The following is a 49,769-nucleotide window of genomic DNA, read 5'->3' on the forward strand; positions in this document are numbered from 1 at the left end:
TCCTCCAGATTGGTTGTGCGGCCGCATTGGTCAGGAGCCAGGCGCGGGTGACCAAACCCACCGTGAAAGGTGGCCTGGCGCCTGCCAATGCGGTCGTATGTGAAGGGAAGGTGTGGAGCGCACGGCAGGATTCGAACCTGCATCCTTCCGCCAGATGGCGGGGGCTCTATCCAGTTGAGATTACGCACGCAGTGGATGCGGGATGCATCGGTTGAACGATCTGCGCTTGTCATTGCAAGGACGCCCATTCAGTACCGCCTCAAGGGCTCAGCGCGGTGACAGGCCGCGCCCGGTATGGAGTCGCCTTTCCAGATCGTTCACCGATTCACCCTGCGATGGGGGGCAGGGCATCGGGCAGTTAACGTCAGGCTGACGAGGCAGAAGCCCATGCATTCCGTTTCAGGCGCTGCATGAGCAGCTACGCGGTTTGCAGCGGGGCCTGCGCCGCCAACTACAGCATTAGTCCGTTTTCGCGGCAGAACTGGATCTCTGCATCGTATCCAGCGCGATTTAGAACCTGCTGGCCGTTCGGGTCGTAGACGGCGCGGTGGTGGCCGGAACCCGACTTGCGAGGCGTCCTGATCACCGTGTATCCGTGGCGATCGAAGCAGCCGTTTGGGCTGTTAGGTTGAGGATTGCGCAGTTTCATGCCACCGCCTTGCAATCAGCAGCTGTCATCCGCTGGCCGTCTGCCAACTCGACAACGCACACGCCATTGCGATAGCTGCGCTCGGCATTGATGCGGTTCGCCTCGCGGATGCAGGCGGCCAGGTCGTTGTCGGCGAACACCTGCAGCTCGCCGCGCAGGGTGATGCGAAGGACTTTGTTCATGCTGTGTTCCTCCAGTGGATTCCCGATACCGCCTCATCGAAGCGGCATCAGTGAATTGACTCGGGTGTCAGCTGACGATTTCTGCGATCAAAACCCCGATGGAAACTCCAGCAATCAGCGCCATCAAAAACACAAAAGCCAGCGCTCCATTCGTCAATCTCGGCATCTCATATCCTCCTTTTGATTTCCCTGATGACCCTCGTGAGAAGGGCATCAAGTGAAATCTTCCGCACCCGCTTACCAGGTCATTCACTCAGTTCGGTCAACACCTCGTCCGCCGTCGCAGTGGTCTGCGCGTGGGCAGGCTTTCGGGCCTGTCGGATCGCCGGTCGCCGGTAGAGGCAAGTGCGGTTTTGTTCATCGGTTTACTGACCTCCCACCGATGGAGCCGGGAGTGACCTAACCGGCTGGGCCGGGTAGTCGGGCATGGCGCTGGTTGTTAAAGAGCGGTGAGGCTTGAGGGCCTCTGCAGCCCCTCGTGAGTAACTGCTTGAGGTGAAATTTAGCCAAGAGCTAAAAGATCGTCAATAGCTCTGAGCTAAATTATTTTCGCTGGGCGACAAATTACCTCCCGGTGGCTATTTCTCGCCTAGAACCTTTACCTGTGATTTAGCACTGCGCTATGCTTCCTAAATTACTGTACGTATATACAGCTATTGAGGAGGGAGCTATGTCCAAGCAAAATAAAGCGGCGCCCAAGCAGCGCCATGAGATGACCGGACTAGAGCGGCTGAGCCTCCGGGTATCGTCGATGATCAATCACCCGATCGCACAGACGCAGCGCTGGGTGACGATCCATCGCCTGGACACGGACGGAGAGGCAGAGTGGGAGGAGGTGATCGGGCTGATCGCTGAAGTGCCCGAGCTGGATCTGACGTTCAACGACGACGGCACGGTGACCGTGAGGTGGGAGCGAAGCGCGCTTCAGGAGCGTGATGACTTCATCTTTGAGGAGGATACAGAGCAGGAAGCGGAGGAAGTGATCCCTTTTTGAAACCTGATTTTCAGCGCGCCCATGCAGCGGGCGCGCGACCTCAACGTCGGGTCATAAAAATGATCAAGTCATTGAGGCGAGACGTTGTTATACGCCCACGCTCGAGGACCGTCCGTGGAAAATGCTTCGTGTAAAAATTCTGCTCTGTAGACTCCCCGCTAAGATGTCTTTCAATTAAGGCTTTGCATTCGTCCGTGTTGCGCCCTATTTTCAGGCCAAGCACAGAGAGAAGTGTGGCCTCAATCGATGGGGAAGAGATGAATTCTGTAATTTTATTTTCGATGAAAAACTTTTTTGTGTTTGGTGCTGCACATAAGTCGCCATCATAAATTGCACCGATGTGATTGAAATTGGCGGTGCGCATAACGCTTTTTATTGTGTCTGCGACGCCCTCTGGGCCTTTGCCCTTCGCGTTTTTTATTGTGACAGAGATCGGGAGGTCTCTAGTGCAGTAGATTAACTTAAGATGCCGGGTAAAGGCTTCATCTGTATAACCTTCGACTGCCAGCAAAATTGTATTATTTGTTCTGCGAAGTGGCTTTTTCATATGTTAGATCTGAGGGATAGCGCCGTATGTGCCTGACATATATTTTGCGTAGAAATTGTCATCACTCCGTACGCCTGCCATATCAGAAAGTTTCCATGCTTCGCTGGTGCAGCTCTGCTTTTCCACTAGCATAATCTGGCACTTCTGCAAGATATTAAGAAGCTCAACAGAATGTGTAGTAAAAATTATTTGTGCTGCGTGCGGGTTGGTTTTGGGATTGAAGAAAAATTCCAATATGCCTTCAAGCATGTGTGGGTGCAAGTCTGACTCAAGCTCGTCATAGACCATTACGCCACCCTCCTGCAGAACGGGCAACATTTTGCTCAGTAGTATGAAAGCTGATTGAGTGCCGCTTGACTCGGCCATGAGTGGAAGCTCATAGACTTTATCATCGATGGTATGGATTCCAATTGGAATCGTGAGGTCGTGCTCTTTGCCATTATCATCAAGATGCTTGATGTGTCGTATTTCCACACCGCTTAAGCCCATATCCCATCGTGAGAGGTAGTTGACCATCAAATTTTTGTAGTGCTCATTCTTCTCGTAGAAGGCTGAGCCTTCCATAAGTTCATGAAGACCTTTCGAAGGATTTCTGCCCGATGCGTTGATATTGGTGTGGAACTTTTTGAAGTAACTGGATATTTTGCGGGCCAGTTTCACGTCGTGCTGGGTTGCATACGAGATAATCGAGCAGTTTCGCTTTGAGTTTTTGGCAAGTTTGGAGTCGAAGCCGAAGCCTTTCTGTTGAAACTTGTAGGTTTTCAAGTTTTCGTCGAGCGTTCTCATAAAGACGTAGCTCCACTGACGACTAGTCTTCTCCCACAACATTTCGCTATAAACGATATCGGAATCTAAGTTTAAACTATAACGGAATAGGCGCTTTTCAATCTCGAATTCAAGATCAAAAAAAGTCACATTCTCATCGTCTGCAAAATGATTTTCGACATAAGTCGGATCTTCAGGGTCATTGTTAACCGATCGAGTCAAGAAATATGACAAGAACGCAAATGGTTTAATGACATTAGTCTTGCCTGCGCCGTTTGCTCCAATCACCGCCAGAATTTTACTCAAACGGCTGGACGGCTGCGCTCCAGAGGGCGCGCTCTTGTCGTTCACAGACGCGCGGCCATCCATGACGAATGAGACTTCAACCTCGTCTTTGAATGAATAGAAATTACCGAAACGCAGTGAGTGGAGCATGAGGTGAGGCCTGATTCAGCGAAATTTTGTAGAATATGGGCTGAGTACGGCCTTGTGTCAATGGTGGGGGGCGCTTTAAGCGATCGGTCGCGGCAAGCGATGCAAAGGTAGAGAGGCTTCAGTCCCCACAGCGTTTCAGAGAGTGTCTGGCATTCAAACCAAATGAGCGTTCCATACCAGCAACACTCGAGCCTGGATGTACGTCTCTTCCCGGCGGATCATCCGGTCCTTGTGCTTCGGGTTGTCTGAGATCATCTCGAAGTGCTCCTCGTCCGCGATCTGCAGCCGCTTGATGTACTCATGACCACCCCAGGAGAAGTAGTAGATCCCGTCACCAGCGAATTCCCGAATGCTGACGTCGACGATCAACGGGTCACGATTCTTGATCGTGGGCGCCATTGACTGACCCCACCCGGTGACGAGCTTCAGGTGATAGTGCTCTCTGAACTCGACGCCCAGCTCACGCAAATGCTTCGGGCTTACCCGAATGTCTTGCAGCATCTCCGGAAATTCGTGGGTGACCTCTCCGCCACCCATGGCTCCGCGCACGTCGTAGTGGGCAATCCATACCTCATCGCCGACAAGTCCTGGCCGAACAAAATCAGCCTTCACTATCGCTCTATCGCATACCGCTTCCTCGGCATCAGGCTCCGCTGCGGCCGCCAGAAGACGTTGTCGCGTTTCCTCAGGGATGCTTTTCCCGCTCTTGGCGAGCATCTGTTTGACCAGGTCGGACGCTGAAAGCGCGGGCTCGGACGCAGGCTCGAAGCCGTTTAAGTTGGTGTTGGTGATGGCATCTTCTAACGGGATCGAGTCGAACCAGCCACGCGGCAGCCCCTCAATCTCCTCAATTCTCCGGGCCACATCATCGCCAAGGTTCTTCGCTGTCTTGTCCGAAAGTATCTGGCTCAGATGCGCGGGGGCCATTGCCCAGCGCTCCGCGCAGGATCCCTTTCTCTGGTTGCCGATCAGCTTGACCAGGTTGTGCTTGCGAATTTCGTAGATATCCATGACGCGAAGAATGCCAGCGTTTAGCTGCCTGCTAAATGTGCGCAAAGCTAAATTCTCCTTGCTCAAGCATTAGCCATAAGCTAAATTTCGCTATATGTGTAAGGAGAACCCTCATGAATGATCACCTCCGTGATTGGTTGGGCAGGGCCACGAATGAGCGCCGGCAGCAGGTCGCAGCCGATGCGAAAACCACTGTGGGCCATCTGTGGCAGCTCGCAGGTGGTCACCGGAAGGCCTCTACCGAGCTTGCCGAACGACTCCAGGACGCCAGTGCCGGTGAGATCACTATCGCCGGTCTGCGCCCTGATCTCATCCCATTTGCCCGCAAGGCGTTGAAAGGCGCCGCGTAACCACCTTCAACAGCAAGGAGAAGTACCCGTATGGGATTCAAAGACCCCCTGACACAGCGCCGCGACCTGGCGAGAAAGGTTCGCCTTTATCCGCTGCTTGATCGGCAGTTGCAGCGCGCCGCGCACAAATCTCGCCGCGAGTACGCGACCTACCTCTTCGAGATGCTCGAGTGGGCTGCTGTGAATGGCGGCATCGAAGCCCTCATGCCCGACGACCTGAAGGATATCGCGGGCTAGAGGCCCTCAGGAGGGCACGATGGAATTTTGTGAAGAGAACGTGCCGCCAGAGACCAGAGCCAAGATTCATCGCCTGATGGAAGCCAGGGGTTGGACGTTTGAGGAGGCCGTGAACGAGGTCTTGCTCGAAGCAATTACGTCTGGCGCAACGGTGTTCGTAGGTAGGCGAAAGGCACCGGTTCTGGAGCTGGTGGGACTCAAGAGACCCTCTACCGGATAGGTGAGGCCCTCACGTAGGGCCTGAATAGGGCCGCATAAACATGGAAAGGGAGAATCTCAATGGCTGGCTCATGGCATGAAATACCGCCACCGCCCGGAAAAGCATACGAGCAAAAAATACATGCTCTGGCCGACCTTTCCGACATGGAAAGAAAGATCAGCCAGACGCTTTCAAAGCTACCTGAAGAGCTTCTTGATCAGTTCGTCGGCGGCGTCAGAAACCTTCTTCTCAATGGCCGCGTTCGCCTCGTCCGTGCGGACGAATTGATTGGCAAGTTCATCTCCGGTGTAGACCGTTCCGCAGCCGGTGCACTTAAGACGATCGCTTTCAATTGGGTCCTGAAGGGACTGGATGAACTGTGTTGCTCCGCACTGCGGGCAGCTGACGGAAATAGTGCCTAGATCGCTGACTGGCATCGGAACCTCCTGGTTCGCTGTGTTGGGTTAGATCCGCACAGCTTAGCAAGATGTTTCGGCCCAAAGCCCGAATTGCGGGCACAAAAAAGCCGGGTTCGCGGCCCGGCTCTCTGCAATACACAACTTGTGAAGGGAATTATGCATATGCAGACCCAAAGTGTACAGGCCCTCATCCGGCCCGCGCCACAAAATGCGAACCATGATTCTGTGGCGCGCACGATGTCTTCGCGTGAAATCGCCGAGCTGACCGGCAAAGCACACAAAAACGTGCTGGCAGACATCCGGGCCATGCTCGACGAGCTGGAATTGAACTGGGCTGACTTTTCAGCCCAGTACAAGGACAGCACCGGGCGCAGCCTTCCGTGCTTCAACCTTGACCGAGAAATGACCGACACCCTGTTGACCGGCTACAGCGCCAAGATGCGGCTGGCAGTCGTCAAGCGCTGGCGTGAGCTGGAGGAGGGCTCCGGCAGGGTTATCGCAACCTTGCCCGACTTCTCCAATCCAGCCGCAGCGGCACGCGCCTGGGCCGAGCAATACGAGCAGCGCCAAGTCGCCCAGCAGGCCCTGGCCATCGCCGCTCCCAAGGTTGAGTTCGTCGACAAGTACGTCGAATCGACCGGCCTTAAGGGCTTCCGCCAAACCGCCAAGCTACTGAGGGCCAATGAGGCCCGCTTCCGAGAATTCCTTCTCGACAAGAAGATCATGTACCGCATGGGCGGCGAATGGCAGGCCTACCAGCAGCACATCGACGCTGGCCGTTTCGAAGTAAAAACCGACACTGCCGAGAATGGCCACGCCTTCAACCAGACCAAGTTCACCCCCAAGGGCGTCACCTGGGTGGCCGGCCTGTGGGCGCAGTACAACCTGGAGGTCCAATGATGGCCAGATCCCGAAACATCAAGCCGGGGTTCTTCTCGAACGAACACCTGGCAGAGCTGGACTTTGCCACACGCCTGCTGTTCATCGGCCTGTGGACCGAGGCAGACCGCGAGGGTCGTCTCGAAGATCGCCCGCGCCGCCTGAAGATGGCCCTGTTCCCGGCTGACAATGTCGACCTCGATCGCATGCTCGATGACCTGGATCATCTGGGGTTCATCAAGCGTTACACCGTGGGCGACGTGAAGGCTATTCAGGTCATCAACTGGTCGAAGCACCAGAACCCGCACGTCAAGGAAGCAAAGAGCACAATCCCTGAAATACCTGTCGTAGACCAGTGCCAGGGAAAGCATGAGGAAAGCACGGTGCAAGCACCAGACTCGCACAGTTCTTTCCCTGCTGATTCCCTCTCTCTTGATTCCGGATTCCTGATTCCTGATTCCCTCACTCCGTCGCCTGCTCCGGTGGCTTCGGCCGAGCTGTTCTCGCGGTTCTGGAAGCTGTATCCGCGCAAGGTCGGGAAGGACAAAGCGGAGAAGGCTTGGGCGAAGCTCAAGGTCAGCCAATCCCTGTTCGACAAGATCGTCGCCGCCCTGGCCAAGCACCGGCAGTTGCCTGGCTGGACCAAGGACAACGGCCAGTTCATCCCACATGCCTCGACGTGGCTCAACGGGAAGCGCTGGGAGGATGAGGTCGAAATCCCTGCTGACAACGTCCACCACTTGCCCGCCAGCCGCCACCACGGCTTCGCTAACCGCGACTACAAGCAAGGCCTGAAGCAGCGGGAGGACGGCAGCTATGCGCTCTGAGCCAACTGAAACGGCAACCATCCCCCAGGCGCCCGTCCGTACCCAGCCTGCGACCTGTGAGAAGCATGGGCCGTACGACCAGCGAGTCGTTGTGATTCTCGACAAGGAACTGCGTGGCGGCTGCCCTGAGTGCCATCGCATCGCCAACGAAGAGCGGGAACAGCGCGAGAAAGCCCAGGAGGCCCTCACGAAGCGTCTGGCAATCTCCCGCAAGTTGGGCGACTCGCTGATTCCGAAGCGCTTCGCTGATCGATCGCTGGCGAACTACCAAGTCCAAAACAAGGGGCAGGCCGAGGCGCTGCGCTTCTGCCGGCACTACGTGAAGACCTTCGACCAGATTGCCGAGAACGGGCGCTGCATGGTGCTGCTGGGCAAGCCTGGCACCGGCAAGACCCACCTCGGCGCCGGCATGGCGAACGACCTGATGCGCAACACGTCGCACTCGGCGGTGTACCGGACGGTCGGGTCGATCCTGCAAGCCATCCGTGCCACCTACGACCGGGCCAGCGAGGCAACCGAGGCCAGCATCCTGGCCAGCCTGATCGAGCCATCCCTACTGGTTCTGGACGAGGTGGGCGTGAGCAAGGAGCAGCCGAGCGACTTCGAACTGACCACTCTGTTCGCGATCATCAACGGCCGGTACGAGCAGGTGAAGCCCACAGTGGTCATTTCCAACCTGGGCCCCGAGCAGCTGCCGGTGGCCATGGGCGAGCGCTGCGTCGATCGCCTGCGCGAGGGCGGGATGATCGTAGTCCCGTTCGAGTGGGAATCGCATCGCGGCAAGGAGGGCGTGTGATGACCAGCAGATCGAAGAAAGAAAGTGGTCGGCCTCTCGCCCGCACTGACACATCTCCGCAAGGTTCATGCGTGCTTGAGGCCGGTGCCCGAGATTTTATAAATCCGAAAAGTGTTGATCAAGGGGTCTGCATGGCTGTGTTAACCGCTCGCATGGAAGGAGGTCGTCCATGACCATCGACAAGCAAAAGCTCCAGCCGCTGTTGTGGTCGGTAGTCGCCTCCTGGCGAGCTGGCAGTGATGCCCTCGAGCGCCACACGGACGCCTTGGACGAGTTCCTCGACCAGACGACAGTGGAGGAGGTGGCGTTGGAGCTGCTGGATGAGATCAGCCAGCTCACCGCCAGGGTGCGTGCCGCGGAGAAGCAGCTGCAGGAGGTGGCCAATGCCTGAGTTCGCCATCCGCAGCAGCCAAGACCTCAACCGCCTGTACGGCGCTCTGCACGCCATCGACCTGACGAAGCCGAAGGTGGTGGTCATCAAGGACGAAAAGCGCCCCGACGTCTGCAACCGGAAGATGTGGGCCATGCTCCGCGACGTCTCCCAGCAAGTGGAGTGGTACGGCCGCAAGCTCACCGATGAGGACTGGAAGCATATCTTCAGCGCGGCGGTGCAGAAGCAGGACGCGGTACCGGGCATCGACGGTGGTTTCGTCGTCCTGGGCGTCTCGACCCGCAAGCAGTCGCAGAAGTGGTTCAGCGACCTCTTCGAAGTGATGCATGCCTTCGGCGCCGAGCATGGCGTGCGCTGGACTGAGCCGGATCGGTGGGGAGGGCAGTACTCATGAGCCATCAATTCAAGCCGGGCGACCTGGCGCTAACGCTCGCATCAATTCCTGGCCACATCACGGCAGGCGCATGTGTCGAGGTTCGCCGAATTCTTGAGGCTGGCGAAGAATACCAGATGCCTGATGCTCGATTTCGTACCAACTGCAAAATGGTCATGGTCACCAAGGGCCGCAGCCATTACCTCTACAAGCCTTCGGAGCTGATGCCCCTGCGCGGCGACTTCTCTCCCGAGCAGCAGAAAGCCAAGGAGGCCGAGCCATGCGCGTAGCCGAGATCAAACCGAAGAAGTGTCGCGCGCCGGGCTGCGGCAAGCCTTTCCACCCGACGATGACCACGCAGAAGGTGTGCAGCATGGCCTGTGCTCGAGCCATGGCCAAAGACCCGAAGCTCCAGAAGGTGGCGGCGAAGGCCATTACCAAGCAGAAGCGCCAAGACCTGCAGGAGCGCCGGGAGAAGCTGAAGACGAAGGGCGACCACCTGCGGGAGGCCCAAGCCGCGTTCAATGCTTACATCCGCGAGCGCGATCGTTTGGCCGGGCATGCGTGCATCTCCAGCGGCCGCCCGCTCGACTGGAACGGCAACGCCGTAGATGCCGGGCACTACCGCAGCACCGGAGCCGCGCCGCACCTGCGCTTCGACGAGAACAACTGCCATGCCCAGTCGAAACACGACAACCGATACCTCTCGGGCAACGTGTCCGAGTATCGCCTTGGCTTGATCACGCGCATCGGCCTGGCAGCCGTTGAAGCGCTGGAGGCTGACCAGTCTCCGCGCCGCTACACGATCGAAGACCTGCAGGCCATCAAGGCCCTGTACCGCCAGAAACTACGAGACCTCAAGAGGGCAGCAGCATGACCGAGCAAATCAAGTTGGCGCCTTGCCCTTTCTGCGAAGGCCCGCCATGCATTGACGGGTTCGATTTCATTACGGGTAAGCCAGTAGCCGATGATCGCCCTCAATCCCAAGACAGCGACGAGTACTACTCGGCTCATGTCTGGTGTCATGACTGCGGCGCACGCGGGCCGGGCATCGACTCCTGCACGCTTGGCACTTTCGAGCATCGATTTGGGTTGACCGTGTTCGAGGTGATGCAGATCGCCGCCGAGCGCTGGAATCATCGCCACGCCAACGCGCGGCCGATATACGACTCAGGCGATGCCAGAGGGCTGAACCTTTTTCCGCGCTGCAAACAAGCCGAGGAGGCAGCAGCATGACCTGGACTATCGCAGATACTGCCGGCCTGTTGCTGCTGGCAATGGCCATCGCTTCGACTTGGTGCGTGGTGCGCGGCCAACTGATCGCAAACCGTCGCAAGAAGGAGGGTGCCCAATGAGCTATCAGAACATTATTTCAGCGGTGGTTCGCGCCTTGGCGGCCGAGACGATCAACAGCGCCGGCGGCTGCAATGTCGAGCCTCGGGTGCAGACCAGCAAGCTCAAGGGCGAGATATCGGGCAAGGATGCCGCGCTGCTTGCTGACTCGATCGTGCACAAGCTGCTGCACGCCCAGCTCAGCCCGCGACACTGGAATGCCCTAGTGGCGAAGTACAGCACGCACAAGGGGCGCAAGATCGATTCCATCGGCCGCCTGGTCGCCATCGTGCCAACCCCGGCGCCGAAGCGCTTTACTCAGCAGGCAGTTCTGGTCTGGGCGGTTCCGCAGCAAACGAAGGGCATTCAGCGCAAGGTGCCCCAGTTCAAGTCGCCAAGCCCTCGCGAAAACGAACGGGAAGGGCAGTGGGATTGGCGCAACAAGGCTGCTGCTGCCGCTGCTGAGCGCGCCAACAAGTACGCCCGTGCCGTGGCCGAAACGAAGCCCGGCGAGATGATAGTCCTGGCCGAGTCGAACTACGACATGACCAACTGGGATTCCCAAGGCCTTACCGAGCGCACCTACCAGCGCTGGAACCGGGCCATCAAGGGTTCTCTGGAGTCTCTGGTGAATGAGGCGCTGACCGAGGCCCAGCACATGCTTGAAGCGATTGGCGTGCTGTTCGACGAGGCGGCGTGAAAAGGCCCTCAAAAGGGCTTGCAATATCATGTCGCCATGTCGTAAATTTGCTCCATCCTGTCATTCCTGCGCGTGTTGAGGAGTGACGCACAAAGCCCGGCCACCGTGTCGGGCTTTTTGTTGCCCGTAGGAAAGCGCATGAAGCCATCAACCGCATGGAGCCTTCTGGCATTCGCCATGGCTCTGGCCAGCTATGCCCTACACCGCGACATCAGCGCCAACGTCTTCCTTGGCTGCGTATTCATCATTCAGGGCCTCAAGAGGCCCAACGGTTCGGCCCAAGAGCGCCGGGCTACATTCCTGGCGGCCGCACTGAGCGCTGGAATCCTCATTTTCGCGCTATGGGCGCTCGCCACCGGCCTCGATATCCGCGGCCCGGCGCCATTCCGTTACAAACACTAAGGGACTGAACATGGCCGATGCCGCTACCCCAGCAGCTTGCACGGTTGTAGGGTTGGGCGGCATTGCCCTCGCAAGCTGCCTCCCCACGATCGACCTCAACGCTGTTGTCTGCGCCTTCGGTGGCGCACTGCTTTTCATCCTCTGGGCGAAGGACATCAACCTGTGGCAACGCCTCGGGTACTTGCTCGTCGGCTGGATCGGCGGTTACTACGGCTCCGCCGAGATCCTGGCCCAGGCTTGGACGAAGACCAGCGGTATTGCCGCCTTCGCCTGCGGCCTTGCCACAGTCCTAGTGAGCATCAGTCTTCTGGAGTCGTTCAACACCGGCAAACTGCCGAAGTGGGTAACCGAGCTGCCAGCAGCGATTGGCAGCCTGTTCCCCAAGCGAGGGGGCCAATGACCCTAGACCAAACCATCACCCTGGCTCATGCCGGGTTCTGCGGCGGGATCTGCTTCGTCATCGCGTTCATGTACCGGCGGGGTGGCTCGAGCTACAAGTTCCTGCCAAGCCTGTGCGCCTTCTGCCTGGCGTCATTGTTCGGCCAGGAGTGGCTGAGCATCATCGGCGCGATCCTGCTGTACGGTCAGTGGCCGGTCACCTCGGTGCCCAGCACGCTGATATTCGGGATCCTGTTCATCCTGGCGCTGCGCTCGAAGGGCAACGTGGCCAGGTTGTTCGATCAGTCGCGGAGGCGGTAATCGCGCCACGAAATCGACATGCGCCGTTTCGTGGCGCGCCATCAACTCAGCCTGTGCGCAGGCCGGAGAATCCCCATGAAGACCGAATACCAAGTTCGCCCGGTTACCCGCTACATCGTGAGCCGCTACGCCACTGACGCGGATAGCGCCTCGTCCTCGATGATCGGGGAGTTCCCCAGCGGCCAGCAGGCCGACTTGGTTGCCGACGCCATGGTTTCAAAGGATCAGGCTGATGGGATCGAGTCCAGCCGCACCCGTCACGGGCTGAGCCTTGGCGAGGTCATGTCCGGCCAGCGTATTGGAGATTGACCCATGCCTGCGCCATCCAGCTTTCATCGCCACGCAGACGGCCGAGGCCCTCGCCTGGTGCTCGTCAACGGAAACCAGGTCGAGAACGTGCTCTGGTGTGATACCGCCGCCGGGGTATGCGTTTATGCGCCTCGTCCAGTGAAGGCGAAGCGCCCGGGGCGCGACGAGATCTATACCCGCAGGCTGCGCGGGGTTGTGACTGTGGAGGCGGTATGAGCAATGTCACCCGCATTCGCCATGAGCTTCCGGTAAGCATGGATATCGTCCATGCGGTTGCAGAGTTCGATGCGGCCCTGGTGAAGGCGATTGATGCCGCCAAGGAGGCCGGGCTTCCGCAGGGGCTGTTGGTTGGCCTACTACACGGTCACGCGCACGCCGAGACGCACAAGATGGTGTGCGAGTGAGTGGCGCGACGGCCAGGCCGATGCCGCCACCTGCATTGCTTGAGCTGACTGAGCTGTCGATGCTCGGCACGCGGCTGCAACCGGCACCAGAGATTGGCGAATGGGTGCAGGCAGCGATCCTCAGCGAGGGTGGCGAGCTGCACAACCCTGACCATGCACACCTGACCGACGCGCCGCTGCGCTTCCTGTGGGCATCAGCCTGCTTCGAGAAGCAAGGTCGAACCGTGGTCGGACAGGCCGAAGCGGTGATGTTCCGAGCTGGCGGATGGCAGAAAGCTCGGCAAGAGCAGCAGATGATCGACTGGTTCGGCGAGGTGCCGGGCTTCGTCATCACCCTGGCTGCGGATTACTGCTCCCAGTGCTCCGACGCCGAGTTCTGCGCCCTCATCGAGCACGAGCTTTACCACATAGCCCAGAAGCTCGATCAGTACGGCGCGCCCAAGTTCACACAGGACGGGCTGCCCAGCCTGACCCTGCGTGGCCATGACGTCGAAGAGTTCGTCGGTGTGGTCCGCCGGTATGGCCCAAGCCACGACGTACAGCAGCTGATTGACGCTGCAAGCCGGCCGCCCGAGGTGGCCAAGATCAATATTTCGAGGGCCTGCGGCACCTGCCTACTCAAGTCGGCCTGATTTTGACGGGTCCTGACGGATGACAACCCTATGGCAGCACTACGAAGCGAGGTCAAAGCCTTCATTGTTCAGGCTCTGGCCTGCTTCGATACACCGTCGCAGGTTGCTGAGGCCGTCAAGAAGGAATTCGGGGTTGAAGTGAGTCGCCAGCAGTGCGAGTCGCATGACCCCACCAAGTATGCAGGAAGAGGCCTGGCCCAAAAGTGGGCTGACCTGTTCCATGAGTGCCGCAAGCGCTTTCGTGAAGAGACCGCAGACATCCCAATCGCCAACCGGGCGTTTCGGCTGCGCGGGCTTGGGCGAATGGCCGAGAAGGCCGAGAGCATGCGAAACCTGGCGCTGACCGCTCAACTGTACGAGCAGGCCGCCAAGGAAGTCGGCGATGTATACGTGAACCGCCAGACCAAGAACGAGAATCCCCACGACAACGTGCCGCCCACTCGGGTGCAGGTCGACGTGGTGGATGCGAGGAAGCCTGATGCCGTCGTTGAACGTTCCGCAGGCTAGCTTCCTCCGCATGGAGAACAAGTTCCGCGGCTTCGTGGCAGGGTTTGGCTCGGGCAAGACTTGGGTGGGCTGCGCGGCGCTGTGCAAGCACGTGTGGGAGTGGCCCCGGATCGACTCCGGCTACTTCGCGCCGACGTACCCGCAGATCCGCGACATCTTCTTCCCGACCATCGAGGAGGTCGCCTTCGACTGGGGCCTTAAGGTCAAGACGAAGGAGAGCGACAAGGAGGTCGAGTTCTACAGCGGCGGCCAATACCGCAGCACGACCATCTGCCGCTCGATGGAGAAGCCGCAGACCATCGTGGGCTTCAAGATCGGGCACGCTCTGGTCGATGAGCTCGATGTCCTGCCCGCGCTGAAGGCTGAGCACGCCTGGCGCAAGATCATTGCCCGGATGCGCTACAACGTGCCCGGGCTGAAGAACGGCGTGGATGTGACGACTACCCCCGAGGGATTCAAGTTCGTCTATCAGCAGTTCGTGAAGCAGCTGCGGGAGAAACCGGCCCTGCAGGGCATGTACGGCCTGGTGCAAGCCAGCACGTTCGACAACGAGCTGAACCTGCCGCCCGACTACATCCCGTCGCTGATGGAGTCGTACCCGGCCCAGCTGATCCTGGCCTACCTAAACGGCCAGTTCGTCAACCTGAACTCCGGGTCGATCTACCACGCCTACGACCGGAAGCTGAATTCCTGCTTCGACACCGTAGAGCCTGGAGAGCCCCTGTTTATCGGCATGGACTTCAACGTCGGCAAGATGGCGGCGATCGTCCATGTCAAACGGCCTGACGGAAAGCCAAGGGCCGTGGATGAGCTGATCGATGGCTTCGATACCCCGGACATGATCCGGCGCATCAAGGAGCGCTACTGGCGGCACAACGGCAGGGACTACGAGAAGACCTGCGAGATCAGGATCTATCCCGACGCCTCTGGCGGGTCGCGCAAGTCGGTGAATGCCAGCGAGACGGACATCGCCATCCTGCGCCAGGCAGGGTTCAGCGTCATCGCGCCCGACGCCAACCCGCCGGTAAAGGACCGGATCAACGCCATGAATGCGATGTTCTGCAACGCGAATGGCGAGCGCCGATACCTGATCAACCCGCTGCGCTGCCCAACCTACGCGGACGGACTGGAGCAGCAGGTATGGGCGGCCAACGGTGAGCCCGACAAGAAATCTGGCGTGGACCACGCGAACGACGCGGGTGGCTACTTCATCCACCACGACTACCCGATCAGCAGGCCGGTTACCCACGTACCAATCACGTTCACTTTCTGAGGCCACCCATGCCGAACTTTAATCCCCGGGCAGAGTACTCGGAGGCCTTGCCCGGCTGGCAGCTGGTCAAGCGCTGCGTGGCGGGCGCCCGCGAGGTGCGCAAGCACGATATCTACCTGCCGATGCCGGATCCGGAGAACAAGTCTCCCGAGAACCAGGCGCGGTACAAGCAGTACAAGAAGCGGGCGATGTTCCTGAACATCACCGGGCGCACGCGCACCGGCCTGCTGGGTGCGGTGTTCCGCAAAACTGCAGAGTTGGAGCTGCCCGCCGGGGTCGAGTACCTGAAGGAAAACGCCAGCGGCGACGGTACGAGTCTGGAGCAGCTGTCGAAGGATGCCGTGGGCGAATGCCTGGATGCCGGGCGGGGTGGGTTCCTTGTGGACTTCCCTGCGGTCGAGGGTGTTTCCTCGATGGCCGACATGCAGGGCCGCAGCGCGCTGATCCATCACTACGGCGCCGAGTCGATCATCGACTGGGACGAGCAGGTGGTCGATGGCGTTAAGCGCCTGGTCTATGTCTGCCTGTTGGAATGCGTGTCCGTATTCAGCCCGGACAGCCTGGAGCGCACAACCAGCACCCAATATCGCGTGCTGCTGCTGGTTGATGGCCGCTATGTGCAGCGCGTCTACGCCGAAGACGGCAACAGATACAGCGAGGTCGCGCCGCTCGACAAGAATGGTCGCCCCTTCGACCACATCCTCTTCAGCTTCTACGGGGCCCAGAACAACGACGCCAGCATCGACAAGTCGCCGCTGGAAGACCTGGCCGACGTTAACATCCTGCACTACGGCAATAGCGCCACGGTGGAGGAGAGCGGGTTCATCAGCAGCCAGCCCACGTTGTTCATCACCACGGACATCAGCGCCGATGACTTCGCCAAGCTGAACCCGAACGGCATGCACATCGGCTCGACCCGAGGCTACAACCTCGGCAAGAGCGGTAACGCGACCCTCGTTCAGGCAACCGAGAGCCAGTTGGCTCGAACGCTGCTGAAGGACAAGGAAGAGCAGATGCTGATGATCGGTGCCCGCATCGTCCAAAAGGCCGGCGGCGCCGAGACAGCAGAGGCGGTGCGCATCCGCTACAGCTCGGACAACAGTGTGCTGGGCACCATCGCTGGCAACGTGTCTGAGGCCCTGAAGCGGGCCATTCTCGACGCTGAGCGCTTCATGATGGGCGAGCCGGACGAAGCCGGGACAGTGTTCTGGCTCAACCAATCGTTCTTCGACGAGACGATGACCGCCCAGGACATTCTGGCCCAGGTCCAGCTGTGGCAGCAGGGCATCATCGCGAAGTCCGACCTGCGCACCAACCTTCGCCAGGGTGGCGTGATCGAGGCTGACCGTAGCGACGACCTGATCGACGAGGAAATCGCCGAGCAGCCGCCGGTGACCGGCAACGACACCGGAGGCGGCGATGAGCAGTGACGGCTACCTGTCCGACGCAGCGACTCGCCACCAGGTGCACGTGCAGCGCTACGCCGGGGGCAGCCTGAAGCGGATGGCCAAGTTCATCACCAAGGCCATTGGCACAGCCAAATCGCGCGTATCAGAAGGATTGAGCCGATACGGCACCCAGCGGTACGAGAAGCAGATCCAAGAGCTGCAGGGCGAGCTAGCGGGCGTATACGGCGAGATGAAGCAGCAGGCCGTGCTAGACCTGACGGAATTCGCCGGGTATGAGGCCGAGTTCAACATGACCCTGCTGGGCAAGGTCGTGAAGACGGTCGTGCAGCTGAACAAGCCGAGCATTGAGCAGGTCGCCGCCGCAGCGCTGGCAGATCCGCTCGACCTGGAGGTGGGCAAGGGTCGGCAGCGCATTAGCATCGCCGGTGCGCTCGACCAATACGGCACCAAGAAAAGCGCCGAGATCATCAGCGAGATTCGCGTGGGCTCGGCGCTGGGTGAGACGACGAGTCAGATCACGCGCCGGCTCACATCGCTCGGCGTGCAGCAGCGCGACCAGGCCGGGGCACTGGTGCGGACCATGACCAACCATATCGCCAGTTCGGCGAGGTCGCAGGTCATGGCCGACAACGACGATATCCTGAAGGGTAAGCGCCGGGTCGCCACGCTGGACGGCAGGACCACGCCGCTCTGCCGTGCTCTGGACGGCACTGTGGTGCCCATGACCGCCCCGTCGCCGCCATTCCACTGGAACTGCCGGACCACCGAGATACCGGTGCTGAAGGATGAGTTTGCCAGAGACATCCCCGGCTCGACTCGCCCGGCGGTAGGCCCGGACGGCGCCGAGCAGGTCAGCAGCAAGACCACTTATGGCGAATGGCTCGCCAGGCAGCCAGTTGCGTTTCAGAAGGATGTGCTCGGGCTGACGCGATATGAACTGTTCAGCAAGGGCAAGCTGCCCGTTGACAGGTTCGTCGATGATGACGGCAAGACCATGACCCTTCAGCAATTGCGCGAACGTGAGCCGATGGCTTTCGAGAGGGCAGGGCTGGTAATGTAGCGGTGAGAGAAAAATTTCGGTAAGGATTACCAAATGCTGAGCAACCTTCAGGCGCAAGAGCTGGTAACTATTTTCAATAATTTTTGGTTGGCGATACTGAACCCTGGAGATAAGTACACGGTCGCAGTCGCTCGGCAAAATGTTGATACCGTAATGAAAAATGCGCGCTTAGCACAGCGCCTTACCAGCCCAGACCTTGTCCTTATCTTCGATCTGTTTGTAGCTCACGATTTTCTCAGAAAGTCTGCGCAAACCGGCCCAGGAATGCTTTCGACTACCATTAATACCACTTACGAACATAGGCCTTACACGCAGGCAGATCTAACGGTGCTGCATGCGCGGCTGATCTGAAGCACCCATTTTCTATAACCCGCCTCGGCGGGTTTTTTTATGCCCGCAGGCAGGGCCTGCTCAACGTCTCTGGGAGACAGCAATGACCTTGAAATTCCAACTGGACAGCCTCGAAGGCGTCGATGAATCGGTAGCAGCCCTGTACGTCGAGAAGGATGGCAAGTTCGTCCTGGGCATCGAGGGCCTTCCGCAGCAGGAAGACGTCACCGGCCTGAAGGCCAAGGTGGAGGAGCTCCTGGGCGAGAAGAAGGCCGCCGAGAAAGCCCGCCGCGAGGCCGAAGAAAAGGCGCGCGCCGAGGCCGAAGAGGCTGCCCGCAAGTCAGGCAACGTCGAGGAACTCGAAAAGTCCTGGTCCGAGAAGTACAACCGCCGCGAGGCTGAGTTGAGCTCGGCGCTGGAAAGCGAGCGGAACACCCTGCATGGCCAGATCCGGGATCTGACTGTGGGCCGCACCGCCACCGAGATTGCGACTGCTCTGGCCGTGCCAGGCAGCGCCAAGGCGTTGCTTCCCCACATCGAACGCCGGCTGAGCGTCGAGCAGCGCGACGGTAAACCAACCGTTGTCGTGCTGGACGCCGCCGGCAAGCTCTCGGCGGCAACGCTGGATGAGCTGAAGGCAGAATTCACCAACGATCCGGCCTTCGGCCCGCTGATCGCTGGTAGCAAGGCATCTGGCGGCGGGGCCGGGGGTGCTGGAAAGGGCGGCGGGGCCGCTAAAGGCAATTTCGGCGGTAACAAAGCGGAACGCACGGCGGCAATCGCCAGCCGGTTCCCAGACCTCCCTCAATCGTAAGGAAAAACACCTATGTCCCTGTCGCAAATGCAGGTTTTCAACGAGTACATCATGCCGGCGACCATCGAGACGCTGGATCAGATGCTCGTTGCGTTCAACGCCGCCAGCCGCGGCGCCATCGTGCTGTCCCCGGACGGCTTCACCGGCGACTTCCTCCAAGAGTCGTTCTTCCAGACTCTGGCCGCCGCCCAGCGTCGCGTTGATCGCTATGCCGCCAACGGCGCCGCGCCGATCACCGACCTGACCGAGCTGAAAAACTCCTCGGTGAAGGTTGCCGGCGGCTTCGGTCCAGTCCGCTACGAGCCGTCGCAGATGACCTGGCTGGAGCGCCCGACCGCCCAGGGCATCGAGGTGGCTTCCCGCGCGTTCGCTGAGATCCTGCTGAAGGACCAGCTGAACACCGCCATCGCAGCCCTGGTCGCCGCGATCACCGCCCAGGCTTCGGCCGTCAATGACGTGTCGGCCACCGCCGGTATCTCGCAGGCCGCCCTGAACAACGCTCATGCCAAGTTCGGCGACGCCAGCCAGAACCTGATTACCCAGGTTATGCAGGGCACCACCTACCACAAGCTGATCGGTCAGGCCCTGGCCAACTCCGAGCAGCTGTTCCAGGCCGGCAACGTCCTTGTTGTTGACATCCTGGGCAAGGTCTCGGTGGTCACCGATGCCCCGGCGCTGATGCAGACCGGCACCCCGAACAAGGAAATCATCCTCTCCCTGGCTCAGGGCGCGGCTCTGGTGCACGACGGTCGTGATCTGATCAGCAACGTCAGCACCACCAACGGCAAGGAGCGCATCGAAACTACCCTGCAGGTGGACTACACCTTCGGCGTTGGCCTCAAGGGTTACACCTGGGACACCGTCAACGGCGGCAAGTCCCCGACCGATGCCGAGATCGCCACCGGCACCAACTGGGACAAGACCGCCACCAGCATCAAGCACACCGCCGGTGTGGCTCTGATCGGTGACGCCTCCAAGTAACCACTGATGGCGGGCTGGGCCTTTGGCTTGGCCCGCTGAGGACGTGAGCATGAGCAAGAACAACATCTGGTACTTGGCGGGACCGTTCCACCAGTATCAGGAGAACGTGAAGGCACTGGCTAAGGAAGCCGGCTTGGTAATCGTTGATGCCAACGCTGCTACCAGCCGCAAGGGCGAGGCCAAGGACGTCCCGGAGGTGACCATTCGGCCCGAGCTGAAAGCCGTGGCCGTGGTTGTCGAGGCTGGCGGACTGAGCCAGGACGCGGTCGATCAACTGACAGCTGAGCTGGCCGCCATTGGCGTAATCGTAGAGTCGTTCGCGGTGCAGAGCCTGGAGCGCCCAGAGGGTGAGCTTGGCGAAACCGCGTCGCGCCTGTTAGAGGTGCTGGAGGCGGTGAATGCCGGCGTTTCCAGCCTCAAGCGTGAGCGCGACGGCGAAGTGGAGAAGGTCGTAGGCCTGGAGCAAGAGAAGGCAGACCTGCTGAAGCAGAATGCCGAACTGCTCAAGCAAATCGAATCCCTCAAGGCAGCAAACGCTGACCCCGAGGTCGAGGCGCTGAAGGCCAAGCTCGACGCTGCGAACGTCTCCTACCGCTCCAACGCCTCGAAAGAGTCGCTGCAGAAGCAGGTAGCAGAACTCGGCCAGCAGTAATCCAGGGGCCTTGGCCCCACTCATTTAAGCGGAGGCCTGATGGCTACCTACATCACTGTGGCCGACGTAGACGCCATCCTCGGGCCTGACTGGGCGGCTCAAGAGCTGAAGGACGAGGCGGTTTTCGAGGCGAATGCCTATCTGACTTCGCTCAACCTGGTCGGCATCGACATGGACAACATCCCTGACGATGTGAAGCAGGCAGGAGCTCGGCTGGCAAAGTGCGCTTCCCAAGGCAAGCTTTACCAGCAGCAGACCGAGGGCTCGCTCGAGGCGAAGACTGTCAAGGCCGGGTCGGTATCGACCAGCAAGACCTTCGGCTCGATAGACAAGAACAGCACAGTCGCCCAGCCTGCCTGCGTACAGCTGGCACTGGCCCTGCTGACGCCTTGGCGCAGCAATCCGTTCGCCTTTGCTGTGAAAAGGGGATAGCCATGGGGCTCCGCGACGATATCCAGGCAGACCTTGCCGAGGCCTTCGACGACGACCTGGCCGATGCCGTTTTTCCCTTCACTGGCTCCTACATGGGGCCAGGCGATTGGGATCCTGTGAGCGAGACCAGCACGGCCCAGCCGGTTAGCTATACCGGGCGCGGCGTGCTCGACAGCTACGACAGCCGGCGCATCGACGGTCTGAACATCCTGGTGGGTGATGTGCTGCTGATCTGCCTGGCCAACGAGGTCACCGACAAGCCTGCAGTGGGCCACCAGATCACCGTTACCGACCTGATCACCGGCCTGCCGGCGACGTACCGCATCGTCAGCCCAGGCATAGATCCTGCCAAGGCGCACTACGAAATCCAGCTGAGGAAGTGACCATGGCCAAGAACAGAGGCTGGAGCACGCCGCCCAGCATGTTCACCGGGGTGGTTGAAGAGCAACTGAGCCAGCGAGTTAGGGTTATCGCCATGGCCATGCTCAACGAGATCGTTCTGCGGTCGCCGGTTGATACCGGGCGATTCCGTGGCAACAACATCGTGAGCGTGGGCGCGCCGGTTTACACGACCACTGAGAGCCTGGACAAGAGCGGCGGCGAGACGATCCAGCGTGGCCTGTCCGCCATGAGCGGGCTTGAGCCGTACACGCAGGTGTTTATCCAGAACAACCTTCCATATGCCACCGCGCTGGAGGACGGCCATTCGAAGCAAGCGCCAGGCGGCGCCTATGCGGTGTCCTTCCATGGTGTCTCGCAGGCCTACTCATGACCTTCGAACAGATCCGCGCCGTCATCATCGGCCGCATGCAGCAGTGGGCGGGAATTCCCGCTGACGCGATCGACTACCCGAACAACCCGCAGGGCCCATTCAGTCCTGCCGGGAAAGCCATATGGGCCAGGCTGGCGGACATCCCTGGACTGTCCAGCACGCCGGAGATCGGCAACGGGCCGAGCGTGCGCCGCACAGGCGTGGTCATCATTCAGCTGTTCGTGCCGACCAACAAGGGCACCCTGGCCATAGCTAAGGCTGCCGACACGCTGGTGCAGCATTTCGAGTACTACAGCGCGCCCGAGGGCCCGCTGGACTTCTTCGCTGCATCGCCCAGCACGGTCGGCGACGATGGCAACGGCTGGTACCAGGTCAACGTGTCGCTTCCATACAGGGCCTACTGAGCCCCCCACTTGCACCGCCACATGGCGGTTTTTTTACGCCTATTGATAGGAGAAACACGCCATGTCGAGTGGTGCCAAGGTTGCAACCGCCTGGATTCGTGAAATCACGCCAGGCACCACCCCACCGGGCCCCTGGAACGTGCTGACGCGGACCAGCTTCGGTGTCGGGCCCACATACAACACCGCCGAGAACAACGAGATCGGCGAAGACCGCATGTCGCAGGGTACGGCTCAGACTACCGTGGATGTGGCCGGCGATATCGGCACCAAGATGCGCTACGGCGCGCTGGACGAGTTCCTGGCCTCTTGCTTCGGCAAGGACTGGGACAACAACGTCCTGACCATGGGTAACGACCGTATCAGCTTCAGCCTGGGCTACTACGCCGCGGACGTCGGCATCGCCGGCAAGGCCACCGGCGCCCAGGTCGCCACCATGAACATCCAGGTGCCGAACGACGGCGAGATCGAGGTGACCACCACCTTCGCCGCGACCGGCTGGCAGGACAAGGCCGACGACACCAACTTCATTCTCACGTCGGTGGCCGAGGCCTTCCAGCGGCGCTACGGCTTCAAGGACGTCTCCGGCCTCAAGCTGAACGGGATGCAGGTCGGCGACAACAACGTCTGCGTCGACACCTTCAACCTGCAGTTCGACAACGCCGTCCAGACCCAGCGCTGCATCGGTAATGGCAACCCCTTCGCCGGCAACATCATCCCGACCACCTTCACGCCGTCGGGCAGCATCACCCTGAGCTGGGCCAAGACTGCCTATGAGCTGTGGAAGAAGCAGCAGACTGGTGACGCGATCAGCTTCGAGTTCACCCTGGGTAATGCCGACGGCGCCTACGACTTCCTGATCCCTGAGATGGAGATCAGCGGATCCTGGCCGGATGGCGGCGCTACCGACATCATCCAGGTAGAGCTGACCTATACCGCCCGCCGCGTGTCGCCGACCATCACCCGCCGACCGGCACCACCGGCGCCAACCGGTGTGACTGTGGCTCCGTCGACCGCTAGCGTGGCAGTGGCTGCCACCATCAACCTGGCCGCTACCGTCGCCCCAGCAGGCGCGACTCAGGGCGTCACCTGGTCCAGCTCGGATGTGAGCAAGGCCACCGTCAGTGCTTCCGGCGTCGTGACCGGTGTAGCCGTCGGCAGCGCGACCATCACCGCCACCAGCACCGTGGATGGCACCAAGAAAGGCACCGCGGCGATCACCGTCACGGCGTAATCATTGCCCGGCACGCCATGCGGTGCGTGTCGGGCCTTTTACCGCAGAGGAAGAACATGGGATTCACCATCGCTCGCAAGCCTGAGCTGGACCTCCATGGCCAGCGCTGGGTGGAGTTCGCCCCAGGCGCCAAGATCCTGGTCGGTTCAGCCGCCGACCCCGTGTACCGATCGCACCGCGCGCTGATCAACCGGCACCTGGCGGCAGTCGACTCCCAGGCCGGCGTCGGCACCAAGCAGTTCAGCGTCGCGCAGATCCCTCAGGTCGAGATCGAGGTGGACGACGAGCTCTACATGGACCTGGTGGCGCACCACCTGATCAAGGATTGGCAGGGCGTCGATGTAGCCGAGCGCCCGGGCGAGCCGGCGCAGTACACCCCGGAGCTGGGCAAGGCCCTGATCGAACAGATGCCCAGCGTCTACTTCCTTGCTCTGCGCACCGGCGTCGACATCGCCAACCGCGTCGAGGAGCGCATCAAGGAATCGGTGGGAAAGCCCTCGCCGTCTACCGATGGGGCCGCGACTGGGCGGGCGAAGAGAACGAGAAAAAGCGCTGGAAACGCGAGCGCCTGAGCGGAGTAGGTGCGGTTCCGGAGGCCCCGGCGATTGACCCCGTCACTGACCAGCTGCTCGACGCCTACAACGCGATCAGCCGGTCCCGGCAGTACGTCGGAATGATGGCTGCGCCAGCGCCGATCACTGCAGGAATGGTCAGCGAATACCTGGCCCGACACCCGACTGCCATCGACCGTGACGAGCTCGAGGCAGTGGTGTTCGCCCTGGATGAAGAATTCCGCGCCAACTGGGCGGAGAAGAACAGCAACGACTGACGCGGCCAGGCCGCAGGAGAGGGACATGCAGCAGCGCACAGAGGCAAGCCATGAACCGTTTGTGATGGTTTCGGTTCATGGTGTGCGTATTGATATGCGCAAAGGAACGATTACGTTCCCCGAAATCACTGATCTCGGAAGAACGATCGAGCCTCCTGCTGATCATTCAGGAGAAACCGAAGCGGAGCCGAAAACGCAGTTTCTGTAGCCTCGTTATCGGGGATTCCAGACATCGGCCATGCGTGCTTCAACGTGTGAGTCAGCATCTGCTCCATTACCTGTGGCGAATAGCCAGGAATCTCACGTAAAGCAGCGGATATAGCTCCCAGAGCGGCCGCGTTGCCTGCCTTCAACGCCTGGAACTCATCCTTTAGGCTGCTTAGCTCTGCAGTGATCCGGGCAATCAATTCGTTTTGATCTGACATTTGATCTCCTATCCATGGGCTTTCCGGCAACGGACCGGGGCGGTTCGTTGGGAGGCACAACGCTACTACGGCGCCGTGCCGGCTGGTACTGGCTTTCCGTCCAGGGTGGATGGGTGGACAGATTAGACGTTCGTCGTAATGCTAGATCGCTCGATTGCTAGCTAGTGTTCGGCATCGCCTTGTACAGGTAATTTCGCGAGAGGGAAGCATGTCAAACAAGCTGAGGTCAGAGGATGAGGTGCAAGCGTGGGACCGCTATTACGCAGCGGCAATTCCCTTAGGAAGAGAGTTCTCTTCGGCCGGAAATCACCATGATTTCTTGGATAAGGTCGTTAAGCACGCTGCTGACATAGCAGACCGTATGGTTATAGAGCGTCGGAAGCGAGACCCTTTCGCATGATTGCTCCGCCCAGCCCCGCGCTGGGCTTTTTGCATCTGGTCCTAATCATCATTTTTGCCGCAGTTTCTTTCCGTGATGCTTCGACAGGTCGCTGATATGGAAGGCATCTGCAAGCCTCACCTTTGCCTGGTTCTCAGCCTGCGCTATAGCCTCGGCGCGCTCCCTGGCACGAATCAAAGCGACATCCTCCGCCCAGTGTGCCAGCGCCTCGGCAAATCTCCGCTTCTCAGCATCGGGCATCTCCGCACCCTTCATGTGAATGGTTGGGGAGGGTAAGGGTAGACCAAACGGGCCCGGGGACGGGTGGCGCTTGTCGGCGAGCGGCGGCGTCAGCCGATCAGCTTTCCAATGAAATGACTGAGCCCTCCATGGGCGCGGACGAACTCAGAATAGCTATGCCCTTCGGACCCCGTAAGCTCTGAGATAGCGCGTATCATTTCTATCTTGGTGTCGACTGGCATATCACTTTCAGCGACAGATCGGACTCGAATCAGGAAATTGATGTAATCGTTAATGGCCAAGTCGAGCTGACCAATATCCGTGTGGGTGAATGCGTCGGAAATCTTCCCTTCCTTTGTGGAAGGAACCCATCTACCGCATCGAGCAAGAAGCTCTTCGTATGTCTTATCGCCTAGATAACATTTTGTACCAACAAGGACGAGGTCCGAGTACGGCGTGGTTAGAAATGGAAAGGGCACAAAATAGTGCTCACGATCAAACGCGCTATCGGCATCTTGGCGCTTAACCAGCGTAGCTGGAGGCTGTTGAGGCGTCACAGATGCTTGGCCAGGATAGATGACATGTCGACGCCCGTCAGCGCCTATAGAGCTGACGACCATGTCTATTTCCATGGTTTCAATGAAGCGATTTGCACGAGCGAATCCTATTTTCAGCTCCCTTTGGATGAGCGATACCGAGGCTGTTTTGTTTTTTAGTACAAGTTGGACCGCCTTGGGGTACAAGTCGTCATCAATGTCCGAAACTTCCACGGGCTGATCGGTGACATTGTCCGCGCGCTTCGGTGAAAAAATACGCCTGATCCAATTCACGAAGGTAACCCGCTAAGCCATTTTCAGGGTACAAGGCTAACCCATGCGAGCCGTGAAATGGTAGATTGCCCTCATCAAACAAGGAGGGTTCATGGAACTGTTCATCATCTGGCTGGCGTTAGCTGGCGTGACTGCCTATTTCGCAAAGCAGAAGGGCAGAAACCCTGTGGGCTGGTTCATCCTGGGCTTTGTCTTCCCCGCCATCGGGCTTATCGCAGTATGGTTGGCAAACCCGCTCGGGGTGGACGAGCAGAAGAGTATTGAGATCGCCAGGAAGTTTGGTGTCTCCTCCCTCTATCGGAAGTGCCCATTCTGCGCCGAGGTTGTACAGAGGGAAGCCGTCAAGTGCAAACACTGCCAGTCTGACCTAGAACCGGTCAAAGAATGACCTGAGCCAAAAACGAAGATAAACCCGCCATGCGCGGGTTTTTTTATGCCTGGAGATATTGCATGGCTCAAGAATCGCGCCTTGCCGTAACCATTGACTCACGCGGCGCGCAGCGTGACGCAGCGTCTATGAGAAAAGAGCTCGAGTCTCTTGAGTCGTCTGGTAATCGTGTAGCGCCGGCAATGGATAAGGCCAGCGCATCTATCGAAGGGGCTGGGCGGCGTTCTGATGCGAGCTCAAGAAAGGTCGGCGGCCTGGCTGCCGAAACCGATAAGCTGCTCGGCGCCGTGGGAGGGCTGGCCGCACCGTTTGCAGCGGCCTTCAGTGTTTCGAAGATCGCGCAATATTCGGAGCAGTACACCAACCTCACCAACCGTCTGAGGCTTGTTACCGAAGGAGCTGAGCAATTAGCGTTCGCTCAGGATTCCGTTTACAGGGTTGCTCAGAACTCTAGGCAGTCTCTGCAAAGTACCGCCGAGGTCTATCAGCGAGTGGCCCAGAATGCTAGACAGCTTGGGCTGAGTTTTGCTGACGTGGAGAGCGTCACTGAGACAGTGTCGAAGACCGTGGCACTGAGTGGCGCCAGTGCCCAGGCCGCTGAGGCCTCCATGGTCCAGTTTGGTCAGGCTCTCGCCTCTGGCACCCTTCGCGGCGATGAACTCAACAGCATAATGGAACAAACACCGGCGCTCGCCCAGGCGATTGCGCGCGGGCTCGGCGTCTCTATTGGGCAACTGCGCACCATGGGGGCTGAGGGGAAGCTGACGTCTGAGGCAGTCGTTAAGGCGCTTCAGAGCCAGAAAGACAAGGTGGACGAGCTCAGCGGAAGCCTTCAGGTCACGGTCAGCCAGTCGATAACGGCATTCAACAACTCGCTGGTGACTACGGTCGGGAAGCTTGATGAGGCTACCGGTGCCAGCGCCCGGCTGGCTCGTGGAATCGTATCCATGGCAGAGGCTATGGATAGGTTCAACTCAGGCGAGTTCCTGGATTTCTTCCGTGACGACAAGCAGACAGTGGCTGGGTTGAACAATGAGCTCAGCGTCACTCTGGCTGGAATTCGAGACCTGCAGAATGCGAGATCAAAGCTGTCATCTACCGACTCGAGTGATACGGTTTTCTTCAAGTTCAAGTTCTACAGCCGCGAGGAACTGGACAAGGAAATTGCCGGGCTGGAGAGCCGAGCCGCCTCTGTCAGGGCAGTAGTTGCGCAGATGCAGAAGACTGCAGCGCAGCCATCTCTCCAAACTCCGAAAGGGGATGATCCAGGTAAGAAGGTGAATGCTGAGTACGAGAAACTTCTAGCCAACCTGAAAAAACAGGCTGCACTCGAGGGCGAAAACACTGAAGCCGCAAAGGTGCGGTATGCAATTGAGGCTGGCGAGCTTGGGAAGCTGCTTCCTGAGCAAGAAAAGCTACTTCTGAAATACGCCCAAGAAAAGGATGCAAAGGCGGCAGCGGAGAAGGCGTCCAAGAAAGCAGCTGCGGAGGCAGCCAAGGCTCAAGCCGCGGCCGGCAATGGGCTATCAGAATCGCTCAACACCTTCTCCCGCCTCTACGCCCAGTATGACCCGGCATCCCAGGCCGCCCGCGCCCTGACCAAGGAACAGCAACAGCTGGACTTGGCCTTCAAGAAGGGCAAGATCAGCCAGGAGGAGTACGGCAAGGCGCTGGCGCAGGCCTCGACGAACTATGCCGCGGCGATCAAGGGCGCCCAGGGCCTGACCCAGGCCGAGCAGTACCGCGCCCAGATGGAGCGGCAGCTGGCCACTCAGCGCATGGAGTACGCCGCCCAGGCGGATGCCGTGGGCATGGGGCAGAAGGATGCTACGCGGATGCAGGAGCGCCTGCGGATTGAGCAGGATACCAACAACCGTATCCTGCAGTTGCAGACCGAGTTGGCCAACGCCCAGGGCGAGAAGCAGCGGCAGGACCTGCAGGCGCAGATCGACATCGAGCGTGAGTTTCTGCAGAAGCGTGTTGCAGCCCAGCGCGAGGGGTGGTCGCAGATCGACCAGGCCCAGGCAGACTGGAGCAACGGTGCTCGAGGTGCTTTCCAAGACTACATGGACAGTGCCCGGGACGTTGCAGGCCAGACGCGCAACCTGTTCAGCAACGCCTTCGGCAACATGGAAGACGCCGTGGTCAACTTCGTGAAGACCGGCAAGCTGTCGTTCAAGGACTTTGCGGACCAGGTGGTGGCCGACCTCATCCGTATTCAGGTGCGGCAGGCAGCGGCAGGCTTCCTGGGCTCGGCTCTTGGATTCCTTGGCGGAGGAGGGGGCGCAGCAGCGGCCGGCAGCGGCACCATGACCGGGTTCAGCGAGACGATCTCGCGATCTGGCTTCGCGGCTGGCGGCTACACCGGTGACGGCGGCAAGTTCGAGCCGAAGGGCGTCGTGCACGGCGGCGAGTATGTGGTCCGCAAGGAGGTCGTCAGCCAGCCTGGCATGCGCGATCATCTCGACCGGCTGAACAAGAAGGGGTACGCCAGCGGGGGCATGGTTGAGGGAGGCGCGGCATCCACAGCGAGCAGAGCCTCTTCACCTCTGAGTCTCCCAGTCATTGAGCAGCACTTCCACTTCCAGGGGAGCCCAGACCAGGCGATGGTGGAGCAACTCCGACAGGCCGCTGATGATGGCGCGAATCGTGGGGCTAGAGGTGGTTACGATATGGTGCTGCGTGATCTCAAGCAGAATGGAGCCGTAATGCAGCTAATAAGGAGAAGCCGTTGAAAATTTCTGATTTGGATGTTGGGGAGTTGGTAGCGGCAGTTAGTACCGCTATCGCTCCCATAGTATTTGAGGGCGTCGACCGAGAAGTTGAGCCCCAGGTTTGGCGGCAAAGGGCTCAGCTTAATGCCGAAATCATGGGCCGCATCACTGCAGTACTGCAGTGCGGCGATGAGGTCGGGCCTGATATTCGTGAGCTGATAGACAGGTGTACCGATCATATGAAAGTCGCTTTCGAGCGATCTTTTGCAGAGCTTCTCGGTCCTGGTGGCACGCTCAGCGAAGACCACAAGCTCTAGACACTGATTTTCAAGGAGTAACCACATGGCACTCGAATGGCCGGCATCCCTGCCCGTGTCTGAAATGACGTGGGGCATAGTCAACAACAGCCGGGCCTTCACCTCGACGCTGTCCAACGCTCAGCAGATCGTTGGCCATCCTGGGGCGTACTGGCAGTGCACCTTGACCTTCGGCCTGCTCACCAGGGTGCAGGAGCGTCAGCTCTCGGCGTTCCTTGGTGATCTGGATGGAATGTTCGGCACCTTCAACATGCCGGCGATCACTCGTCGGCGCTCGAACAGCGTTGGGAGCCTGACTGTGGTCACTGGCGTGGCGCAGTCGCGGTCGATGTTGGTCGCCGGGGCTGCTCCGGGTGTTCAGGTGTTCGCCCCAGGCGACTACCTGACGGTGGCTGGCGAGATGTTCGAGGTGGTGCGCCCGGTTACCGCGAATGCGCAGGGCCAGGCCGTGGTCCCGCTCAACAAACGCATCAGGCGCACGCTGACCGCAGGCGCTGCGATCGAGTACCTCAACCCCTACTCAGAGATGCGGATGACCCAGGACACCTGGGCCATGACCGTGCGCCAGGTCGTGGCCAGCGGCAGCTATCAGTTCAGGGAGGCTTTCTGATGCCCTCATCGTTTCCATTCAGCCAGAGCGTGGTGGACATCATCGCCACCGGCCGCTTCCTGACGGTGTACGCCTGTCAGTTGGACTTCGAGGACGGGCCGGTCTACGCCCACACCGGCACCGGTGACCTGGTGATCGACGGCATCACCTACCTTGGGGTGGGTCAGTTCGGCGAGGTCGGCCAGTCGCAGGAGAGCGACAACTCGAACTCGCCCATGTCCGTGGAGCTGAGCCTGAACGGCCTAGACAGCTACATCATCACCGAGACGAACATACGCGGTTGCCGGGGGCGCTCGGGCAAGCTGCTGTTCGTGGTTTTCGACGAGGCGGGCAACTACGCCGTCGACATCTTGTTCTCCGGGCGCATGGATGCGGCAAGCTTCTCCTACGCCGGCAATGGCGAGGACGGCAACAAGATCATGGTCCCCATCGTCGATCGCATGGCCGAGTGGAGCCGCACCGGTACCGAACGCTTTACCGATGAGAACCACCGGGCCCGCCACCAGGGCGACCGCTTCTTCTACGCGGTCGCTCAGCTGTCCGAGTGGCCGATCTACTGGGGCTCCAGCAAGGACGCGCCGACCTTCAACTACGAGAAATAGCGATGCGCAATCGAGACTGGACGATACGTCTGACCGAAGTGATCAAGGCCGCCTCTGAGCGGCCTTTTTCATGGGGCGAATTCGACTGCTGCTTGTTCGCGGCTGACTGCTCGGTAGCGGTCTGCGGGGTTGATCCGGCGGAGGCGTACCGGGGCAAGTACAAGACCGAGGCCGGGGCGAAGCGGGCGCTGAAGAAGAACCACGGCAGCCTCGAGGCGGCTTGGGACGCCTGCTTCAACCGGGTGGCGCCGGCGTTCATCCAGCGTGGCGACATCGCCATGTACGACGGCCCGCAAGGAAAGGCGATCGCGGTGTTCTGGGCTGGTGAGTTTTGGGCAGCGACCGAAGACGGCGCGGCGCGGGTGGTGTGCGAACCGACAGCAGTGTGGAGAGTTGAATGAGCGGCGGGGTCAGGAAGATTGCACAGATCGCCGTAGGTGCGGTCATTGGCTTCGCTCAGGGCGGCCCGATCGGTGCCGCGATCGGCGCGGGCTTGGCGTTCTACGCCTCGGAGCAGCAGGAGAAGCTCAACACCAAGTCGCCGCTGCGCGACAACGAGCCTTCAGCACAGACCGTTCGCTCGTCCAAGGCGCCGGCACGCTTCATCCTCGGCCGAGTCAGCACCGGTGGCGTGCTGGTGTGGGCTCAGGAAGAGGCCGGCGCCCAGCGTGATGGGGAGTGGCTCCACCTGGTGTATGTGCTCTGTGAGGGCGCCGTCGACGCGTTGGAGGAGATCTACCTGGGTGAGGAGGTCATCAACACCTACGGCGTCGATGCCTCCTACGAACTGGTGGTGAACCCAACCCAGGTGAATGCCTTTCTCAAGGCCAACTGCCCGGATTGGAAGGATGAGCAGATCGGTCGCGGCCTTTCGTTCGTACGCCTGTCCCTGCGGTACAACGCCGAGAAATTCCCGTCGGGCATTCCTGATGCGCGCTTCGTCGTGCGCGGGCGCAATGATCTCTATGACCCCCGCACCGGCATGGCGGGGTACAGCGAGAACACTGCGCTGCACATTCTGTGGTTCCTGCGCACCCGTTGCGGCGTGCCGGACGATGAGATCGTGTTCGAGACCTTCGCCAGCGGCGCGAACGTGTGCGATGAGTCGGTGGCCAACCCTGACGGCACCACCAGCCCGCGCTACCGCAGCAGCTGCGTGATTGGTGCAGACGAGCAGCGCACCAACGTGCTGCAGAAGCTGGAGGCGGCGTGCGGTGGCAAGGTCATTCGCGTGGGCGGTCGCTGGATGTTCCAGGCCGGTGCCTACTACGGCCCGTGGGACTTCGAGATCACCGAGGACATGGTGATCGGCACCATCACGGGTAGCACTGAGCCGACGAACGACGCGGCCATCAACACGATCCGCGGCACCTTCACCGACACGACCCAGTCATGGACCGAGACCGACTACCCGGAAGTCAGCGTGGCCGAGTGGGTGGTTGCGGATGGCGGTGAGGCGGCGGAGACGCTGACCTTTTCCTACGTCACCAACCCTTACCAGGCCCAGCGCCTGGCCAACATCGAGCTACGCCGGCGCCGCGCGGGCGGGGTGATAAACGTCCCGCTCAACCTGCTCGGCTACAACTGCAGGCCGGGTCGTGCCGTGCGCGCGAACCTGCCATCGCTGAACATCCTTGGCGAGTTCATCGTCACCGGCTGGTCCATGGGCACGAGCGAGGGCTGCACCGCGTCCCTGCAGGTCTACGGCCCGGCGATCTTTGACGATGCCGTGGGCAAACCCTACAACCCGATTGGATTCATCAACCTGCCATCTGGAGGCCTGGGCAGCCCGACCGGCTTGGCTTGGACCGTGGACGATACCGCCGAGGTGACTCAGGGTGTGCTGAGCTGGGATGCACCGGTCGGCATCGTGACTGGCTATGCAGTGACCGTGCGACAGGCCGGTGTGGCCGTGCAGGCCCAGCAGGTGCCAGAGACCACGCTTCAGTTGCCCCTGGCCGGCCTGCCGTCGGGCAACTACACGATGAGCGTTGCCGCACTCGGGCCGCAGGCGCGGTCGGGCGAGGCAAGCATAACGGTCAACATCAACGGGCCAGCGGTGCCAGAAGGGTGCGCCGTCACCTCGACCATCGAAAGCATCAACCTGGTGCCGAGCAACGTTCAGCACGGCCTCAACGGTGGCACATACGAGTACTTCTTCAGCATGGATCCGCAGGCGACTGCGGCGCAGGCTGAGTACCTGGGCCAGGGTCTGAGCCTGACTCACACCGGACTGGCCTTCTTCACCAACTACTACTACTTCATCCGCTCGAAGAACGCCTACGGGGTGAGTGGGTTCCTGAAAATCGCGGCATCAACCTCCACGGACGTGAGCACGATGCTCGAGGCGCTCAAGGGGAAGATCGAGCGTGGCCAGCTTGGGCCTGTGCTGGGCGAAGAGATCGACGGCCTGCAAGACCAGATTGACGCCTTGGACGGGCTCAAGGCCTACAACAAGGATGAGGCATACGAGAAAGGCCAGATGGTCGTTGTCGACGGTCGGATCTACCAGGCTCGCGACCCAGTGCCAGCCGAACCATCGGGCGCCAATGCACCCCCGAATCCAGTGCTGTGGGATGACGTGGGCCAGTCGATCGAGTCGGCCAACGGCCTGGCCCAGCAGGTTCAAACGAATACCACCAGCATTCAGAGTCTCGACGGCAGGGTCACTTCAACGGCCGAGAGCGTGCAGTTGCTACGGGCCTCGTCGAGGGACGATAACGCCGATGGCGATCTTGCTGGCGCGCTGAAGTTGTGGGATTCCACTGCGGCCATCGCGCGTGAGCGGATGGTGCGAACCACAGAGACCACAGCGCTTGCTCGCAGCACCGAAACATTGACTGCCAAGGTTGGTGAGAACAGCTCGTCCATCCAGCGAACGGACGAGGTTGTCGCTGGGCTGAACGGCAAGGTGTCGGCAATTTCATCGTGGAAGACCGAGACCAACGTCAACGGCAGGAAGGTTGCAACCGGTATCGTCCAGGGCAGCAACGGTGAAGTCGGCCAGATCATCATGTCCGCTGACCAGGTTGTCATCGCCAATGGCCTGAGTGGCCCAGAAGCCAACCTGTTCGTGTTCCAGAACGGCCAGATGTTCGTCAACACAGCCTTCATCAACAAGGCGTTTATCCAAGAGCTGATCCTCGGTATGACGCTGCGCTCGCAGGCCGTCAACGCTCAGGGGCAGCCGTTGATCGAACTGAACATGGTCACAGGGGCTTTCACCCTGCGCGGCCAGGACGCAAACGGCCAAACGATCATCAACAATGGCGGCCTCTACGTGTACGACGCGAACGGCGTCGAGCGCGTTGCGGCGGGGAGGCTCACCTGATGGCTGTGCAATACGGCCTGCGGACCAAGGATGCGTCCGCAGCGGTTTCACTCGATACGACGATCACGCCGATCCGCTCGCTGAAGATGATGCAGGTGACGGGAGACGGATCGTTCGACCAGTACATCTCGATTCCTGAGATCCAGGCCCAATCCTTCGTTGTTGTCGACACGCTTCAAGACATGGGAGAAAACACGTGGTCCCCGCAAGCCTGGTATTCCGCTGGTCAGTTGCAGCTTCGGCAGCCGCAGAATCTAACCTGGCAGGTGATGATCCTTTCCCAGGGTGGCGAGCCGTTCTCGGCGGCCTGGAGCTACGGGATTCGCGCGTTCAACGATAACGTGCGAACCCAGATCGATTCGATCAACCGCATCCTCTCGGTTCGCTACAGTGGAGCCTTCCAGATCGGGCTCTACTGGCGCTCCGGCATGCAAGTACAAGAGATTCGCTGGGGGGATGTAACTTTTCCGCAGCCTATCACGACGTATGAGCGCCCGTTGATATTCCTGAATGCGGCTGACTATATGATGGTTGGGAGTTTCTCGATCAAAGGCTCTCCTGGCAACTGGACCGGGTTCAGGCTGCGGCAATGGGCAAATCCCAGTACGCATGGGAGTGCGGCATATGACTACATGCAGATCACCTGGTTCTGTGCGAGCTATATGACGCCCAACACCCCGACTGGCGACTACGGGGCCTCAGTGAGGGATGCAGGGAGTAATCGCACCTTTGTCACGACAGCCAACCTTTCCCTGCTGAACAGCCAACCGGCCACCACCCAGTTCGTCAACGCTGGACCGCCGATAACCGGGGCGGGCGGATATTACGCGCCAAGCCAGCAAATGCCGTGGACCGGAAGCTTCGGTGATTACGTGCTGGCTAACGCGCTGTTTTCCTGCGTGGACATTGCAGCCACGACGCAGCCGATTCGCGCGAACTTTGGCGGCTTCCTGCCGGGCAATCGCTCTGTACTGCAGATGTATTGCGACAACTTCTCGGGCATCAACCCGATCACCGCGAATGGCCGAACGTTGTTCGCCTCGCGCCCGATGAAACCACTCTGAAGGAAAAAACATGCCTTGGTATAGAGCCGGAACGGTGTCGATCACCGCCGGGCAGACGACTGTGACCGGTACCGGCACGAACTTTTCACTTAATGCCCGCGTGGGTGATGCCTTCCAGGGGCCTGATGGCCGATGGTACGAAGTCGCCAACATTGCCAGTGCCACGGTGATGGGCATCTTGCCCGCCTACCAGGGCGCAACTGTTGCCGCAGGGGCCTACGGCCTGGCGCCGATGCAGGGGTACGTCAAGGAAGCTGCTGACCGGCTGCGTCAACTGGTCGACCAGTTCGGCGGGACCTTGGCCATGTTGGGTACGCCAGCCAACGTTGCTGACCTTAGAGTAAACATTGGCGCGGCGACCAGGGGCGCGAACAGCGACATCACGTCAATAACCGGACTGACAACCGCCCTCAGCGTTGCTCAAGGAGGCACTGGCGGCAACACACCAGCGGCCGCACGTGCTGGACTAGGCCTGAAAAACGGGGCGATTTTTGATGTGGTGGGTAGCGTAGGCAGTGGCGGCGGCACCGCGATCATCGAGCGTGGCCAGAACTCCAACGGCGCCTATACCCTCTACGCGGACGGGACGCTGGAGCAGTGGGGTTCCATGTCCACGGCAGCAATTGCAAGCGGCGATTACAGCGGGAAGACTGTTACCTTCCCCGTCCAGTTCTTTGACAACAGCTATGGCTTTAGCCCTATCGCGCAGCCCACCGCGTCCAACGATCACTACGGAATCACTGGTTACTCGTCGAAGTTGGCCGGCAGTATTGGTGTCGTCATCCGCAACAACGCAGCGGCGCAGGCTTTCAACGTCGTCTGGATAGCCATCGGCAGGAAGTTCTAATCATGAAAATCATTCTTTCCCCGGTCCGCATGGATGAAGCCCTGACAGTCACTCGGCAGGGCGACACGCTCACGGTAAACGGTGAAATCTTCGACTTCTCGCCGTTAACCGATGGCGCCACGCTGCCGCGCGAGGCAATCAAGTCTGACTGGTTCTGTGGGCCAGCCGAGCGTGACGGTGGTGAGCTCGTCGTCACGCTTCGCCTTCCGCATGGGGCGAATGCGCCGGAGTCCACCAGGTTCCCTCAGCCGCTGTACATGACCGCCGATGGCGCCGTGCCCCTTCCGATCTACGACTTGCCAGCCGCGCTGGCGGAGGTGCAGCCCGAATGAACAACATCGACTGGACGCAGATGATCACCGTTGAGATGAAGGCGGCCCAGGCTGCAGCCGACGTGCTGGCCCAGGCTCAGGCCGAAGCCTCACGCCTTCGGAGGCTGGCCGACGACGCTATTGCGCCGCTGCAGGATGCGGTCGATCTGGAGGAGGCGACCGAGGCAGAGACCGCGCTATTGAAGGAGTGGAAGCGGTACCGCGTGACGCTGAACCGCTTGCCTGACCAAGCAGGCTACCCGACCGGTATAGACTGGCCTATATCACCGGCGTGAAGCCTTAGGTGAATAAATCACACAGCTAGTTAGCCGTTTTTTCATGACGAGTGTCGGGCTGTATTGTTCTCCTAGGATCAAGTGCCATTCGCAGTCTCGAAGATAGCGGTTTTTCGACAAACCTGTTAATTGCGTAAGAAAGCAATAGCATCACAAGGATCACACCCCAGAAAAGTAGGTGGATATTGACTTTGTCGAACATGAGATTAAATAGCAGGTATCCTACCACTTGGTGTAGCAAATACAGCGGGTATGTCAATGCACCAATGGCGCTCCAGTTTTTCCGACCTATTGCGCCAGTTTTTCTGGTGGCAGAGATAGCCATGACGATGAAAAAGCATACAATAACGGATACTACTATGATTGGGCTGACCTCTGATTTGAAAACTCCGGTCAATACCTGTGCTTGTTTTAGTGCCTGGTAGATTGCCAGTAGCGACGATGACGCGATTGTCGCGGTGCGAAGTGTAGAGACTCCTTTGCTCCATACCATATAAAACGAAGCGCCCGCGATAAACAAAGCCGCATATTCTGCAACGAGGTAGGTCGAGAGATGTCCGCTACCTCCGAAGATGGCGATTTTTGCCGCGTAGATAAGCCATGCAAACATTATATATTCAGCGTTATGCATTTGTCGCAATAAAAGGACTATTGCTACCAGTAGATAAAACCGTATCTCAATAAATATTGACCAGTATGCCCCGTCAATCGGTGCTGAGCTAATGAAATCGCTGAGCATGCTCATGTTTATCAAGTATTGGGGTAGCTGAGCAGTGAAGCGCGGATCGTCGATTAAAAGTATTGCTAAAAATGTGATTGTGCAGCACGCCCAAAATGCTGGATAAAGTCTTGCGGCTCTTGATGCGGCAAATGATCTGAGGTTTGTGTTCATGGCGCTCATGAAAATCACGAAGCCGCTGATCATGAAGAATAGGTGGACTCCTAAATAACCATATTTTGCAATTGGAATTAGCCAGGGGTAGGACATGACTGACAAGTCGTCGTAAGCATGCCCTCTAAATGCGTAGTGAAAAAGTACTACTGCGATCGCAGCGAAGAATCGCAGTAGATCTATTTCATTGATGCGCGTTTTTTTCATATGTGTGCTGTGCTGCCCTAGCGGACTATATGTCATTTTGCGCGCATCCTACCTTACTGCCGAGCAACGCCCAACGCTATTCCGTCATTTTCAATCACCCTCAACCAAGGCCTCGTTCAGGGGCTTTTTTTCGCCTGGAGGAAGCTATGACCCAACCCCAGCCCCGTGGGATCCGCAACCGCAACCCCGGCAATATCGACTTCAACCCCGCGAACAACTGGGTAGGCCAGATCGGGAAAGAGCCCGACGGCCGGTTCTGCATCTTCGACACACCGGAGAACGGCATCCGCGCCCTGGGCAAGCTTCTGCAGACCTACTACAGCAAGCATCGTCTGCGCACTGTGGCGGCGATCATTAAGCGTTGGGCGCCAGAGGTGGAAAACGACACCAGCGCCTATGTCCGCGCAGTGGCTCAGCGCTGCGGCCTGGGCCCCAGTGAACCGATCAAGGACATCAAGGACGAGAAGATCCTGGGTGGACTGGTTCACGCGATCATCAAGCACGAGAACGCGAACTACGAGTACCCGGCTGCAATCTTCGCAGAGGGCCTACGCAGGGCACTGGCATGAGCGGCTGGGGAGTACGCGTGATTGCGCTGCTGGCCGTTGTCGGCTCGTACTGGCTGGTGTACGAGCATGGGCGATCTGTCGAGCGCGCCGAGGCTGCGGCGGCATCTGCGCAGCGCGACAGCGGCGATCGCCTGGCCGAGGTGCTCGGTGAGCGCAGTGCTCGAGCTGAAGAACAACGACGCGCTGAGGCGCAAGAGGAGGCGAGAGCACATGCTCAAGAACAGAGAACGATTGCTGATGCCGATGCTGCTGGCGCTGACGCTTCTGGCCAGCGGCTGCGCCACGAAGCCAGAAACCTTGCCGCCGCCGTCAGTTGCTCCCCCGCGGATACCGCCGCTGTCGAGCGAGGCAAGACAGCCACCCGCGCCGCAATGGTGCTCTCCGACTTGCTCGCGCGGGCTGATGCTCGAGCGGGAGAACTGGCGGCAGCTTATGACAAAGCCCGAATAGCCGGCCTGGCCTGTGAAGCGTCCTATAATGGCCTGACAAAGCCATCGGGGTAGGTCAGTGAAGCGAACGCTTGAAGGAATGGTCGCTGCAGGTGAAGAGTTGCTTCGCCAGGCGCTCGACGCCAATCGACGCCTACAGCAGGCCGTGGCTGATGGAGAGCCCCTCGAGGAGGTCGAGCGGCACCGGGTATTGGCCGATCGTCTCTACCGTCAGGTGACCGAGCATCAGCTCATCGCTACCGGCAAGGCACCTCATATCATCCACTGACCGCCAGGGAGGCGAGCATGAAGGAAAAGCGCGAAGTCGTGATGCCAGACCATCAGGTCTACAAGGATGTCGAGGAGGCTATGAGGCGCCATCTTGAGGCGCAAGAGGCTGGATTGCCTGCGCAGGAAGTGGAGCGCTTGCGGCTGATCTTGGAATCGCAGATCAAGGCGGCTCATCAGTACCACTCAAATACCATGGGGCGAGCGCCGCTGAATCGTCACTGAGGCGCTATCAGCTCAGGCCCCTGGTTCCGCACATTCCCTACGGCCGTGCTGACCTTGTACCACTCAAAAGCCTCAGACGGCTCTCCCAGGTTCAGCAACATCTGTTCTGCGTGCTCGCTTGGCATGCCTGCTGCAATCCACTCTCTCGCCAGCTCCGGCTCAAGCACAACTGGCCGGCGGTCGTGCACGTCAACAAGCCCGCCCTGGGCGTCGGCTGTGATGATTACGAAGCCGTCGTGCTCGTTGCCGGTGAATTGACCGATGCTGGCGCATAGCGCTGGCTGGCCGTCCCTCCGCCGGATGTAATACGGCTGCTTCTTTGGGCCGCCCTCATCAACCCACTCGTACCAGCCGTCGATAGGCGTAATCGCCCTGTGCGGCCAGATGGCCCGGAAGAACGGGCCGTGTGCCACCTTCTCGACGCGCGCGTTGATCGGCGCGGCGCGATCGGTCGCCCAGTGCGGCCGCCACCCCCACCTCACCAGATCCGCCCGCGGGCCTCCCTCATCAAAGCGCAGCACAGCAACGGGCGTAGTAGGCGCAACGTTGTACCGCTGCAGCGCCTGGTCACCGACGTTGTTCCTCCACACCTCCGGCATGCTCAGCACTTCAACGAAGTCGTGGATGCCTCTGTACTGGGTCAGCCGTCCACACATTTCCCTTCCCTCCTGCTCGAGTACAAAGCATAGCCCGCCGGGTGGTACTGGCGCGGGCTGCGCATGCAATGCTCAAATACTGTATCGATATACAGCATTGGTGCTCTATGTACTTCCTTCTTGTTCGCCGCCGAGTGCGCGGCGTTGCGATCCCCAATGGACAGCTCACGAAGATCCAGCCGATTCGCGCTGACGTTCACATCGAGTACGGACACAGTACCGTGCTCGGTCGGCAGTGCCTGGGCGCCTGGGTGTTCAACCCAACCCCAGGGCCCGACGTTATCCCGCGGCTACACGACGCGTGCGTGACCGGGATGGCTCAAGGCGGAATGAACGTTACGGGTGTTGAAGAGGTGGATGGCGTGCTCTATGCGCAATCGTGGTGGTGCCGTGCTCAGTAGCGCTGCGGGCATACCGCAGCCTTGGATGGACGAGCTCAACGATCAGATCGCGATGATCACCGATCCAGACGGGCGCTCTGCAGTGATGGCGGAAATGGCCGTTTCCGCTCACCGCAGACAGGACGTTGATGCTGGGGCGCTGGCCGAGATGCTGGAGCTCGCCGAGGCGGCCAGGCTATGGGCTCATGCTGAGCGTGAAGCGGAGTGATAGTGACGCCAGCCAGGACGGCTGACGGGGTGGCAGAACGCCAAAGGAAGGGGTGAAAATCGGTTCCAAAACTGAAGCGGCGACCTTTATAGAATGCGGGCTGTAGCCGAGCCATTTCGCCTTTGTTTTGGAATCGATTTTGGTGTTTGCGCCCCATGATTAGGGCACTTGTACCACGGTCTTGAAAACCGCTGACGAGGGATCAAAATCAGTTCCGCAACTTGATACAGACCCCTAGATTTTAAAGGGCCGCAGGCCATCTAGAATCAGGCCGGTGCGGAAATTGAAATCTCGTAAGGTATTGAAATCAAAGGAAATGCATCGCGGATTGCAAATCCGTCTACGCCGGTTCGATTCCGACCTCGGCCTCCACCATTCGAAAGCCCCGCTGATTAACGTCTGCGGGGTTTTTCTTTATGGGTCCGAAAAGCCAAGAGTTCCGAAACAAAATGCATAGGGCATGCGCTACACCGGGCCCGCAACAGAAGGCCATATCGCGGCAGTTGAAAAAGGTTGTGAGGGAGGGAGATTGCGTCAGACCATGACTGCTGCCATGGCGTGGGGGCGGCAGCGCGCCCTGGACTGGATCACCGAGAGCTTTCCGCCTGCGCCTACCGGCCTTGAAGTTAAACCCTCTGGACGCAGGCCTTCACGTACTTCCAGATAAGGATGCTGGAAAACGGAACGCTCTTGAAAAGACATCAGTCGTATCTCCATCGGAGGCGCATTTGAGGCGCACAATTGGAGAAAATGATGAGCCTTCAGTCCATAAGCCATAACCTGTACGAGCACACCTACCTTGGGTACCAGGCATCTATCTACGTGCTGTGGGAGGCTAGCCTTGATTTTCCCACCGGGATGCTGGTTGAAGTAGGGAGACCAGGCGCTACGGCGCGCACGATGCGTGTGAATCGGCCATTCTCCTCCCCGTTTGAAGCAGTTATCGAAGGAAAGGTAATGGTCGAACAGTACGTGCAGAGTCAGAACGGCTGAGCATGATTGACACGCACAGCTTTCAGGCTGCTGCTTTCGGCCGAGCCGCATTCAGGTGAAGGCCGTTAGCTCTCGCATCCCGCTCTCTCAGGTCCGCTAGATGGCATTACCAACCCTCGAGCCTCGAAGGCTCGGGGTTGGTCTGCGCTGAATGCCTTCTGCTACAAGCAGGTCAAACTAAGAAAGTCGTTCGACCAATGGCAATGCATTTATCTGTGGTCGAGCGAACAGAAATCCTTGCATCAAATCAATCCCCAATGCTGCCAATGCTTGGCACTCTGCATCTGTCTCAATCCCCTCGGCGATCAGCGTAATGCCCAGTCGTTCGGCTACCAGAACGATACCCGCGACGATGGCTTGCCGAACCGGATCCTGGCTGATTCTCCGCGTGAGTGCCATATCCAGCTTCAGTACGTCTGGCTGAAATTCTGCGAGGAGGTTCAAGCCTGAGTAACCCGAGCCGAAGTCATCTATCGCAGTGGTGAAGCCCTGTCGGCCGTATTCCTTGAAGATTGCTTTCAAGTGCTCGGTATCGTCGATCCGCTCACCCTCGGTCACTTCGAACATGAGCTGATTGGCAGGGAAGTCGAATGTCCGGGTGGCTTCCAGGGTAGCTCGGATACAGGTGCTGGCACGGTAGACGGCGTTGGGCAGAAAGTTGATGCTCAATTTACAGTCTGCATGCCGTCCCAGTCCTAGTGCCGCCGCTTGCTCGATGGCCTTCACTCGACAGGCCTGATCGAAACGGTACAGATTGTCGGGCGACACCTTGGCCAGGATTTGCGCAGCGCTTTCACCGCTTGGACCGCGAACCAATGCCTCATAGGCAAACGGCCTACCTGAAGGAACGTGAATGATGGGCTGGAAGGCCATCGTAATGTCGAAACCCAGGCTCGCAAGGTCGCGACATTGGGAGCAGCCAATCGCTAGAAAGGGCTGGGGGAAAACGGGCTTGCTCATGGGTTATCGCCGAGGTGCGTGGGTACGACTGTTGAGAATGCTTGAATCCACAGCAAGTTCCAATTTGTACCCACTCGCCCTGGCTCAGGGGCAGTCTGCCGTGAGGCTCAGCCTGTAGACGCGTTCACCTGGCGTCAGGATGATCTGTGTTCTAACGGCGTCGGACTTTCGGGAGTTTATTTGTGGCCTAGAAACCTATTTCTTGTACATGGTCTTCGCTGGCGTACAAGATTCAGGGCCGCCTGTCAGACTGCGACGGATTTTGACGCCAATTTTATGAATGTCGCCGGAGGCAGCGCTAATGTGGGTACGTCACCTACATTAACGCGTATGTCGAAGGAGGCCGGCATGATTATCAGAGGAGAGGTGTTTTGGGGCTGGGCCGACCCGACCCTGCATCACCGTGATCACGTAGAGGCGCTGGATGACGGAACCGTGATCGATGTTCAGGCGAGGCTGTCTCGAATAGGGGGCACGCAGCTTTTCATCGGCGTTTACTCGTCTTCAGGCGCCAGGCTTCTTGAAGAGGCCTACGATGAACGTCCTGGAGAGTCGATGACCCGCGCTCTTGCGTGGGGTGTGGGACGCGCCAGGAGGATTGCGATGGAGGGTGCGCCCAGGAAGATTGCAGCCAGGGCATGACCCTTGAGGTTAACCACGAAGCCCAGCTCCGCGCTGGGCTTTTTGCATCTGGCGACACGACGCCCCCACAGTGCTCTCTCAAAGGGGGGATACATGAAATACTGCTCGCATTGCTAGCCATGCCCGGCGTGGTTGGATGCTCATCGCCGGATGCATTGAGCAAACCCGGCTAGGTACGCTTTCCGAGCATCGACGATCCTTGCCTCACCGCAACCACTGGGCCTTGCCACCGATGTCCTGCACACCTCCCAACGCGATCTACGCCAAGCGCTTCGAAGCGGTGCTCACCCATATCCAGGCCAATCTCGAAGGTGACCTGTCGGTGAACACCCTGAGCGAGATCGCGAACTTCTCGACCTTTCACTTCCATCGGCAGTTCACTGCGTACGTCGGCGTGCCCGTCGCGCGATACGTGCAGCTGATGCGACTGCGTCGGGCTGGTCAACGACTGGCGGGGGATGACAGCCATTCGGTACTGGACGCTGCGTTGGACGCAGGCTTCGAAAGCCCCGAGGCGTTCAGCCGTGCGTTTCGCCGGGCCTTTGGCATGTCGCCGAGCACCTTTCGCCAGGCGCCAGCTGGCAGCTGTGGAATGCGGTATTTGCCATTCCCCATTTTTCCAGGAGTATCGTCATGCAAGTTCGGATCGTGGACTTTGTCGAGGTCAAGGTGGTAGCGCTGGAGCACCATGGTGCACCGGCATTGCTGGACCAGACCGTCGGGCGCTTCATCCATTGGCGCAAGCGCACGGGCCAGTCGCCGGTGGAGAGCAGCCGCACATTCGGCATCCCATACGGCAACCCCGACACCACACCAGCGCAGGATTTTCGCTTTGCCATCTGTGGCGAGCTCAATCAGCCGCTGGTGCCTGATGACGAAGCGGTGCGAGAGCTCATCATCCCTGCCGGGCGTTGTGCGGTGGTGCGTCATGTCGGCTCGCCGCATGTCATTGGCGAGACGATCTATCCGGTCTATCGCGACTGGTTGCCGGGCAGTGGTGAGGAATTGCGCGACCATCCGCTGTATTTCGAGTACCTGAGCGTGTATCCGCAGACGCCGCTCGAGCAATGGCAGACGGATATCTACATCCCCCTGCGTTGAGCGCTGATCAATAGATGGCGGTGATCGCCAGCGCCAGTTGTCGGTCGCTCATGAAGGGTGGTGTGGCGCTGGCGCGGTATTCACGGCGTGCCTGTTCGAAGCGAGCTCCGCGAATGGCGCCGTCGGAGCCGATGAAGGCGAGTGCGTCGACGCAGAAAAAGAAAAACCCGCCATTGGGGCGGGTTCAAGAACGTATCGAAGCCAGGTCACTATGCTCCTGTGAATGTCAGCATTTCGTGAAAGGCATGTCGACAGACTGTTTCTAGATGTGGCTGAGTTCCAGTCGGCTGATCACGCACACCGAGCCGTCTTCGGCGGCGGTGGAGTCGCTGTAGTCCACCTGGTTATACACGCCGCCATGGAAATTGAAGGCGCGGACGTTCCAGCTCTGGGCCATCTGCAGGACGCCAGTGCTGCCCGTACGGCCGTTGCAGGTGGCGCTGACCGTTGCCGCACCGGCGCTGGTGACTTCGATGCTGATCTCGAACGGGGTGTTCAGCGGCACGTCGGTCAGTACGTTGCTACTCAGCGGCGTGAGCTGGTTGAAGTCCTGGCGAAACCCCAGGGTGATCTTGCCCTTGTTCCAGAACACCTTGATCACGGGGCTGTCGTCGTCCTTGACGTGCATCTGCGAAATCACCACTTTTTGCGCCGAATTGACCTTTTCCAGGGTCATGCGCTGATGGTTGCTGTGGCGGGTAGCGCTGGTGAGGGACCAGTAGCGCGCCTCCTTCCACTCGCAGCGGGTGCGGTGGGTGCTCTTGCTCGAAGCGCCGCGGGTCGGAGCGCTCATGCGGATCGAGCCGTCGCTGAGGCGGGCGATTACCTGGGTGAGGGTGGCCAGGGCCTGGGCCCCGGTCAGTTCCAGCGCCACCGGATTGCTGGGTGACTTGGGCACGGGCGTGGTGATGATGAGGTTTTCCATGTTCACGGCCATTGCTGTTCTCCTTGCAAAAAAGACAGGTCCTACACCTAGTGCGAACCTGGAGGAGCGGCGCAAGTTTCAGCTGATCCATGAGCGGCAAAAAAAAGCCCGCCATGGCGGCGGGCAAGACGTTCTGAAGGGAGCAGCGCAAGATTACGGCTTGCGCAGTTAAGCGAGCATTAACCGGGTTCAATGATTGACCGCGACTTCCGATAAGCCTATACAGGCCCCCCAACACGGAGCTGCGCGATGCACGAAGAAGACGATCTCCCCGAACCTGAGCACGATCACTTGCTCGATCACGAATTTCTCTACGAGGACTTCGACCCTGAGGCCGATGCCCAGGGCGCCGAGGATGAGATCGAGGAAGACGAGGCGCTACAGGATGATCTCGACGATGACGAGCAAGACCATCCCGCCTGGCATGACCACCCGGACGACTGAGTCAGCGCCGGTCCAGCGAGAAGCGTCCGGCGCCTGTCACAGCCAATAGCAGCAGCCCGCCGATGATGCTCATGTTCTTGAAGAACTGGGTCATGTTGGCTGCGCGCGCAGGTTCGACCATGTTCCAGAACGGGTGGCCAATCAGCGCCGTGCCAAGCACGAACAGGGCGAGCAGCAAAGCCAGTGGTCGGGTGTAGAAACCGAGTATCAGGAGGATGGCTACGAAGAACTCCATGATCACTGCGACCGCCGCCGCGACCGTCGGGGCTGGGGCGCCCAGGGATCCGAGATAGCCCACGGTGCCTTCGAAGCCGGTGAGTTTGCTCCAGCCAGAGAGGACGAAGAGGATCATCAAGAGGATGCGCGCCAGAAGGATGATGGCATCGCGTTGACCGTCGAAGAGGGTGTAGCGCATGTCTATGCTCCGGTGGACAGTGTCAGAATCCACTCTAGCAGGTGCGCAAGCCTTTGCTGCACGAACGAAAAAGGCGCCTGTTCAGGCGCCTTTGACGAGGAATATGGTGCGAGTGGTGGGACTCGAACCCACAAGGCTTGCGCCGACAGATTTTAAGTCTGCTGTGTATACCAATTCCACCACACTCGCACACTTGACCGGGTCACCGGGACCGGCACGCTTCAATACTGAAGGGCCATACAATCAAGCGCGCTTTATAACCCATCGTTATAGGTGAGTCAACCGCGCTGCCCGTTCAGGGGCGGATCAGCTGGGCGATTTCGCGCATGTCATCAGCGCTGTGGCGAAGGTCTTGCACCTGTTCGCCCATGGCGGTGGCATCGTCCTGATGCACCGAGTGGCACAGAAAACGGGTATGGCCATCGAGTGCCTGGCACAGGTGGTCGATCTGCCGGGCGGTGTGGCGCAGGTCGTCCTGCAGGCCCAGCAGACGGAAATTGATGGCCATATAGGTTCCATGACAGGTGAGGGGCTGGGGTACTATAGGGTAATCCCCGGCTTGCTGTCATTGCGCCATATATCGGACACTGATGCCGTGCACTAAGCTCATCTACAGTTCCTCTTGTCGTGCTCGTGGAGCCCGCATGGTTTCGACCGATCGTCCTGCCCCGCCGCTCATGACTGCCAATCGCTACGAACAGCTGGTGCAGGCGGTGGTGGATTACGCCATCTACATGCTCGATCCGACCGGTCACGTCGTGTCCTGGAACCCAGGGGCCGAGCGGATCAAGGGCTATTGTGCCGATGAGGTGATCGGTCGGCATTTCTCGTTGTTCTTCACGCCACAGGATTGCGCCGACGGTCGCCCGGCACGCCTGCTGCGCCAGGCGCTGGAGCAGGGCGTGGCGCAGGACGAAGGTTGGCGAGTGCGCAAGGACGGTACGCAGTTCTGGGCCCTGGCGGCGCTGGATGTGGTGCGCGATGAGCATGGCGAGATCATCGGCCTGGCCAAGGTGACGCGCGATATCACGGATCGACGTGAATCGGCGTTGCAGCTCGACACGATGCGAGCGCAGCTGTTCCAGGCGCAGAAGCTCGAGGCCTTGGGGCAACTGACTGGTGGCCTGGCCCATGACTTCAACAACCTGCTGACCATCATCCTCAGCTCGGCGCGCCTGGCGCGTGCCAGTGGCGATCCGCAGCGGATAGAGCGCCTGCTCGAACACATCCTCGAGGCTGGGCAGCGTGGCTCGCAATTGACAGGCCAGTTGCTCAGCTTCGCTCGCCACCGGCAACTGAACGTCAGCACCATCTCCCCTGACGAGTTGGTTGCGTCCACCCGCAGCCTGGTGGAGCACGCCTTGCCTGACGGCATCGACCTCATCGCGCAGGTGGCGCCAGAGGTGCCGACGATCGAGGTGGATGCGGGGCAGTTGCAGATGGTCTTGCTCAACCTGCTGTTCAATGCCCGTGATGCCATCAGCGGCAAGGGGACGATCGGCCTGGACGTGACAGTCGTTGAACTGGCGGGTGAGGTAGAGGCGCTGCACGGGCGCTTCCTGCGTTTCGATGTGCAGGACAGCGGCCACGGGATCGATGCGCAGGTGCTGCCGCGAATCTTCGAACCTTTTTTCACCACCAAGGCTTTTGGTAAGGGAACCGGGCTGGGGTTAAGTCAGGTCTATGGTTTTGCCAAGCAGAGCAATGGTGCGATCTGCGTAGCAAGTTCGGTCGGTGAGGGCACGCGCATGAGCCTTTACCTGCCGGTTTCATCGAAAGTGCCCGAACCCTGAGACACAAGGTGGACAGTACGTCATGGTAGAAACACTCAAGCGACTGGCGACCGGTATCGAGGGCCTGGATGCGCTGCTCAAGGGCGGCCTGGTAGCCGGATCCTCGTACATCGTCCAGGGGCCGCCCGGGGCGGGCAAGACCATCCTCGCCAACCAGTTGGCCTGCGGCCATGTGCGTGACGGCGGGCGTGTGTTGGTCGCGACTTTGCTCAGCGAGTCCCATGAGCGCCTGTTCAAGTACCTCTCGACCCTGGAGTTCTTCGATCAGACGCTGGTGGGCGACCAGATTCAGTTCGTCAGTGCCTTCGATACGTTGCAGGACGAAGGGCTGGAAGCGGTGGTGCGTCTGTTGCGCCAGGAGATCGCCAGGCAGCAGGCCAGCTTGTTGATCGTCGATGGCCTGCTCAATGCTCGGGCGCGGGCCGAAACCAGTCTCGATACCAAGAAATTTGTCGCCGAACTGCAAGGGCACGCGGCATTTGCCGGTTGTACGGTGTTGCTGTTGACCAGCGCTCGCCTCGATGAGGGCAGCCCGGAGCACACCATGGTCGATGGCGTCATCGAGTTAGGTGAACAGCTCGAGGGCAGCCGCGCTGTGCGTCATATACAGTTGCGCAAAACCCGAGGCAGCGGTGCACTGTCGGGGGTTCATGAATGCCTGATCAACGAGGCGGGGCTGCAGGTCTATCCACGCCTGGAGGCGTTGTACAGCCAGCCGAGCAACCTGGGTTCTGACACCTTGGTACGTATCACCACGGGTGTAAAAGCGTTGGACGGGATGCTCGATGGTGGTCTGGCCGAAGGGTCGGTGAGCCTGCTCATGGGGCCGTCGGGAGCGGGCAAGTCATCCCTTGGGCTCGGCTTTCTTGCAGCGGCCACGCCTGAGGCGCCGGCGCTGCATTTTGGTTTCTACGAGCCGCCTGCTCGCCTGAGGTTGAAGGCTGCCTCGCTGGGCTACGACTTTGCCGAAATGGAACGCCAGGGGGCCTTGCAGCTCAGCTGGCAACCGACCACCGAGGGCTTGCTCGATCAGGTTGGCGCACGCTTGCTCGCGCAGGTACAGGCGTTGGGGGCGAGGCGTGTGGTGATTGACAGCCTGGGCGCCTTCGCTCGACTCGCTTTCGATCAGGCGCGGCTCAACGGTTTCTTCCGAGCCCTGACCGGCGAGCTGCGCGCACGGGGTGTCAGTGTGATGCTGACCTGGGAGATGCGCGACCTGTTCGGCTCGGAAATCACGTCACCGGCACCGGACCTGTCGAGCATCGTCGACAACCTGTTCCTGATGCGTTTCGTCGAACTGGAGTCGCAGCTGCGGCGTGTGTTGTCGATTCTCAAGGTCCGTGACAGCCACTATGATCCGGCACTCCACGAGCTGGCTATCGGCGCCGATGGCATTACCCTGCGCAACGCATTCGCGGGGGCCAGCGGTGTGCTGTCGGGCACGGCCGTACCCCAGGGGGACCGCTGACGGTACCTGGCAATGAACAGCATCCTGATCGTCGATGATGAATACCTGATCGCCGACATCCTCGGATTCGCCCTGGAGGATGAGGGTTTTCTGGTAGAAAAGGCCAGCAATGGGCGCAAGGCGCTGGAGGCCCTGAGAGAGAAGCGGGTTGACCTAGTGATCACCGACTACATGATGCCGGTGCTCAATGGCGAGGAGCTGGCCAGGGCGATCCGCAATGAGCTGCAGCTGCCCGATCTGCCGGTCATTCTCATGAGCGGCGCGCAGGCCTACGAGGGGCACAGGCTAACGGAACTGTTCAGCGCGGTGTTCGACAAACCGTTCGACATGGACCGCATGATCGCCAAGGTCCGCGAACTGTTGAGTCCCTGAGCCGCAGGCGGAATCCCGCGGGGACGTGCCGTGCGATCAAGCGCGTCCGTGCGGCTTGAGGCGAAGGGTGGTCAGTATTGGTCGTCGGCTTTCTCCGGAGCGGGGTTGCCGGCCTGGATGCGCTTGAAAATCTCTTCACGATGGACCTGGACATCCTTGGGCGCATCGATGCCGATCCTCACTTGCATCCCCTTGACGCCCA

General features: G+C 59.7%; 72 protein-coding genes, 2 tRNA genes and 2 pseudogenes (1 of these 76 running past the window's edge). 58 read left to right on the top strand and 18 right to left on the bottom strand.

The annotated features are described in order from the left end of the window. Positions 1-113 precede the first annotated feature (113 nt). From ACNFHO_RS00005 to ACNFHO_RS00015, 3 genes are all read right to left on the bottom strand, one after another. Positions 114-190 (bottom strand) — tRNA-OTHER (locus ACNFHO_RS00005). 261 nt (positions 191-451) lie between these two features. Further along, a complete protein-coding gene (locus ACNFHO_RS00010) occupies positions 452-649 on the bottom strand; it encodes a hypothetical protein (RefSeq protein WP_416764663.1) in 198 nt (65 codons plus the stop codon). Continuing rightward, complete coding sequence (locus ACNFHO_RS00015) at positions 646-831, bottom strand: hypothetical protein (protein WP_416764665.1); 186 nt, start codon at positions 829-831, stop codon at positions 646-648. Before ACNFHO_RS00015 ends, ACNFHO_RS00010 begins: the two co-directional genes overlap by 4 nt. 670 nt (positions 832-1,501) lie before the next feature. Between ACNFHO_RS00015 and ACNFHO_RS00020 the strand changes: the two genes are divergently transcribed. Next, positions 1,502-1,825, top strand: coding sequence for a DUF1654 domain-containing protein (locus ACNFHO_RS00020; RefSeq protein WP_416764667.1), 324 nt, complete (start codon positions 1,502-1,504; stop codon positions 1,823-1,825). A 40-nt stretch (positions 1,826-1,865) separates the two neighbouring features. Here the strand turns inward: ACNFHO_RS00020 and ACNFHO_RS00025 are convergent, their stop codons facing one another. The 3 genes from ACNFHO_RS00025 to ACNFHO_RS00035 form a co-directional block, all read right to left on the bottom strand. Then, positions 1,866-2,372, bottom strand: coding sequence for a hypothetical protein (locus ACNFHO_RS00025; RefSeq protein WP_416764668.1), 507 nt, complete (start codon positions 2,370-2,372; stop codon positions 1,866-1,868). 3 nt (positions 2,373-2,375) lie between these two features. Further along, positions 2,376-3,572 (bottom strand): AAA family ATPase, encoded by a 1,197-nt coding sequence (locus ACNFHO_RS00030; protein WP_416764670.1) that lies wholly within the window; start codon positions 3,570-3,572, stop codon positions 2,376-2,378. A 153-nt stretch (positions 3,573-3,725) separates the two neighbouring features. Next, entirely contained in the window at positions 3,726-4,583 is an 858-nt protein-coding gene (locus tag ACNFHO_RS00035; protein ID WP_416764672.1) for a S24 family peptidase, read from the bottom strand. Between the two features lie 113 nt (positions 4,584-4,696). Here ACNFHO_RS00035 and ACNFHO_RS00040 point away from each other — a divergent pair, with 113 nt between their 5' ends. Beyond that, entirely contained in the window at positions 4,697-4,933 is a 237-nt protein-coding gene (locus ACNFHO_RS00040; protein ID WP_416764673.1) for a hypothetical protein, read from the top strand. A gap of 30 nt (positions 4,934-4,963) precedes the next feature. Further along, positions 4,964-5,170: a hypothetical protein gene (locus ACNFHO_RS00045; RefSeq protein ID WP_046854939.1), complete on the top strand. Its 207-nt coding sequence runs from the start codon at positions 4,964-4,966 to the stop codon at positions 5,168-5,170. A gap of 396 nt (positions 5,171-5,566) precedes the next feature. Here ACNFHO_RS00045 and ACNFHO_RS00050 read toward each other — a convergent pair whose 3' ends face one another. Further along, positions 5,567-5,806 (bottom strand): ECs_2282 family putative zinc-binding protein, encoded by a 240-nt coding sequence (locus ACNFHO_RS00050; RefSeq protein WP_416764675.1) that lies wholly within the window; start codon positions 5,804-5,806, stop codon positions 5,567-5,569. 138 nt (positions 5,807-5,944) lie between these two features. Here ACNFHO_RS00050 and ACNFHO_RS00055 point away from each other — a divergent pair, with 138 nt between their 5' ends. The 32 genes from ACNFHO_RS00055 to ACNFHO_RS00210 all read left to right on the top strand — a co-directional run bounded on the left by ACNFHO_RS00055 (position 5,945) and on the right by ACNFHO_RS00210 (position 24,434). Further along, a complete protein-coding gene (locus ACNFHO_RS00055; protein ID WP_411382836.1) occupies positions 5,945-6,688 on the top strand; it encodes a phage antirepressor KilAC domain-containing protein in 744 nt (247 codons plus the stop codon). Beyond that, positions 6,688-7,494 carry a hypothetical protein gene (locus ACNFHO_RS00060; protein ID WP_416765389.1) on the top strand — a complete coding sequence of 269 codons (807 nt, stop codon included), beginning with the start codon at positions 6,688-6,690 and terminating at the stop codon, positions 7,492-7,494. Before ACNFHO_RS00055 ends, ACNFHO_RS00060 begins: the two co-directional genes overlap by 1 nt. Then, positions 7,484-8,290, top strand: coding sequence for an ATP-binding protein (locus ACNFHO_RS00065; RefSeq protein WP_416764677.1), 807 nt, complete (start codon positions 7,484-7,486; stop codon positions 8,288-8,290). The genes ACNFHO_RS00060 and ACNFHO_RS00065 overlap by 11 nt, the downstream gene beginning before the upstream one ends. Positions 8,291-8,459: 169 nt before the next feature. Further along, positions 8,460-8,681 carry a hypothetical protein gene (locus tag ACNFHO_RS00070; protein WP_112898639.1) on the top strand — a complete coding sequence of 74 codons (222 nt, stop codon included), beginning with the start codon at positions 8,460-8,462 and terminating at the stop codon, positions 8,679-8,681. Further along, entirely contained in the window at positions 8,674-9,075 is a 402-nt protein-coding gene (locus ACNFHO_RS00075; RefSeq protein WP_416764679.1) for a recombination protein NinB, read from the top strand. The genes ACNFHO_RS00070 and ACNFHO_RS00075 overlap by 8 nt, the downstream gene beginning before the upstream one ends. Beyond that, entirely contained in the window at positions 9,072-9,344 is a 273-nt protein-coding gene (locus ACNFHO_RS00080) for a hypothetical protein (protein ID WP_416764681.1), read from the top strand. Before ACNFHO_RS00075 ends, ACNFHO_RS00080 begins: the two co-directional genes overlap by 4 nt. Continuing rightward, complete coding sequence (locus ACNFHO_RS00085) at positions 9,335-9,931, top strand: recombination protein NinG (protein WP_416764683.1); 597 nt, start codon at positions 9,335-9,337, stop codon at positions 9,929-9,931. Before ACNFHO_RS00080 ends, ACNFHO_RS00085 begins: the two co-directional genes overlap by 10 nt. Beyond that, on the top strand, positions 9,928-10,290 hold the full coding sequence (locus ACNFHO_RS00090) for a Lar family restriction alleviation protein (protein WP_416764685.1): 363 nt from the start codon (positions 9,928-9,930) through the stop codon (positions 10,288-10,290). The genes ACNFHO_RS00085 and ACNFHO_RS00090 overlap by 4 nt, the downstream gene beginning before the upstream one ends. After that, complete coding sequence (locus tag ACNFHO_RS00095) at positions 10,287-10,409, top strand: hypothetical protein (protein WP_416764687.1); 123 nt, start codon at positions 10,287-10,289, stop codon at positions 10,407-10,409. The genes ACNFHO_RS00090 and ACNFHO_RS00095 overlap by 4 nt, the downstream gene beginning before the upstream one ends. After that, entirely contained in the window at positions 10,406-11,086 is a 681-nt protein-coding gene (locus ACNFHO_RS00100; protein WP_416764689.1) for a hypothetical protein, read from the top strand. The genes ACNFHO_RS00095 and ACNFHO_RS00100 overlap by 4 nt, the downstream gene beginning before the upstream one ends. A gap of 138 nt (positions 11,087-11,224) precedes the next feature. Next, positions 11,225-11,488 carry a hypothetical protein gene (locus ACNFHO_RS00105; protein ID WP_416764690.1) on the top strand — a complete coding sequence of 88 codons (264 nt, stop codon included), beginning with the start codon at positions 11,225-11,227 and terminating at the stop codon, positions 11,486-11,488. A gap of 10 nt (positions 11,489-11,498) precedes the next feature. Continuing rightward, positions 11,499-11,888 carry a putative holin gene (locus tag ACNFHO_RS00110; protein WP_186668945.1) on the top strand — a complete coding sequence of 130 codons (390 nt, stop codon included), beginning with the start codon at positions 11,499-11,501 and terminating at the stop codon, positions 11,886-11,888. Next, positions 11,885-12,187, top strand: coding sequence for a phage holin family protein (locus ACNFHO_RS00115; protein ID WP_023379912.1), 303 nt, complete (start codon positions 11,885-11,887; stop codon positions 12,185-12,187). The genes ACNFHO_RS00110 and ACNFHO_RS00115 overlap by 4 nt, the downstream gene beginning before the upstream one ends. A 75-nt stretch (positions 12,188-12,262) precedes the next feature. Then, positions 12,263-12,496, top strand: a complete 234-nt coding sequence (locus tag ACNFHO_RS00120) for a hypothetical protein (protein WP_416764692.1) — start codon at positions 12,263-12,265, stop codon at positions 12,494-12,496. A 212-nt stretch (positions 12,497-12,708) separates the two neighbouring features. After that, entirely contained in the window at positions 12,709-12,900 is a 192-nt protein-coding gene (locus ACNFHO_RS00125) for a hypothetical protein (protein ID WP_416764694.1), read from the top strand. Between the two features lie 20 nt (positions 12,901-12,920). After that, positions 12,921-13,532: a putative metallopeptidase gene (locus tag ACNFHO_RS00130; protein WP_416764695.1), complete on the top strand. Its 612-nt coding sequence runs from the start codon at positions 12,921-12,923 to the stop codon at positions 13,530-13,532. A gap of 30 nt (positions 13,533-13,562) precedes the next feature. Then, entirely contained in the window at positions 13,563-14,039 is a 477-nt protein-coding gene (locus ACNFHO_RS00135; RefSeq protein WP_416764697.1) for a DUF2280 domain-containing protein, read from the top strand. Then, positions 14,011-15,312, top strand: coding sequence for a terminase large subunit domain-containing protein (locus ACNFHO_RS00140; protein WP_061203090.1), 1,302 nt, complete (start codon positions 14,011-14,013; stop codon positions 15,310-15,312). Before ACNFHO_RS00135 ends, ACNFHO_RS00140 begins: the two co-directional genes overlap by 29 nt. Before the next feature lie 8 nt (positions 15,313-15,320). Continuing rightward, positions 15,321-16,742, top strand: coding sequence for a DUF4055 domain-containing protein (locus ACNFHO_RS00145; protein WP_416764699.1), 1,422 nt, complete (start codon positions 15,321-15,323; stop codon positions 16,740-16,742). Next, complete coding sequence (locus ACNFHO_RS00150; protein ID WP_416764701.1) at positions 16,732-17,781, top strand: minor capsid protein; 1,050 nt, start codon at positions 16,732-16,734, stop codon at positions 17,779-17,781. Before ACNFHO_RS00145 ends, ACNFHO_RS00150 begins: the two co-directional genes overlap by 11 nt. A gap of 33 nt (positions 17,782-17,814) precedes the next feature. Beyond that, a complete protein-coding gene (locus tag ACNFHO_RS00155; protein WP_088851896.1) occupies positions 17,815-18,132 on the top strand; it encodes a hypothetical protein in 318 nt (105 codons plus the stop codon). A gap of 82 nt (positions 18,133-18,214) precedes the next feature. Then, on the top strand, positions 18,215-18,925 hold the full coding sequence (locus tag ACNFHO_RS00160; RefSeq protein WP_416764702.1) for a hypothetical protein: 711 nt from the start codon (positions 18,215-18,217) through the stop codon (positions 18,923-18,925). A gap of 12 nt (positions 18,926-18,937) precedes the next feature. Next, positions 18,938-19,906, top strand: coding sequence for a major capsid protein (locus ACNFHO_RS00165; protein ID WP_016711278.1), 969 nt, complete (start codon positions 18,938-18,940; stop codon positions 19,904-19,906). 49 nt (positions 19,907-19,955) lie between these two features. Then, the gene (locus ACNFHO_RS00170) at positions 19,956-20,558 is read left to right on the top strand and encodes a hypothetical protein (protein WP_416764703.1); all 603 of its coding nucleotides are present in this window, start codon (positions 19,956-19,958) and stop codon (positions 20,556-20,558) included. A 39-nt stretch (positions 20,559-20,597) separates the two neighbouring features. Then, entirely contained in the window at positions 20,598-20,990 is a 393-nt protein-coding gene (locus ACNFHO_RS00175; protein WP_416764705.1) for a protein singed, read from the top strand. A 2-nt stretch (positions 20,991-20,992) separates the two neighbouring features. Beyond that, positions 20,993-21,373: a glutamate 5-kinase gene (locus ACNFHO_RS00180; protein ID WP_416764707.1), complete on the top strand. Its 381-nt coding sequence runs from the start codon at positions 20,993-20,995 to the stop codon at positions 21,371-21,373. Positions 21,374-21,375: 2 nt separating this feature from the next. Then, entirely contained in the window at positions 21,376-21,762 is a 387-nt protein-coding gene (locus ACNFHO_RS00185; protein ID WP_416764709.1) for an HK97 gp10 family phage protein, read from the top strand. Then, positions 21,759-22,166 carry a phage tail terminator-like protein gene (locus ACNFHO_RS00190; protein WP_416764711.1) on the top strand — a complete coding sequence of 136 codons (408 nt, stop codon included), beginning with the start codon at positions 21,759-21,761 and terminating at the stop codon, positions 22,164-22,166. Before ACNFHO_RS00185 ends, ACNFHO_RS00190 begins: the two co-directional genes overlap by 4 nt. Positions 22,167-22,227: 61 nt before the next feature. Next, positions 22,228-23,397 carry a phage tail tube protein gene (locus ACNFHO_RS00195; RefSeq protein WP_416764713.1) on the top strand — a complete coding sequence of 390 codons (1,170 nt, stop codon included), beginning with the start codon at positions 22,228-22,230 and terminating at the stop codon, positions 23,395-23,397. 56 nt (positions 23,398-23,453) lie between these two features. Then, positions 23,454-23,969 carry a hypothetical protein gene (locus ACNFHO_RS00200; RefSeq protein WP_416764715.1) on the top strand — a complete coding sequence of 172 codons (516 nt, stop codon included), beginning with the start codon at positions 23,454-23,456 and terminating at the stop codon, positions 23,967-23,969. A 104-nt stretch (positions 23,970-24,073) separates the two neighbouring features. Then, complete coding sequence (locus ACNFHO_RS00205) at positions 24,074-24,226, top strand: hypothetical protein (protein ID WP_416764717.1); 153 nt, start codon at positions 24,074-24,076, stop codon at positions 24,224-24,226. 25 nt (positions 24,227-24,251) lie between these two features. Beyond that, positions 24,252-24,434, top strand: coding sequence for a hypothetical protein (locus ACNFHO_RS00210; protein ID WP_416764718.1), 183 nt, complete (start codon positions 24,252-24,254; stop codon positions 24,432-24,434). 665 nt (positions 24,435-25,099) lie between these two features. Here the strand turns inward: ACNFHO_RS00210 and ACNFHO_RS00215 are convergent. Together ACNFHO_RS00215 and ACNFHO_RS00220 are read right to left on the bottom strand one after the other, a co-directional pair. Next, complete coding sequence (locus tag ACNFHO_RS00215) at positions 25,100-25,291, bottom strand: hypothetical protein (RefSeq protein ID WP_416764719.1); 192 nt, start codon at positions 25,289-25,291, stop codon at positions 25,100-25,102. 89 nt (positions 25,292-25,380) lie between these two features. After that, complete coding sequence (locus tag ACNFHO_RS00220) at positions 25,381-26,100, bottom strand: DNA translocase FtsK (protein WP_416764721.1); 720 nt, start codon at positions 26,098-26,100, stop codon at positions 25,381-25,383. A 91-nt stretch (positions 26,101-26,191) separates the two neighbouring features. Between ACNFHO_RS00220 and ACNFHO_RS00225 the strand changes: the two genes are divergently transcribed. From ACNFHO_RS00225 to ACNFHO_RS00275, 11 genes are all read left to right on the top strand, one after another. Continuing rightward, positions 26,192-26,488, top strand: coding sequence for a hypothetical protein (locus ACNFHO_RS00225; RefSeq protein WP_416764723.1), 297 nt, complete (start codon positions 26,192-26,194; stop codon positions 26,486-26,488). A 62-nt stretch (positions 26,489-26,550) separates the two neighbouring features. Next, complete coding sequence (locus ACNFHO_RS00230; RefSeq protein WP_416764725.1) at positions 26,551-29,223, top strand: phage tail tape measure protein; 2,673 nt, start codon at positions 26,551-26,553, stop codon at positions 29,221-29,223. After that, positions 29,220-29,519, top strand: a complete 300-nt coding sequence (locus ACNFHO_RS00235) for a hypothetical protein (protein ID WP_416764727.1) — start codon at positions 29,220-29,222, stop codon at positions 29,517-29,519. The genes ACNFHO_RS00230 and ACNFHO_RS00235 overlap by 4 nt, the downstream gene beginning before the upstream one ends. A gap of 25 nt (positions 29,520-29,544) precedes the next feature. Then, complete coding sequence (locus tag ACNFHO_RS00240; RefSeq protein ID WP_416764728.1) at positions 29,545-30,129, top strand: hypothetical protein; 585 nt, start codon at positions 29,545-29,547, stop codon at positions 30,127-30,129. Continuing rightward, positions 30,129-30,731 (top strand): hypothetical protein, encoded by a 603-nt coding sequence (locus ACNFHO_RS00245; RefSeq protein WP_151924361.1) that lies wholly within the window; start codon positions 30,129-30,131, stop codon positions 30,729-30,731. The genes ACNFHO_RS00240 and ACNFHO_RS00245 overlap by 1 nt, the downstream gene beginning before the upstream one ends. 2 nt (positions 30,732-30,733) lie before the next feature. Next, positions 30,734-31,132 (top strand): DUF6950 family protein, encoded by a 399-nt coding sequence (locus ACNFHO_RS00250; RefSeq protein ID WP_416764730.1) that lies wholly within the window; start codon positions 30,734-30,736, stop codon positions 31,130-31,132. Beyond that, on the top strand, positions 31,129-34,062 hold the full coding sequence (locus tag ACNFHO_RS00255) for a phage tail tip fiber protein (protein WP_416764732.1): 2,934 nt from the start codon (positions 31,129-31,131) through the stop codon (positions 34,060-34,062). Before ACNFHO_RS00250 ends, ACNFHO_RS00255 begins: the two co-directional genes overlap by 4 nt. Continuing rightward, positions 34,062-35,126: a hypothetical protein gene (locus ACNFHO_RS00260; RefSeq protein ID WP_416764734.1), complete on the top strand. Its 1,065-nt coding sequence runs from the start codon at positions 34,062-34,064 to the stop codon at positions 35,124-35,126. Before ACNFHO_RS00255 ends, ACNFHO_RS00260 begins: the two co-directional genes overlap by 1 nt. Positions 35,127-35,160: 34 nt before the next feature. Continuing rightward, a complete protein-coding gene (locus tag ACNFHO_RS00265; RefSeq protein WP_416764736.1) occupies positions 35,161-35,973 on the top strand; it encodes a hypothetical protein in 813 nt (270 codons plus the stop codon). Positions 35,974-35,975: 2 nt separating this feature from the next. Beyond that, positions 35,976-36,305: a hypothetical protein gene (locus ACNFHO_RS00270; RefSeq protein ID WP_416764738.1), complete on the top strand. Its 330-nt coding sequence runs from the start codon at positions 35,976-35,978 to the stop codon at positions 36,303-36,305. Then, complete coding sequence (locus ACNFHO_RS00275; RefSeq protein WP_416764739.1) at positions 36,302-36,580, top strand: tail fiber assembly protein; 279 nt, start codon at positions 36,302-36,304, stop codon at positions 36,578-36,580. The genes ACNFHO_RS00270 and ACNFHO_RS00275 overlap by 4 nt, the downstream gene beginning before the upstream one ends. 25 nt (positions 36,581-36,605) lie before the next feature. Here ACNFHO_RS00275 and ACNFHO_RS00280 read toward each other — a convergent pair whose 3' ends face one another. After that, the gene (locus ACNFHO_RS00280; protein ID WP_416764740.1) at positions 36,606-37,715 is read right to left on the bottom strand and encodes an acyltransferase family protein; all 1,110 of its coding nucleotides are present in this window, start codon (positions 37,713-37,715) and stop codon (positions 36,606-36,608) included. Between the two features lie 110 nt (positions 37,716-37,825). Here ACNFHO_RS00280 and ACNFHO_RS00285 point away from each other — a divergent pair, with 110 nt between their 5' ends. From ACNFHO_RS00285 to ACNFHO_RS00300, 4 genes are read left to right on the top strand one after another with little or no spacing between them, the layout of a single operon-like run. Further along, on the top strand, positions 37,826-38,248 hold the full coding sequence (locus ACNFHO_RS00285; protein ID WP_416764741.1) for a structural protein: 423 nt from the start codon (positions 37,826-37,828) through the stop codon (positions 38,246-38,248). Next, complete coding sequence (locus ACNFHO_RS00290) at positions 38,245-38,751, top strand: DUF2514 domain-containing protein (RefSeq protein ID WP_416764742.1); 507 nt, start codon at positions 38,245-38,247, stop codon at positions 38,749-38,751. Before ACNFHO_RS00285 ends, ACNFHO_RS00290 begins: the two co-directional genes overlap by 4 nt. A 4-nt stretch (positions 38,752-38,755) precedes the next feature. Next, positions 38,756-38,965 (top strand): hypothetical protein, encoded by a 210-nt coding sequence (locus tag ACNFHO_RS00295; RefSeq protein WP_065863042.1) that lies wholly within the window; start codon positions 38,756-38,758, stop codon positions 38,963-38,965. Positions 38,966-38,982: 17 nt separating this feature from the next. Then, the gene (locus ACNFHO_RS00300; RefSeq protein WP_416764744.1) at positions 38,983-39,189 is read left to right on the top strand and encodes a hypothetical protein; all 207 of its coding nucleotides are present in this window, start codon (positions 38,983-38,985) and stop codon (positions 39,187-39,189) included. Here ACNFHO_RS00300 and ACNFHO_RS00305 read toward each other — a convergent pair. Further along, positions 39,183-39,845: an SOS response-associated peptidase gene (locus ACNFHO_RS00305; RefSeq protein WP_416764746.1), complete on the bottom strand. Its 663-nt coding sequence runs from the start codon at positions 39,843-39,845 to the stop codon at positions 39,183-39,185. The genes ACNFHO_RS00300 and ACNFHO_RS00305 overlap by 7 nt on opposite strands. A 107-nt stretch (positions 39,846-39,952) precedes the next feature. Between ACNFHO_RS00305 and ACNFHO_RS00310 the strand changes: the two genes are divergently transcribed. After that, positions 39,953-40,246 (top strand): hypothetical protein, encoded by a 294-nt coding sequence (locus tag ACNFHO_RS00310; RefSeq protein WP_081311804.1) that lies wholly within the window; start codon positions 39,953-39,955, stop codon positions 40,244-40,246. A gap of 25 nt (positions 40,247-40,271) precedes the next feature. Next, positions 40,272-40,454, top strand: coding sequence for a hypothetical protein (locus ACNFHO_RS00315; RefSeq protein ID WP_416764747.1), 183 nt, complete (start codon positions 40,272-40,274; stop codon positions 40,452-40,454). A 1,170-nt stretch (positions 40,455-41,624) separates the two neighbouring features. On the opposite strand, the gene ACNFHO_RS00320 is transcribed toward ACNFHO_RS00315, so the two are convergent. After that, on the bottom strand, positions 41,625-42,407 hold the full coding sequence (locus ACNFHO_RS00320) for an EAL domain-containing protein (protein WP_416764749.1): 783 nt from the start codon (positions 42,405-42,407) through the stop codon (positions 41,625-41,627). Positions 42,408-42,755: 348 nt separating this feature from the next. On the opposite strand from ACNFHO_RS00320, the gene ACNFHO_RS00325 reads away from it, so the two are divergent. Together ACNFHO_RS00325 and ACNFHO_RS00330 are read left to right on the top strand one after the other, a co-directional pair. After that, positions 42,756-43,049 carry a hypothetical protein gene (locus ACNFHO_RS00325; protein WP_054892102.1) on the top strand — a complete coding sequence of 98 codons (294 nt, stop codon included), beginning with the start codon at positions 42,756-42,758 and terminating at the stop codon, positions 43,047-43,049. Positions 43,050-43,281: 232 nt separating this feature from the next. Next, positions 43,282-44,150 (top strand): annotated as a pseudogene (locus ACNFHO_RS00330) (AraC family transcriptional regulator). A gap of 7 nt (positions 44,151-44,157) precedes the next feature. On the opposite strand, the pseudogene ACNFHO_RS00335 reads toward ACNFHO_RS00330, so the two are convergent. Continuing rightward, positions 44,158-44,286 (bottom strand): annotated as a pseudogene (locus tag ACNFHO_RS00335) (DUF2388 domain-containing protein); the annotation flags it as partial. Positions 44,287-44,412: 126 nt separating this feature from the next. Then, positions 44,413-45,087, bottom strand: a complete 675-nt coding sequence (locus ACNFHO_RS00340) for a polysaccharide lyase family 7 protein (protein ID WP_151926200.1) — start codon at positions 45,085-45,087, stop codon at positions 44,413-44,415. A 237-nt stretch (positions 45,088-45,324) separates the two neighbouring features. On the opposite strand from ACNFHO_RS00340, the gene ACNFHO_RS00345 reads away from it, so the two are divergent. Further along, the gene (locus ACNFHO_RS00345) at positions 45,325-45,519 is read left to right on the top strand and encodes a hypothetical protein (RefSeq protein ID WP_054892098.1); all 195 of its coding nucleotides are present in this window, start codon (positions 45,325-45,327) and stop codon (positions 45,517-45,519) included. A 1-nt stretch (position 45,520) separates the two neighbouring features. On the opposite strand, the gene ACNFHO_RS00350 is transcribed toward ACNFHO_RS00345, so the two are convergent. From ACNFHO_RS00350 to ACNFHO_RS00360, 3 genes are all read right to left on the bottom strand, one after another. Beyond that, positions 45,521-45,934: a DoxX family protein gene (locus ACNFHO_RS00350; protein ID WP_416764751.1), complete on the bottom strand. Its 414-nt coding sequence runs from the start codon at positions 45,932-45,934 to the stop codon at positions 45,521-45,523. Between the two features lie 104 nt (positions 45,935-46,038). Continuing rightward, positions 46,039-46,123: transfer RNA gene (locus tag ACNFHO_RS00355), tRNA-Leu, on the bottom strand. Between the two features lie 106 nt (positions 46,124-46,229). Then, entirely contained in the window at positions 46,230-46,442 is a 213-nt protein-coding gene (locus ACNFHO_RS00360) for a hypothetical protein (protein WP_112898588.1), read from the bottom strand. 136 nt (positions 46,443-46,578) lie between these two features. Between ACNFHO_RS00360 and ACNFHO_RS00365 the strand changes: the two genes are divergently transcribed. From ACNFHO_RS00365 to ACNFHO_RS00375, 3 genes are read left to right on the top strand one after another with little or no spacing between them, the layout of a single operon-like run. Next, on the top strand, positions 46,579-47,727 hold the full coding sequence (locus ACNFHO_RS00365; protein ID WP_054892095.1) for a two-component system sensor histidine kinase NtrB: 1,149 nt from the start codon (positions 46,579-46,581) through the stop codon (positions 47,725-47,727). A 22-nt stretch (positions 47,728-47,749) separates the two neighbouring features. Further along, a complete protein-coding gene (locus ACNFHO_RS00370) occupies positions 47,750-49,195 on the top strand; it encodes an ATPase domain-containing protein (RefSeq protein WP_151926203.1) in 1,446 nt (481 codons plus the stop codon). Between the two features lie 12 nt (positions 49,196-49,207). Beyond that, the gene (locus ACNFHO_RS00375; protein WP_054892093.1) at positions 49,208-49,567 is read left to right on the top strand and encodes a response regulator; all 360 of its coding nucleotides are present in this window, start codon (positions 49,208-49,210) and stop codon (positions 49,565-49,567) included. 71 nt (positions 49,568-49,638) lie between these two features. Here ACNFHO_RS00375 and csrA read toward each other — a convergent pair whose 3' ends face one another. Further along, positions 49,639-49,769, bottom strand: partial view of a carbon storage regulator CsrA gene (csrA, locus tag ACNFHO_RS00380; protein ID WP_054892092.1) — the 3' portion only. Its footprint extends 67 nt past the window's final position; the window shows 131 of its 198 coding nt (coding positions 68-198); its start codon lies beyond the right edge, outside the window; its stop codon occupies positions 49,639-49,641.

Origin of the sequence: Pseudomonas sp. NY15374, from assembly GCF_048068255.1 — a bacterium.
GTDB lineage: Bacteria > Pseudomonadota > Gammaproteobacteria > Pseudomonadales > Pseudomonadaceae > Aquipseudomonas > Aquipseudomonas machongensis.

What these genes read in the sequence shown, in the direction of transcription:
- ACNFHO_RS00010 (WP_416764663.1), bottom strand. Translation starts at nt 649, where the DNA reads ATGAAACTGCGCAATCCTCAACCTAACAGCCCAAACGGCTGCTTCGAT.
- ACNFHO_RS00015 (WP_416764665.1), bottom strand. Translation starts at nt 831, where the DNA reads ATGAACAAAGTCCTTCGCATCACCCTGCGCGGCGAGCTGCAGGTGTTC.
- ACNFHO_RS00020 (WP_416764667.1), top strand. Translation starts at nt 1,502, where the DNA reads ATGTCCAAGCAAAATAAAGCGGCGCCCAAGCAGCGCCATGAGATGACC.
- ACNFHO_RS00025 (WP_416764668.1), bottom strand. Translation starts at nt 2,372, where the DNA reads ATGAAAAAGCCACTTCGCAGAACAAATAATACAATTTTGCTGGCAGTC.
- ACNFHO_RS00030 (WP_416764670.1), bottom strand. Translation starts at nt 3,572, where the DNA reads ATGCTCCACTCACTGCGTTTCGGTAATTTCTATTCATTCAAAGACGAG.
- ACNFHO_RS00035 (WP_416764672.1), bottom strand. Translation starts at nt 4,583, where the DNA reads ATGGATATCTACGAAATTCGCAAGCACAACCTGGTCAAGCTGATCGGC.
- ACNFHO_RS00040 (WP_416764673.1), top strand. Translation starts at nt 4,697, where the DNA reads ATGAATGATCACCTCCGTGATTGGTTGGGCAGGGCCACGAATGAGCGC.
- ACNFHO_RS00045 (WP_046854939.1), top strand. Translation starts at nt 4,964, where the DNA reads ATGGGATTCAAAGACCCCCTGACACAGCGCCGCGACCTGGCGAGAAAG.
- ACNFHO_RS00050 (WP_416764675.1), bottom strand. Translation starts at nt 5,806, where the DNA reads ATGCCAGTCAGCGATCTAGGCACTATTTCCGTCAGCTGCCCGCAGTGC.
- ACNFHO_RS00055 (WP_411382836.1), top strand. Translation starts at nt 5,945, where the DNA reads ATGCATATGCAGACCCAAAGTGTACAGGCCCTCATCCGGCCCGCGCCA.
- ACNFHO_RS00060 (WP_416765389.1), top strand. Translation starts at nt 6,688, where the DNA reads ATGGCCAGATCCCGAAACATCAAGCCGGGGTTCTTCTCGAACGAACAC.
- ACNFHO_RS00065 (WP_416764677.1), top strand. Translation starts at nt 7,484, where the DNA reads ATGCGCTCTGAGCCAACTGAAACGGCAACCATCCCCCAGGCGCCCGTC.
- ACNFHO_RS00070 (WP_112898639.1), top strand. Translation starts at nt 8,460, where the DNA reads ATGACCATCGACAAGCAAAAGCTCCAGCCGCTGTTGTGGTCGGTAGTC.
- ACNFHO_RS00075 (WP_416764679.1), top strand. Translation starts at nt 8,674, where the DNA reads ATGCCTGAGTTCGCCATCCGCAGCAGCCAAGACCTCAACCGCCTGTAC.
- ACNFHO_RS00080 (WP_416764681.1), top strand. Translation starts at nt 9,072, where the DNA reads ATGAGCCATCAATTCAAGCCGGGCGACCTGGCGCTAACGCTCGCATCA.
- ACNFHO_RS00085 (WP_416764683.1), top strand. Translation starts at nt 9,335, where the DNA reads ATGCGCGTAGCCGAGATCAAACCGAAGAAGTGTCGCGCGCCGGGCTGC.
- ACNFHO_RS00090 (WP_416764685.1), top strand. Translation starts at nt 9,928, where the DNA reads ATGACCGAGCAAATCAAGTTGGCGCCTTGCCCTTTCTGCGAAGGCCCG.
- ACNFHO_RS00095 (WP_416764687.1), top strand. Translation starts at nt 10,287, where the DNA reads ATGACCTGGACTATCGCAGATACTGCCGGCCTGTTGCTGCTGGCAATG.
- ACNFHO_RS00100 (WP_416764689.1), top strand. Translation starts at nt 10,406, where the DNA reads ATGAGCTATCAGAACATTATTTCAGCGGTGGTTCGCGCCTTGGCGGCC.
- ACNFHO_RS00105 (WP_416764690.1), top strand. Translation starts at nt 11,225, where the DNA reads ATGAAGCCATCAACCGCATGGAGCCTTCTGGCATTCGCCATGGCTCTG.
- ACNFHO_RS00110 (WP_186668945.1), top strand. Translation starts at nt 11,499, where the DNA reads ATGGCCGATGCCGCTACCCCAGCAGCTTGCACGGTTGTAGGGTTGGGC.
- ACNFHO_RS00115 (WP_023379912.1), top strand. Translation starts at nt 11,885, where the DNA reads ATGACCCTAGACCAAACCATCACCCTGGCTCATGCCGGGTTCTGCGGC.
- ACNFHO_RS00120 (WP_416764692.1), top strand. Translation starts at nt 12,263, where the DNA reads ATGAAGACCGAATACCAAGTTCGCCCGGTTACCCGCTACATCGTGAGC.
- ACNFHO_RS00125 (WP_416764694.1), top strand. Translation starts at nt 12,709, where the DNA reads ATGAGCAATGTCACCCGCATTCGCCATGAGCTTCCGGTAAGCATGGAT.
- ACNFHO_RS00130 (WP_416764695.1), top strand. Translation starts at nt 12,921, where the DNA reads ATGCCGCCACCTGCATTGCTTGAGCTGACTGAGCTGTCGATGCTCGGC.
- ACNFHO_RS00135 (WP_416764697.1), top strand. Translation starts at nt 13,563, where the DNA reads ATGGCAGCACTACGAAGCGAGGTCAAAGCCTTCATTGTTCAGGCTCTG.
- ACNFHO_RS00140 (WP_061203090.1), top strand. Translation starts at nt 14,011, where the DNA reads ATGCCGTCGTTGAACGTTCCGCAGGCTAGCTTCCTCCGCATGGAGAAC.
- ACNFHO_RS00145 (WP_416764699.1), top strand. Translation starts at nt 15,321, where the DNA reads ATGCCGAACTTTAATCCCCGGGCAGAGTACTCGGAGGCCTTGCCCGGC.
- ACNFHO_RS00150 (WP_416764701.1), top strand. Translation starts at nt 16,732, where the DNA reads ATGAGCAGTGACGGCTACCTGTCCGACGCAGCGACTCGCCACCAGGTG.
- ACNFHO_RS00155 (WP_088851896.1), top strand. Translation starts at nt 17,815, where the DNA reads ATGCTGAGCAACCTTCAGGCGCAAGAGCTGGTAACTATTTTCAATAAT.
- ACNFHO_RS00160 (WP_416764702.1), top strand. Translation starts at nt 18,215, where the DNA reads ATGACCTTGAAATTCCAACTGGACAGCCTCGAAGGCGTCGATGAATCG.
- ACNFHO_RS00165 (WP_016711278.1), top strand. Translation starts at nt 18,938, where the DNA reads ATGTCCCTGTCGCAAATGCAGGTTTTCAACGAGTACATCATGCCGGCG.
- ACNFHO_RS00170 (WP_416764703.1), top strand. Translation starts at nt 19,956, where the DNA reads ATGAGCAAGAACAACATCTGGTACTTGGCGGGACCGTTCCACCAGTAT.
- ACNFHO_RS00175 (WP_416764705.1), top strand. Translation starts at nt 20,598, where the DNA reads ATGGCTACCTACATCACTGTGGCCGACGTAGACGCCATCCTCGGGCCT.
- ACNFHO_RS00180 (WP_416764707.1), top strand. Translation starts at nt 20,993, where the DNA reads ATGGGGCTCCGCGACGATATCCAGGCAGACCTTGCCGAGGCCTTCGAC.
- ACNFHO_RS00185 (WP_416764709.1), top strand. Translation starts at nt 21,376, where the DNA reads ATGGCCAAGAACAGAGGCTGGAGCACGCCGCCCAGCATGTTCACCGGG.
- ACNFHO_RS00190 (WP_416764711.1), top strand. Translation starts at nt 21,759, where the DNA reads ATGACCTTCGAACAGATCCGCGCCGTCATCATCGGCCGCATGCAGCAG.
- ACNFHO_RS00195 (WP_416764713.1), top strand. Translation starts at nt 22,228, where the DNA reads ATGTCGAGTGGTGCCAAGGTTGCAACCGCCTGGATTCGTGAAATCACG.
- ACNFHO_RS00200 (WP_416764715.1), top strand. Translation starts at nt 23,454, where the DNA reads ATGGGATTCACCATCGCTCGCAAGCCTGAGCTGGACCTCCATGGCCAG.
- ACNFHO_RS00205 (WP_416764717.1), top strand. Translation starts at nt 24,074, where the DNA reads ATGGCTGCGCCAGCGCCGATCACTGCAGGAATGGTCAGCGAATACCTG.
- ACNFHO_RS00210 (WP_416764718.1), top strand. Translation starts at nt 24,252, where the DNA reads ATGCAGCAGCGCACAGAGGCAAGCCATGAACCGTTTGTGATGGTTTCG.
- ACNFHO_RS00215 (WP_416764719.1), bottom strand. Translation starts at nt 25,291, where the DNA reads ATGCCCGATGCTGAGAAGCGGAGATTTGCCGAGGCGCTGGCACACTGG.
- ACNFHO_RS00225 (WP_416764723.1), top strand. Translation starts at nt 26,192, where the DNA reads ATGGAACTGTTCATCATCTGGCTGGCGTTAGCTGGCGTGACTGCCTAT.
- ACNFHO_RS00230 (WP_416764725.1), top strand. Translation starts at nt 26,551, where the DNA reads ATGGCTCAAGAATCGCGCCTTGCCGTAACCATTGACTCACGCGGCGCG.
- ACNFHO_RS00240 (WP_416764728.1), top strand. Translation starts at nt 29,545, where the DNA reads ATGGCACTCGAATGGCCGGCATCCCTGCCCGTGTCTGAAATGACGTGG.
- ACNFHO_RS00245 (WP_151924361.1), top strand. Translation starts at nt 30,129, where the DNA reads ATGCCCTCATCGTTTCCATTCAGCCAGAGCGTGGTGGACATCATCGCC.
- ACNFHO_RS00250 (WP_416764730.1), top strand. Translation starts at nt 30,734, where the DNA reads ATGCGCAATCGAGACTGGACGATACGTCTGACCGAAGTGATCAAGGCC.
- ACNFHO_RS00255 (WP_416764732.1), top strand. Translation starts at nt 31,129, where the DNA reads ATGAGCGGCGGGGTCAGGAAGATTGCACAGATCGCCGTAGGTGCGGTC.
- ACNFHO_RS00260 (WP_416764734.1), top strand. Translation starts at nt 34,062, where the DNA reads ATGGCTGTGCAATACGGCCTGCGGACCAAGGATGCGTCCGCAGCGGTT.
- ACNFHO_RS00270 (WP_416764738.1), top strand. Translation starts at nt 35,976, where the DNA reads ATGAAAATCATTCTTTCCCCGGTCCGCATGGATGAAGCCCTGACAGTC.
- ACNFHO_RS00275 (WP_416764739.1), top strand. Translation starts at nt 36,302, where the DNA reads ATGAACAACATCGACTGGACGCAGATGATCACCGTTGAGATGAAGGCG.
- ACNFHO_RS00280 (WP_416764740.1), bottom strand. Translation starts at nt 37,715, where the DNA reads ATGACATATAGTCCGCTAGGGCAGCACAGCACACATATGAAAAAAACG.
- ACNFHO_RS00285 (WP_416764741.1), top strand. Translation starts at nt 37,826, where the DNA reads ATGACCCAACCCCAGCCCCGTGGGATCCGCAACCGCAACCCCGGCAAT.
- ACNFHO_RS00290 (WP_416764742.1), top strand. Translation starts at nt 38,245, where the DNA reads ATGAGCGGCTGGGGAGTACGCGTGATTGCGCTGCTGGCCGTTGTCGGC.
- ACNFHO_RS00300 (WP_416764744.1), top strand. Translation starts at nt 38,983, where the DNA reads ATGAAGGAAAAGCGCGAAGTCGTGATGCCAGACCATCAGGTCTACAAG.
- ACNFHO_RS00305 (WP_416764746.1), bottom strand. Translation starts at nt 39,845, where the DNA reads ATGTGTGGACGGCTGACCCAGTACAGAGGCATCCACGACTTCGTTGAA.
- ACNFHO_RS00310 (WP_081311804.1), top strand. Translation starts at nt 39,953, where the DNA reads ATGTACTTCCTTCTTGTTCGCCGCCGAGTGCGCGGCGTTGCGATCCCC.
- ACNFHO_RS00315 (WP_416764747.1), top strand. Translation starts at nt 40,272, where the DNA reads ATGGACGAGCTCAACGATCAGATCGCGATGATCACCGATCCAGACGGG.
- ACNFHO_RS00320 (WP_416764749.1), bottom strand. Translation starts at nt 42,407, where the DNA reads ATGAGCAAGCCCGTTTTCCCCCAGCCCTTTCTAGCGATTGGCTGCTCC.
- ACNFHO_RS00325 (WP_054892102.1), top strand. Translation starts at nt 42,756, where the DNA reads ATGATTATCAGAGGAGAGGTGTTTTGGGGCTGGGCCGACCCGACCCTG.
- ACNFHO_RS00340 (WP_151926200.1), bottom strand. Translation starts at nt 45,087, where the DNA reads ATGGCCGTGAACATGGAAAACCTCATCATCACCACGCCCGTGCCCAAG.
- ACNFHO_RS00345 (WP_054892098.1), top strand. Translation starts at nt 45,325, where the DNA reads ATGCACGAAGAAGACGATCTCCCCGAACCTGAGCACGATCACTTGCTC.
- ACNFHO_RS00350 (WP_416764751.1), bottom strand. Translation starts at nt 45,934, where the DNA reads ATGCGCTACACCCTCTTCGACGGTCAACGCGATGCCATCATCCTTCTG.
- ACNFHO_RS00360 (WP_112898588.1), bottom strand. Translation starts at nt 46,442, where the DNA reads ATGGCCATCAATTTCCGTCTGCTGGGCCTGCAGGACGACCTGCGCCAC.
- ACNFHO_RS00365 (WP_054892095.1), top strand. Translation starts at nt 46,579, where the DNA reads ATGGTTTCGACCGATCGTCCTGCCCCGCCGCTCATGACTGCCAATCGC.
- ACNFHO_RS00370 (WP_151926203.1), top strand. Translation starts at nt 47,750, where the DNA reads ATGGTAGAAACACTCAAGCGACTGGCGACCGGTATCGAGGGCCTGGAT.
- ACNFHO_RS00375 (WP_054892093.1), top strand. Translation starts at nt 49,208, where the DNA reads ATGAACAGCATCCTGATCGTCGATGATGAATACCTGATCGCCGACATC.